The sequence below is a fragment of the Streptomyces sp. NPDC057900 genome (assembly GCF_042887885.1).
In the GTDB taxonomy this organism is placed as follows: Bacteria; Actinomycetota; Actinomycetes; order Streptomycetales; family Streptomycetaceae; genus Streptomyces.
Genome location: NZ_JBHVOI010000004.1, coordinates 452,120 through 509,173, shown reverse-complemented (window position 1 = coordinate 509,173; position 57,054 = coordinate 452,120). Strand labels below are relative to the sequence as shown.

The window sequence follows — 57,054 nt, the reverse complement described above, 5'->3', positions numbered from 1 at the left end:
ACGACGACGTCGAACCGGTCGTCGGGAAACGGCAGTTGCCGCATATCGGCGGCGGCCGTGCGGAGGCCGGGTCCGCGCCGCGACGCCTCACGGGCGGCACGGGCGGCGGCGCGGGGGCTGAGGTCGGTTCCGGTGACGTCGTGCCCGCGCAGCGCGAGGCCGAGGGCCTGGGTGCCGATGCCGCAGGAGCAGTCGAGCACCTCGGCCCGGTCCCGGCCGATCAACGCGTCCAGGGCAGCACCCTGGCGGCGGATGGCGGCGTCCCAGTCGGAGTAGATGAGGTGGTAGTCGTCGGCCAGCGCGTCGTAGAAGTCCGCTACCGATGACGCCTCCGCCGGTGCCGGTACTGACGCAGCCTGAGACATGGCGCGACACTACCGTACGCAACTCCCCACGAGAGGAAGGCCGTTGAGGCACCCTTCTTCGCTCGTAGCGGCCCGGACCGAGCGCCGGCTCACGCCATGCGCGACAGTGAGACGTAGGCCACATCCACGGCTGTCACATCGTGCCGGGCTGATCGGTCAGAGAGGTACAGGCACCAAAAAAAGAACCGCAAGGGAGTGCACCATGAACGCCCGTTTGAAGCTCCTCGAAAGCCCGGTCGCGGGCAAGGCCCTCAAGCACATCATCGCGGCGGGCAGCGCGCTCGCGGAGTCGACGCTGCCGCTCGCCACGCAGGAACTGGTCAAGCTCCGCGCCAGCCAGATCAACGGCTGCGCCGGCTGCGTCGACATGCACACCAAGGAGGCCGCGCACGCCGGGGAGACCGCGGTGCGCCTCAACCTGGTCGCGGCCTGGCGGGAGGCCACCGTCTTCACCGACGCCGAGCGCGCCGCCCTGGAGCTGGCCGAGCAGGGCACCCGGATCGCGGACGCGGCCGGTGGCGTCCCGGACGAGGTCTGGGCGAACGCCGCCAAGCACTACGACGACGACCAGCTCGCCGCCCTGGTCTGCGTCATCGCCGTGATCAACACCTTCAACCGGCTGAACGTGATCACCCAGCAGCCCGCCGGCGACTACCAGGTCGGCATGTACGGATAACGGGTGGCGCCCCTGACATCCGCAGTACGTCAGGGATGATCACCGGAGGACGACGAGGCGGGCTCGGGGGACGTCCCCGGCCCCGCCTCGTTCAGCGCCCGGATTCCGGCGCAGAGCAGCCGCACGCTGTGGACGAACTTCTCGTCCTGGTCCGCGCCGGCCGCCGCCGCCACGGTCAGCGGGAAGCGGCGGTGGAGTTCGGCGACGTCCTCGGGGCCGACCTCGATGGCGGGCGGCTCGCCCTGCTCCTGGAGGACGTACCCGGTGATGTGGCTGAGCACCGCGTCACCGGCGACGCCCAGCCGCTCGTCCCGGACACCGGCGTCCTTCAGCGTCCGCAGCAGCCGCTCCATCAGGGAGAGCGCTCCGGTGCTGAGCACCTTGGGGCTGTCCGCGAACATGACCGCGCCGCCGGGGTGCCTCAGCAGGCTCTGCCGCAGCGAGACGGCTTGGGCCTCGACACGCTCCGGCCAGCCGGCCCCTTCCGGCAGCGCGGCCAGGGCGGCGGTGCCCGCGTCGTACGCCTGCTGAGCCAGCCGGTCGGCCATCAGCTGGAGCAGGGCGCCCTTGTTGGGCACGTGGTAGTACATGCTGCCGGCGTGCACGTCGAGCCGCTTCGCCACCTGCCGCATGGACAGCCCGTGGTAGCCGGCTTCGGCGAACACCGCCATACCCGCGTCGATGATCCGGTCCGTACTCAGCTTCATGGAACCCACTGTAACCGACTTTTGAACAGCGTTTGAAAAACGTCGGAGACCCGTCTACTGTCATCACCGACGGGATTCAAACAGCGTTTGAAGGGGGGTGGTGGCGATGGGCGGACTGCTGTTCAACGTGACCACGGCGGCACTGATGATGTTGATGCTCAACGGCGGACTGACGCTGCTGGGCCAGGGCACCCTGCGGGGGCGCCGCATCCCGTGGGCGGCGGTCGGGCTCACCTCTGTCGCCGTCGCCGGGGTGGTCACCCAGCTCTGCTGGTCCGGCGCGATGGACGCGCTCGACAGCGACCCGGCCAGGTCCGGCTGGTGGCGGATCGTCACCTCGACGTTCATGCAGAACGGCGGCCTGCTCGGCGGGGCGTGGAACATCGCCACCCTCGCCGTCATCGCCGCCCTGGCCGACTGGTTCTGGGGCACACCCCTCACGCTGGGCCTGTTCCTCGCCGGCATCCTGCTGCCCGGATACGTCGACACCCTGTTCGGCGAGAGCGGCCACAGCACGGACCCCCGCAACTTCGCCGGAAGTTCCGGCGCCACGTACTTCCTCGCCGCGACCCTGTCCGCGGCGCTGCTCATCCGCGTCCTGCGCACCGGACGCGGCACCGAAGAACGCGACACCGGTCAGGAGCGCAGGAAGGAGGCCCTGCTGGCGGCCGGCGTACCGGTGCTCGGCCTGGCGGTCTGGTTCGCCCAGTCCAACGGCCACGGCCTGGTGTCCGTCTACGGCTTCGCCCTGGGCGCCGCGGTCTGCGCCCTCACCCGACGCACGTGGGACCGCCCGGCACCGGCCGCCCGCGCCGCGACGGTCGAGTAGCTCCCGCTACCCCGCCCCGTGCGGCGCACGGCGTACGGCGAGGACCGCCAGGTCGTCCTGCTGCACGCCCGCGGTGAAGTCCCGCACGTCGTCGACGAGCGAACCGATCAGCCGGCCGGCGGTGATGTCGACGTGGCCGCCGAGACGCTCCTCCAGCGGATAGAAGGCGCCGTCGCGCGAACGGGCCTCGGTCAGGCCGTCGGTGCACAGCAGCAGCGTGGCCCCGGCGGGGAAGGCGAACCACGCCACCGTGCGCGGTTCGTCGACCAGACCCGCCAGGCCCAGCGGTACGTGCTCGTCCCCCGCGCCGACGGCGGTGACGGCCCCCTCGTGCAGCAGGTAGGGCGGGATGTGGCCGCACCCGACGACCTGGGTGTCGGTGCCCTCGTCCACCCCCAGGACGAGCGCGGTGACGAACCGTTCGGGCTCGCCGCGCTGCCCGGCGTAGTCGTTGTGCCGGACGACCGCCGCCTCCAGCGCGTCGACCAGCGCGGTCGCCGTCGGCTCCCGGTGGGCGGCCTCCCGGAACGCCCCCACCACGTCGATGGCCATCCCGATGGCGGGCAGCCCCTTCCCCTGGACGTCACCGATCAGGACCCGGGTGCCCCAGGGCGTGGCCGCCACGTCGTAGATGTCGCCCCCGACGAGCTTGTCCTCCTGCAACGGCTCGTACACGCCGTCCACCAGCACGTCGTCGGTGAGCAGCGGCAACGGCCGCAGGATCTGCCGCTGCATCGCCGCGGCGGTCGAGCGCAGCCGTACCAGGGTGCCCTCACGCGTGACGCGCACCCGGGCGCCGAAGACGGCGAGCGTGCCGAAGCCGACGGCGAACAGCGTCAGGATCACCCGGTCGAGGATCCGTTCGCCGGGCTGGAAGACCACCGGCGCGACGACGACGAGGCTCACCCAGCCGGAGACCAGCGCCGTCTGACCCGGGCCGCACAGAGCGGAGGCGAAGGCCGGCAGGAACACCAGCAGCCCGAGGAGGAGCACGGCGGTCCCGGTCAGCAGACCGAGGACGACCACCACGGCCGTCGTCACCAGGGTCGCCAGGACGACATAGCGGGTGGCGGGCGTGCGGATGGCGGTGATGTCGTCGTGGTCCGCCGAACCCGGTGCGGAGGACATCGCGGCGCGCAACGGACGGAACATGCGGGCACCCTCCAGCGGCGATGTGTCGCGCACGCGCATCCCGCTCGTGGCAACGGACCGGAAGGCCATGATCATTCACTGCTGCCCCGGAGCCGCCGGGAGGCTGGCCGCCGTCCCGCCGAAGTAGGTCCGTACGAGTGGTGCCGATTCCTCGGACGGATTGTCGCCGGACGGCTCCCCAGGGATGAGATCGCGGTGGTGCCCGGAACCGGACTTGAACCGGTACGCCCCCGAGGGGCAGCGAGGTTTAAGCTCGCCGTGTCTGCATTCCACCATCCGGGCTTGGCGCGGCTCTGCGTTGGCACATGACCCTATCCGGGGGGCTCCCCCGATCACCCGAACAGTGGCTCGATGTTGTCTTATTTTATTGACCGCTTGAGGGTGCGTCAGCACACCCGAGAGGCATAGTCACACGCCTGGCCCGGTTGTGAGCGCGGCGACCGGCAATCCGAATTGACGTGAATTCGCCGCACCCACACAGCCGATTCGCCAGGGGCGCGCCACGGATCGCCAGGGGCGCGCCACCCCTGCCGGCCGGCGGGGTCGTCCGGGCAGCGCGGGACCGGGTGTCCGTCCGGGGGTTCCGGGTCCGCCGGGGCCGCGTCTGTGATCATGAACACGGTGCCGCACCCGGCCGGCGACGTCCCCGTCTCGGGGGCGGTGTCATACCGGAGGAGGACGCGGACGCCCTTCGGTGCGACTCAAGGCGGCCCCGGGAACGGGCACCGGGAGTGACGATCCGCGGCGATACGGCCGAGACGATGGAGCAGTGCCTCCGAGGAGGGCGCCGCGTCACGCGGCACCTGCCTCAAGGCCCCGGACCGAACCGTCAGCCGGGCCGGACCGTCCCCGGACCGGGCGTCCCCCGTCCCGTACGCACCCCACCCTGGAGCCTCCCGTGACCACCATGACCACCGCTCACCGCGCCACCGCGGTGGCTGCCCGCGCCACGGAACTGTCGAAGGTCTACGGAGAGGGCGAGACCAAGGTGACCGCCCTCGACCGGGTCACCGTGGACTTCCCGCAGGGCGAGTTCACCGCGATCATGGGCCCGTCGGGTTCCGGCAAGTCCACGCTGATGCACTGCGTGGCCGGGCTCGACAGCTTCAGCAGCGGATCGGTGCGGATCGGTGAGACGGAGCTGGGGTCCCTCAAGGACAAGCAGCTCACCCAGTTGCGGCGGGACAAGATCGGGTTCATCTTCCAGGCGTTCAACCTGCTGCCGACGCTGACGGCGCTGGAGAACATCACGCTGCCGATGGACATCGCCGGCCGCAAGCCCGACCAGGACTGGCTGTACAAGGTCATCGAGATGGTGGGGCTCTCGGACCGGCTGAAGCACCGGCCCACCGAGCTCTCCGGCGGCCAGCAGCAGCGCGTCGCGGTGGCCCGCGCCCTGGCCTCGCAGCCGGAGATCATCTTCGGTGACGAGCCGACCGGCAACCTGGACTCCCGGTCCGGCGCCGAGGTCCTCGGCTTCCTCCGCAACTCGGTGCGCGAGCTGGGCCAGACCGTGGTCATGGTGACCCACGACCCGGCGGCCGCCTCCTACGCGGACCGGGTCATCTTCCTCGCGGACGGGGCGATCGTCGACCAGATGATGAACCCGACCGCGGACGGGGTGCTGGACCGGATGAAGGCGTTCGACGCCAAGGGGCGCACCAGCTGAGCTGAGCCCCCGGGCCGCAGCCCCGGCCCCGACGCCGTACCGCCCCGCACCACCTCGCGCCGTGCGGCGTCCGAACCGTGCCCCTTTTCCGGAACCCCTCCCTCCAGGACACAGCCATGTTCCGTACCGCCCTGCGCAATGTGCTCTCGCACAAGGCCAGGCTGCTGATGACCGTTCTCGCCGTGATGCTCGGCGTGGCCTTCGTCTCCGGCACCCTGGTCTTCACCGACACCCTCGGAAACGCCTTCCGCAACCAGTCGGCCAAGAACTACGACGACGTCGCCGTCGCGGTCACCACCTACGCCGACCAGCGCGACACGGAGTCGCGCGGAGTCGACGCCGCCACCCTGAAGAAGATCCGCGCCCTGGACGGGGTGGAGAGCGCCACCGGCCGGGTCTCCGGGTTCGCCGGGGTCGCGGACCCGGACGGCAAGCTGATCGGCAACGGCTGGTCCAACACCGGCGCCAACTTCGCCCCCGGCAAGGGCGGCAAGGACACGCAGTACGCCTTCACCAACGGCACGGGGCCGACCTCGGACGGCCGGATCGCCCTGGACGAGGACACCGCGAAGAAGGGCGAGTACAAGGTCGGTGACACGGTCCGGGTCGCCACGAACGGGCCGGTGAAGGAGTACACCCTGTCCGGGGTCTTCACCACGGAGGACGGCGCGGTCAACGCCGGCGGCAGCCTGGTCCTCTTCGACACCGACGTCGCCCAGAAGCTGTTCCTGCGGCCCGGCGAGTTCAAGGACGTCTCCGTCACCGCCGCACCCGGCGCCTCCGACCAGCAGGTGCTGGCCGCGGTGAAGCCGCTGCTGCCCAAGGACGCGGAGGCCAAGACCGGCAAGGCGCGCGCCGACGAGCAGGCCAAGGACATCGAGTCCGGCCTGAGCAGCCTCAACAAGCTGCTGCTCGGCTTCGCGGGCATCGCCCTGTTCGTCGGTATCTTCCTGATCGCCAACACCTTCACCATGCTGGTCGCGCAGCGCACCAAGGAGCTGGCGCTGCTGCGCGCGGTCGGCGCCTCGCGCCGTCAGGTCAAGCGCTCGGTGCTGCTCGAAGCGGCCGTGGTCGGTCTGGTCGCGTCCGTCATCGGATTCGCGGTGGGCCTCGGCCTCGCCATCGGGCTGCGCTCCGCGATGAGCCTGATCGGCGGCAAGATCCCGGCCGGTCCGCTGGTGGTCGCACCGAGCACGGTCGTCGCCGCCCTCGGGGTCGGCGTCGTGATCACCGTGCTGGCCGCCTGGCTGCCAGCCCGCAGGGCCGCGAAGATCCCGCCGGTCGCGGCGATGAACAGCCAGTACGCGGTGGCCACCGTGAAGTCCCTGGTGGTGCGCAACTCGATCGGCGCGGTCATCACCCTGCTCGGCGCGGCGGCGGTCGTGGCCGGTGCGGCGCGGTCCGGGGACTCGGCCCAGGCCGCCATCGCGGCCGGTGCCTTCCTGGCGCTGATCGGCATCATCATCCTCATCCCGCTGCTGTCCCGGCCGGTGATCGCCCTGCTCCGCCCGCTGCTGCGGCGGCTGTTCGGGGTCTCCGGCAAGCTCGCCGCGCAGAACGCGGTGCGCAACCCCCGGCGCACCGGTGCCACCGCCTCCGCGCTGGCCATCGGGCTGACCCTCGTCACCGGTATCTCGGTCCTCGGCGTCACGCTCGGCCAGGCGGTCGACCGGATGACGACGGACAACGTCAGGGCCGACTACATGGTGTCGATGGCGAGCGGGGACTCGCTCGACGAGTCGGCGCTCACCGCCCTGGAGAAGGCCGACGGCGTCACCGCCGTCTCACCCCAGCAGGCCGTCTGGCTGACGGTGGGCAAGGCCAACCTGTCGGCGTCCGGCGTCACCCCCGGCGATGTGGAGAAGGTCTTCAGCGTCGACACCACCTCGGGCTCGCTGGACTCCCTGGGCAGCGGCTCGATCGCCGTCTCGGAGAAGACCGCGAAGTCGAACGGCTGGCGGACCGGGGACAGCGTCCCGGTGACGTACGAGGACGACAAGAAGGAGAACCTGAAGGTCGGGGCGCTCTACAAGGACAACGAGTTCCTGTCGCCGGTCCTGATCCCCCGCGAGAAGGTGGCCCCGCACGAGGGCCGGGCGGACATCCGCGAGATCTGGGTGAAGACGGACGGCGGCGCGAGCGCGGCCAACGAGAAGTCCGTGGTGGACGCGCTGGGTGACAACCCGGGCATGAGCGTCATGGACCGCCAGGACATCCGGGACATGTTCGGCGGCACCATCAACCTGATGATGAACATCATGTACGGGCTGCTGGCGATGGCCCTGATCATCGCGGTGCTCGGGGTCGTCAACACCCTGGCCATGTCCGTGTTCGAGCGGCAGCAGGAGATCGGCATGCTGCGGGCGATCGGCCTGGACCGGCGCAAGGTCAAGCGCATGATCCGGCTGGAGGCCGTGGTCATCTCGGTGTTCGGCGCGCTGGTCGGCATCGGGCTCGGGCTCTTCCTCGGCTGGGCGATCGGCAACGCCACCTCGTCCTCCATCCCGCAGTACGCCCTGGTCATTCCGTGGGGCCGGATCGGGCTCTTCCTGCTGCTGGCCGGACTGGTGGGGGTGCTGGCCGCGATGTGGCCGGCCCGCAACGCCGCGAAGCTCAACATGCTGACGGCCATCAAGACCGAGTAGCGCCGGACGGCCGACGAGAAGGGGCCGGTATCCGCCACGGCGGATACCGGCCACGCGTGTGTGCACGGCTCAACCGGTCGCGGACGCCTTCCAGTGGCGGGCGCGCAGCGGCATCCGGGCGGCTCCGCCCTCCGCCGGCCGCACGGCCAGGATCTGGTTGACGCCGATCTTGTTGTGCTCGAAGGAGAGCGCGGAGGCGGCCATGTACAGGCGCCAGACCCTGGCCCGGCCGGGCGAGGTCATCTTCACCGCGCGCGGCCACTCCTTCTCCAGGTTGGCGACCCAGCGGCGCAGGGTCAGCGCGTAGTGCTCGCGGAGCGATTCGACGTCGCGGGCCTCGAAACCGGCTTCCTCAAGGGTCGCGACGGTCCGGCCCAGCGGAGCCAGCTCACCGTCCGGGAAGACGTAGGCGTCGATGAACTCGTCCACGTGGTAGGCGGACTCGTCCTTCTCCGGGCGGCGGGCGATCTGGTGGTTGAGGAGGCGCCCGCCGGGCTTGAGGAGTGCGTAGACGTCGTCGGCGTACTCGCGGTAGCGGACCGAGCCGACGTGTTCCGCCATTCCGATGGAGGAGATGGCGTCGTACGGGCCGTCCCTGACGTCCCGGTAGTCCTGGACCCGGATCTCGATCCGGTCGGTCAGCCCTTCCTCCGCGATGCGCTTGCGGGCGAAGGCGGCCTGTTCGGTGGAGAGGGTCACGCCGGTGACCCGGGCGCCGTACTCGCGGGCCGCGTGGATCGCCATGGAGCCCCAGCCGCAGCCGACGTCCAGGAGGCGGTCCCCCTCCTTCAGCGCGAGCTTGCGGCAGACCAGGTCGAGCTTGTCGCGCTGGGCGTCCTCAAGGGTGCCGCCGTCCTCCCAGTAGGCGCAGGAGTAGACCATGGACGGGCCGAGGACCAGTTCGTAGAAGTCATTGCCCACGTCGTAGTGGTGGCTGATGGCCTCCTTGTCGCGGCGCTTGGTGTGCAGGGCGCCGGTGCGGCGGCGCACCTCCTCCGGGGGCGGCGGGGGCGGCGGCCACGGACCGGCGAGTCGCAGCAGCCCCTTGGCGGCCGCCCGGACCTTCGGGTCGCGGACCGGGTGGATGCTGTCCTTCGCCTCGATCCCGCGTTCCCAGATCAGCCCGGCCACCAGGTCCAGGGTCTCGTACAGATCGCCTTCGATATCGATCTCCCCGGCCACCCAGGCGCGGGCGAGGCCCAGTTCGCCCGGCTTCCACAGCAGCCGGCGCAGGGCGCGGCGGCTCCTGAAGACGAGGGCGGGGGCCTCGGGCGGTCCGGATTCGCTGCCGTCCCAGGCCCGGATCCGGACCGGTAGGGGTTCTCCCAGCAACTCCTGGGCGAGAGCGGTCAGCCGCAACGCGGCGTCTGCCATGGCGCACACCTCCGTGATGGTGTTTCCCGACGTGCCCAGACATGCCCACACATGTCTCGGACCACGCCCCGGCACCCGTTGGCGCCGCGGCGAGGTACACCCCCCACAACAGTTTCCGGCGGCCGGGCCATCCCGCTACCGCGCAATGGAACGGCAAAATACCTGTATGAACCACGCATCCGCCGGGCCACTGGCCCCGCTCCCCCTGTACCGTGCCCCGCCCCACCCCGCCCCGATACGCCGAAGGGGCCGCCCGCACCACGGATGGCGGACGGCCCCTTCGGGCGTCGTACAACGGTCCCGCTGCGCGCGGGCTAGGAGGCCTTGGCCTTCTCGGCCACCGGCTGGGCGGCGGCGGGGGCCGGAGCCGGCTTGGCGGCCTCGTAGAACTCCTCGCGCGGCGTCTCCATGGCGCCGAGCGAGACGACCTCGCGCTTGAGGAACATCGCGAGCGTCCAGTCGGCGAAGATCCGGATCTTGCGGTTCCAGGTCGGCATCGCCATGCCGTGGTAGCCACGGTGCATGTACCAGGCGAGGCGGCCCTTGAACTTGATCTTCATCTTGCCGACGACGATCATCGCGACGCCCTTGTGCAGGCCCAGACCGGCGACCGCGCCCTTGTTGGCGTGGCTGTAGTCGGCCTGCGGGAAGCCGCGCATCCCGGAGATGACGTTGTCACCGAGGACCTTGGCCTGACGCAGCGCGTGCTGGGCGTTCGGCGGGCACCAGGCGTTCGGGTTGCCGGCCTTGCGGCCGACCAGGTCCGGAACCTGGGCGTTGTCGCCCGCGGCCCAGATGTAGTCGGTGCCCTGCACCTGGAGCTTCTCCGAGGTGTCCACGTGACCGCGCGGACCGAGCGGCAGGCCGAAGCGGGCCAGCGCCGGGTTCGGCTTCACGCCGGCCGTCCACACGATGGTGTTGGAGTCGACCTCAAGGCCGTTCTTCAGCACCACGTGACCGTCGACGCAGGAGTCCATGGAGGTCGAGAGGAAGACCTCGACGCCTCGGGACTCCAGGTGCTCCCGGCCCCAGGTGCCCAGCTTCGGGCCGACCTCGGGGAGGATCTTGTCGGCGGCGTCGACGAGCACGAAGCGCATGTCCTCGCGCTTCACGTTCGTGTAGTACTTCGCCGCGTCGCGGGCCATGTCCTCGACCTCGCCGATGGTCTCCGCACCGGCGAACCCGCCGCCCACGAAGACGAAGGTGAGCGCCCTGCGGCGGACATCCTCATCGGTCGTCGAGTCAGCCTTGTCCAGCTGCTCCAGTACGTGGTTGCGCAGGCCGATGGCCTCCTCGATGCCCTTCATGCCGATGCCCTGTTCGGCCAGGCCGGGGATCGGGAAGGTGCGCGAGACGGCGCCCATCGCGATGACCAGGTAGTCGAAGGGCAGCTCGTAGGCCTCGCCGACGAGCGGCGCGACCGTGGCGACCTTGCGGTCCTGGTCAATGGTCGTGACGCGGCCGGTGAGAACCTCTGCCTTCGGCAGCACGCGTCGCAGCGGGACGACGACGTGCCGGGGCGAGATGCTGCCGGCAGCAGCTTCGGGGAGGAAGGGCTGGTAGGTCATGTACGACCGGGGGTCGACGACCGTGACGGTCGCCTCTCCGTAGCGCATCTTCTTGAGGATGCGCCGAGCTGCGTACAGGCCTACGTACCCACCGCCTACTACGAGGATCCTGGGACGCTCCGTGGTGCTCATGCCATCGAGTATCCACCCCTCCCCGGGGGTGAGCTCGTGAGCCCCTTCACAAGGTATGGGCAACCCTCTGCTACACTTCGCCGCCCACGTGACCCAGGTCATGGCCCCGGAAGGGAACCACGGCGCTGTGGCGAACGTTGTTCACCGCTTGTGAGCTGGCCCTTGAGCCGCCGGGCCGGGTGGACCACCCTCCCGGTTCACACTCCCGCAACACCCCCGGAACCGCCCCGTTCGCGCCGCGAGTGACCCCGCACACGCTCCCGGGGGCCCGTCCGGAGCAGAAGTCCGCCCCCAGGGACCCAATTCCTTGTGAAGAAGTTCACGAACTTCGTCGCGGCGCGTCCCCGAAGGGCTCCCCCGGGTGGCCCTGAGCGGCTCAAAGGTGCAGGCAGGAATGCGCATGAGCAGCGTTTCCGCACCCGTCGGCACCCGGCCCCCCGGGCCCCGCGCGCAGCCCTCAGGAGGGCGCTGAGCGGCGCCTCCCCACCCGGACCGCGTTACGCGATGGACCAGCCGATCCCGTCGAGGATGTCGTGCTCGCTGACGACCACCTCGTGGGCCCCGGCCCGCTCCATGACGGCCAGCAGGATCAGCGCCCCGGAGGCGATCACATCGACCCGTCCCGGATGCATCGCGCCGATCGCGGCACGCTCCGCGTGGGTCGAGGACAGCAGCCGCCCGGTGATCTCCCGGACCCGCTCCAGGGAGACCCGGGAGTGGTGGATCGCCGCGGAGTCGTACTCCTCCAGGCCCAGCGCGATCGCCGCCACGGTGGTGACCGTGCCGGCCAGCCCGACGAGCGTGCCCGCAGAGCCGAGCGGGACGGTCTCCTGCGCCAGGTCGAGGGCGGCGGCGACGTCCGCGCGGATCGCGTCGGCCGCCTCCCGCGTGGGCGGGTCGATGACCGCGCCGTCCCGGGAGAGATGGCGCTCGGTCATCCGGACGCAGCCGATGTCCACGGAGCGGGCGGCCCGCACCCGGTCGTCGCCGACGACGAACTCGGTGGAGCCGCCGCCGATGTCCACGACGAGATACGGCTTCGCGAGGTCGTCGCGCCCGGCGAGCTCCTTGGTGGCCCCGTCGAAGGAGAACTCCGCCTCCTGGTCACCGCTGATCACCTCGGGCTCGACGCCCAGGATGTCCAGCACCCCCCGGACGAAGTCGTCCCGGTTCTCCGCGTCCCGGGAGGCGGAGGTCGCGACGAAGCGGACCTTCTCCGCGCCGTGCTCCTTGATCACCGCCGCGTACCGCCGGCACGCGGCGAACGTCCGCTCCAGCGCCTCGGGAGCGAGCCGGCCGGTCCGGTCGACGCCCTGGCCGAGCCGGACGATCTCCATCCGCCGGTCGAGCTCGGTGAACTCCCCGGTGGCGGGGTCGGCATCCGCCACCAGCAGCCGGATCGAGTTGGTACCGCAGTCAATGGCGGCCACACGCGTCATGAGTACTCCCACATCAGGTCCACGGCCCCGGAACAAGCCGAATCAAGCCCCTCCGGCGATTGAGGAGCGGGGGTCCGGGGGCAGCGCCCCCGAGGGGAGAGCCTCAGCCCTCGTCCCCGTCAGGCGCACCGCACGGCGACACGCACGGGCCCTTGCGCCACCACTCCGGCAGCATCGCGATCGCCTCGTCCCCCAGCGGGTTCACGCCGGGCCCCGCGGCCAGCGAGTGCCCCACGAGCACGTGCAGGCACTTCACCCGGTCCGGCATGCCGCCCGCGCTCGGGAAGCCCTCCAGCACCTCGATCGCGTCGCGCCGCGCGATGTAGTCCTCGTGCGCGGCCCGGTACGCGGCCGCCAGCTCGGGGTCCGTACCGAGGCGCTCGGTCATCTCCCGCATGACCCCGTTCGCCTCCAGCGTGCCGATCGCGGACGCCGCACGCGGGCACGTCAGGTAGTACGTCGTCGGGAACGGCGTACCGTCCTCCAGCCGGGGCTGCGTCTCGACCACGTCCGGGTTGCCGCACGGACAGCGGTGCGCGATGGCGCGCAGCCCGCGCGGCGGGCGGCCCAGCTGCTGCTGGAACGCGGCGATGTCCGCGTCGGTGGGCGCGGTGGACTCGGTCTGGGGAGGGGGCGTTTCCATGCCTGCCTAGGTTCTGATCGGGCCGCCCGGACCGCGCTGCCGCGGCCGGACGGTGAAATGCGAAATGACGGGACCGCGGGTCAGCCCCGGTCGGCGCTGTCGACGCCGTCCCACAGGTTGGAGTGCCACGGCCGGCCGGACTCGTCCGGTACGCCGTTGCGCTCCTTGACCGCGTCGGGATCGACCACGGTGTAGCTGGTCTCTCCCGGAAGAAGGTAGTGCAGGTGCTCGCGGGCCAGCCGCTTGATGTACGCGTCGTCCTGGAGGCGCGCCTTCTCGTCGCGCAGCTCCTCGGTGCGTGCCTCGGCCTCCTGCGCGAGCCGCTCCTGGTCCGCGATCTCGTCGCGCTGCGACACGTACTGCCGCATCGGATACGCGAGGGCGACGACCAGGGAGCAGACGACCAGGGCCAGGAAGGCCGCCCGGCCGGTGAGGCGGGAGCGGCGGGCCTGGCGCTTGCTCTGGGACCGGTAGACGCGGGCTGCGGTCTGCTCACCGAGCAGCCTCAGCCGGGTCGCGGTGGAGAACCGGTCCCGGTCCTTCGCGGCCATGTCTCCGCCTCCCCATTACGCACGTCCGTCCCCGCACACGGTACGGGACCGAGTGCGGGGACGGACGGAGGCCGGGTCGCTGGACCCGGTCGGGCCTGTCAGCCCTTGAACCGCGGGAACGCCGAACGGCCCGCGTACACCGCGGCGTCGTCGAGGATCTCCTCGATGCGCAGCAGCTGGTTGTACTTGGCGACGCGGTCCGAGCGGGCCGGGGCGCCGGTCTTGATCTGGCCGCAGTTCACGGCGACCGCGAGGTCGGCGATGGTGACGTCCTCGGTCTCGCCGGAGCGGTGCGACATCATGCACTTGAAGCCGTTGCGCTGGGCCAGCTCGACGGCGTCCAGGGTCTCGGTCAGCGAACCGATCTGGTTGACCTTGACGAGCAGGGCGTTGGCGGAGCCCTCCTCGATGCCGCGGGCCAGGCGCTCCGGGTTGGTGACGAAGAGGTCGTCGCCGACGATCTGCACCTTGGCGCCGATCTTCTCGGTGATGACCTTCCAGCCGGCCCAGTCGTCCTCGTACAGCGGGTCCTCGATGGAGACCAGCGGGTACGCGTCGACGAGCTCCTCGTAGTACTCGGTCATCTCGGCGGCCGAGCGGGACTTGCCCTCGAACTCGTACGTGCCGTCCTTGTAGAACTCGGACGCGGCGACGTCGAGCGCGAGCGCGATGTCCTTGCCGGGGGCGTAGCCGGCTTCCTTGATGGCCTCGACGATGAGGTCGAGCGCGGCGCGGTTGGACTCCAGGTTCGGCGCGAAGCCGCCCTCGTCACCGAGACCGGTGGACAGGCCCTTGGTCTTCAGGACCTTCTTCAGCGTGTGGTAGACCTCGGCGCCCCAGCGCAGGGCCTCGGAGAAGGACTCCGCGCCGATCGGGGCGATCATGAACTCCTGGATGTCCACGTTGGAGTCGGCGTGCGACCCACCGTTGAGGATGTTCATCATCGGGACGGGCAGCAGGTGCGCGTTCGGGCCACCGAGGTAGCGGAACAGCGGCAGGTCCGAGGCCTCGGACGCGGCGTGGGCGACGGCGAGCGAGACGCCGAGGATGGCGTTGGCGCCGAGCGAGCCCTTGTTCTCCGTGGCGTCCAGGTCGAACATGGCCTGGTCGATCAGCCGCTGCTCGGTCGCGTCGTAGCCGACGAGCTCCGGGCCGATCTGCTCGATCACGGCGAGGACCGCCTTCTCGACGCCCTTCCCGTGGTAGCGGTTGGGGTCACCGTCGCGAAGCTCAATGGCCTCGAACGCACCGGTGGAGGCTCCGGACGGAACGGCAGCACGGCCCGTGCTGCCGTCGTCGAGGCCAACCTCGACCTCGACCGTGGGGTTGCCCCGGGAGTCGAGGATTTCCCGGGCTACGACGACGTCGATGGACGGCACGAGGCATCTCCTTCTGGGATATGACGCTGGTTGTGCAGGGTCACTTTGGCCTTGCGACAAGAGCCTAACCGGCCCGGCCGTCTCAGTCGGCCGCCCGCCCGTCCCCTGGGACGAAAAAGGACCCAAGAGCAGTCATAGCGGGATGAAAGGCCAGAAATTTACTGGCCAGTAACTACAACAGTTGAACAGTCGGCACGCACTCGCGCGAGCCACCGGGGCCGCCGGACCGGCGGCCGACGGGCCCCGGCCCGGCACGCGTGGGGGGAAGACGCGAACCGGGCCGGGGAGTTCGGCGAGGAGAGTGGGTGCCGGACTACTTCGTCAGGTGGAGCTGCTGACCCGGGAAGATCATGTCGGCGTCCTCGACGATGTCCTTGTTGAGCTTGAACAGCTGCTGCCAGCCGCCCTTGACCTTGTGGTCGGCCGCGATCTTGCTCAGCGAGTCGCCGGTGACGACCTTGTACTCGCCGTCACCCTTCTTGACCTTCTCGCCGGTCGGGGTGGTCACGGTCTTCTTCTGCCCGGCCTCGGGGGCGGTCGAGCGGTCCGAGCGGTTGGTGGCCGGGGCCTCGGTGCGCTCGGCCTTCTTCGGCTCGGCCTGCTGCGCCGGGGCGGACTCCTGCTTGGGGGCGGCCTCCGCCTTGGGGGCGCTGGAGCCGGTGTCGACGCCCGGGTCGACGCCGTCGTTGGTCAGGTTGCCGGCACCGGCGCAGGACCAGGCGCCCGGTCCCTGCATGTCGAGGAGCTTCTCGGCGACCGCGATCTGCTGGGCCTTGCTGGCCAGGTCGGCGCGGGCCGCGTACTGCGTACCGCCGGCGGCGGCCCAGCTGGACTGCGAGAACTGCAGACCGCCGTAGTAGCCGTTGCCGGTGTTGATGGACCAGTTGCCGCCGGACTCGCACTGGGCGACCGCGTCCCACGTGGAGACGGAGGCGGCGGAGGCGCCGGTGGCACCCATCAGGGGCACGGCGATGGCGGCACCGGTCACACCGGCGAGCGTGGCGATACGGACGGCCTTGGACGGGCGGCGGTGCTTGTTGCCCTTGCTGTTGAGCAGCATCGAGACTTCTCCTCACCGACGCCTGCGAGGTGAGCTGTCGGGTTCGGGCCAAGTGAGTTGCCCGGTCGCACGTCCTAGCGCACGACTTAACCCCAAGCCGGTCCTGATCCGTCTTGCGACGATCGGGCCCGGCACTTACCTGGGTCCCCCGCTCCTGCCTACGGCGCTTTACGCGTCTGTTCCCTTCGACCGACGGCAGGATTCGGCGTGACGATCGACGGGGCCCGCGGTGCGAGCGGTTCTGACCGTAAACACACCGAACCCCTACATTCAAAGAAGGACATACCGGATAAGCAGCCCTTATTTGCATCTGATTAACGTCTATTTCCGCAGGTCGGAACGGATGCGGGGGGACCTCCCGGACAAGACACGCGAGTTCACGCGAAGAGACCCATGTCTCACTTAGTCAAAAGTGGGACATAGGCCTCTTAAGTACCCCAGGATCGAGGCGTCTTCGGCTGTTGATCAGACCGTTTCCACGGCCGCTTCCACGGCTGCTTCCACGCTCGTCTCCGCGCCCGGTCTCAGCCGGTCTTCACACCGAGATCGAGGTGCTGACCGGGCAGGATGAGGTCGGGGTCGGAGCCGACGGCCGCCTTGTTGGCCTCGTACAGACCGGTCCAGCCGCCGGGCAGCTCCTGCGCTTCGGCGATGGCCCAGAGGTTGTCGCCGGGCCGGACGGTGTACGTGCCGTCGGCGGCCGGCGCGCCGGGGCCGCGTCCGTCCGCGTCCCCGCGCGAGGCGTGCCGCCCCGAGTCCCGGCCGTCACCGGTCCGCTCCGGGGCCGGCGCGCCGCGGTGCTTGCCGACCGCCCCGGCGGACGGGGAGGACCCGTCCCGGCCACCGGAGGTGTCACCCGCCCCGGCGGAGCCGGATGCCGGGGGCGTGGCGTCAGGGGAGGCAGAGGCGTCCGGCTCGCGGTCCTCGCGGTCCTTGCCGGCCGGCTTCGACGTGGTGTCGCCCGACGGGGCCTTCGTGGCGTCCTCGGACGCGTCGTCCGCCGGGTCCGCGCTCTCTGACGGATCGGCAGTCGCGGACGGGTCCGCGCTCCCGGCCGGGTCCGCGCTCTCCGCCGGGTCCGCGGACGGGGTGGCCGCCGGGTCGACGCCCGGGTCGACACCCGGCAGGGAGCCGTCCGGGGTGAGCCCGGAGATGACGGCGCAACTGGGCCACGCCTTCGGCCCCTGATCGTCCAGCACCTTCTCCGCCACGGCGATCTGCTGCGAGCGGCTGGCGAGGTCCGCGCGCGGGGCGTACGCCTCGCCGCCGTAGGACTTCCAGACCTCCTGCGAGAACTGCAGCCCGCCGTAAAAGCCGTTGCCGAGGTCGGCACTCCACATGCCGCCGCTCTCGCACTCCGCGACCCGGTCCCAGGTCGAGGCGTCGGCGGCGTGCGCACCGGCCGCGCCGAGCAGCGGGATGGCGATGGCCGAGCCGGTCACGCCTGCGGCGACGATGATGGCGGGTGCCTGACGAGGGCGACGGTGTCTGCCGTTCGCGGAGCCCATGGGAATGCCTTCCGTGTGACTGACAAGGTGACTGGTGAGTCGAACGGTGAACCTAGCGGGACTCGAACGTGTGTCACAAGTCGATGCAGCGGAGATCACGTCAAAGTCACAGAGTTGACAGAGTGTCACTTTCCTGGGCGGCGGCTCCCGGGGTGAACTCCACCGGAAGCGTCCGCAGTCCGCGCATGATGAGCCCGCCGCGCCAGCGCAAATCGGCAGCTTCCCCCGCAAGTCGCAGGTCCGGAAGGCGTTTCAGCAGCGTGGCGAGCGCGGCCTGTCCCTCCAGCCGGGCGAGCGGTGCTCCCAGGCAGTAATGGATGCCGTGTCCGTAGCCGAGGTGCTGATTGTCACGCCGCGAGAGGTCCAGGGTGTCGGGAGCGCCGAACCGTTCGGGGTCCCGGTCGGCGGCGGCGAGCACCACGAGTACCGGGTCCCCCTCCGCGATCCGCTGCCCGCCGATCGTCAGCGCCTCTGTGGCGAAACGCCAGGTCGCCAGCTCCACCGGGCCGTCGAAGCGCAGCAGTTCCTCGACGCCGGTGGCCAGCAGCTCCGTCTCGCCGGCCGCCAGGGAGCGCTGGAGCCGTTCGCGCTGCTCCGGATGGCCCAGCAGGGTGTGGACGCCGTTGCCGATGAGGTTGACCGTCGTCTCGAAGCCGGCGAACAGGAGGATGAAGGCCATCGCGGCGGCCTCGTTCTCGGTCAGGTGCTCGCCGTCGTCGCTCGCCCGGATCAGCCCCGAGATCAGGTCGTCCCCGGGGTTCTCGCGCTTGCGGTGGATGAGTTCGAGCAGATATCCGCGCATCTTCTTCACGGAACGGGCCACCCCGCCCCTGGGGCCGCCGCCGTGGCGGATCATCATGCCCGCCCAGTCCCGGAAGTCGTCCTGGTCCTCGCGCGGGACGCCCAGCAGGTCGCAGATCGCGTAGATGGGGAGGGGGAAGGCGAACTCGTGGATGAGGTCGGCCTCCCCCTTCTCGACGAAGGAGTCGATGAGGCGGTCCGTCAGCTCCTGCACGCGGGGCGCGAACTCCGCGATGCGCCGGGGCGTGAACGCCTTCGACACGAGACGCCGCAGCCGGGTGTGGTCGGGCGGGTCGATGTTCAGCAGATGCGTCATCAGCTCCGCCTTGCGCTCACCCGGGATGCCCGTGCGGCCCTTGGCGTGCGCCGGCCCGGCGTGGTGCGCGGGGTTCTTGGAGAGCCGCGTGTCGGCGAGGGCCTGCCTGGCGTCCGCGTACCGGGTGACGAGCCAGGCGTCGACCCCGCTGGGCAGCGTGGTGCGGTGCACGGGGCTGTGCTCGCGCAGCCAGGCGTACGCGGGGTACGGGTCGGTGGCGAACTCCCAGGTGAAGAGTTCGGGGGCGGGCGGCACGGCGTCGGCCGGATGGGCGGGGCAGGTGTCGGCGGGGCTGTCGTTCACCCCCCGACGTTATCCGCCGGCCGGGACCGCTGTGCCGGGGCGGCTGTCCGTCGCCCTCCGCCGCCGCCCTGTGAGCTACCCGTTGCCCTCCGCCGCCCTGATGGCGTCGCGGTAGGCGCGGCCCGCCGCGCGCAGGGCGGCCTCCGGGTCGGTGCCGTCCTCCTGGGCGCGGACGGCCAGGGCGAGGAGCCGGTAGCCGATGCCGTCGCCCTCGGGGAGCGGCACGTCGAGGCCGGCGGTGCGGGCGCGGCCGGCCAGTTTCGCGGCGAGCGCCAGGGCGGGCTGGCCGAGGGGTACCCCGTCGGTGACGGACTCGCGCTGCTTCTCGATCGCCTTCGTCCGCAGCCAGTGCGCGTGGACGTCCTCCGGGGTCTCGGCGGTCTCGTCGCCGAAGACGTGCGGGTGGCGGTGGATCAGCTTCTCGACGAGCGTGGCGGCGACGTCGTCCACGGAGAAGGGCTCCTGCTCGTCCTCTTCCGCGATGCGCGCGTGGAAGACGACCTGGAGCAGTACGTCACCGAGCTCCTCGCGCAGCTCCTCGCGGTTGCCGTCCTCGATCGCCTCGACGAGCTCGTACGCCTCCTCGATGGCGTACTTGGCGAGGCCCTTGTGGGTCTTCTGCGAGGTCCAGGGGCACTCGATCCTGATCCGGTCCATGACCTGGACGAGATCGAGGAGGCGGGCACCCGGCAGATCGTACGAACCGGGCAGCAGCTCCAGGTCCGGCATCTGGACCCGCCCCGAACCGGCCAGCCTCGCCAGCCCGTCGGTCAGCGGCTGGTTGCCCTCGCCCCCGGTGAGGACGACCACGGTCCGGCCCCCGGCGCAGGAGGCGACGAGCTCCTCCGCGTCCGGGACGGCCTGCTCGACGGTGATGCCCGCCTCGCGCAGATACGGCAGCTGCGGCTGGCCGGGCTCCCCGCAGAGCACCCGGTCCGCGGCGTGCAGCGTCTGCCAGGCGGGCCAGGACAGGAGTCCGGGGGCGACGCGGTGGCTGGCGGTGAGCAGGACGATGCGGCCGGGGTCTTCAGCGTTCACGCTGCGAATCTACCCGGCCGCCCGGCCGCTGTTACGCCCCGGCCTCCGCGGGGGCCCGGTCGGGCTTGGTCACCTGGTTGATCCAGGGGGCCTTGTAGTCCGCGAGCTGGATCTGCTTGTTGTCCCAGCTGCCGTAGCGCGGGTTGACGTCGACCTTGAGGGCCTTGGAGGCCTTCGTCAGCGCGTCGCCGAGGACCTTCGTACCGGCCGGGGTCGACGGGTCCGCGCCGAGTGCCTGGGAGAGCTTGGTCAGCTGGATCTGCTCGCGCAGGAAGGAGTCGATCTGGCCGGGTGAGATCCAGCGTTCCTGGAGCACCGCGGCCCGCAGCCCCTTCTCCCCCTTGTACTGGGCGACGGCCGACTGCCGCATCTGCTGGATCTCGGCGCGGCTGACGGTGACCCCGGCGTCCGCGGAGGCCCGGTCCAGGACCCGGTCCAGGATGATCCCGTGCAGTTTGGCGCGGACGAGCTGGCCGGACTGGTCGGTGGTCTGCGCCGCCTGCTTCGAGGTGTCCTGGGCGTCGCGCACGTCCGCCACCTGGGCCTGCACGGTGGACACCGCGATCCGGTCGCCGCCCACGACGGCTGCCGCGCCGGGGTGGGCCTGGCTGCCGCAGGCGGAGAGGAGCGGCGCTGCGACGAGGGTCACGGCGGAAACGGTGAGCGCGGTGCGACGGCGGTGCAAAGGAGCCTCCCGAGGAGATTGTGCGGCGGTGCACAAGGCCTTGCGTTGATCGATGTTAGGCAGTGGAACCGGTGTGGGCCACTGATTCGGCTGATTCGACCAACGATTCGGGAGGAGTTGGGGATGTGGGCTCCCCGAGGCCCGGTCGGCGCGCCGGTCAGCGGACCGGTACGGAGGGTTTCCGGGGTGCGTCCGGCCGCAGCATGATCGTGCGCGAGACCACGAAGGTGATCGGGATGGCAGCCGCCGCCGCGACCAGCGGGGCGTACCGGCTGCTGAATCCGGCCAGGTCGACGAGCAGGTAGACGCCGCCGGTGGTGATGACGAAGTTGGCGGCGTTGGTGAGCGGGAAGAGCAGGAACTTCCGCCAGGTGGGCCGGGTCCGGTAGGTGAAGCACGAGTTGAGGAAGAACGAGCCGGTCATGCTGAGCGCGAACGCCAGCACGTGCGCCGCTATGTACGGCAGCCAGTGCAGCAGGACCAGGTAGCAGCCGTAGTACGTGGCGGTGTTCACGGCGCCCACGAGGGCGAACCGGGCCAGTTGTGTCTTGACCGTCATCGGCGTACGGACTCCAGGGGTTCCGGTGCCGTTCTCGGGCCGCGGGTTCCGGTGTTGGTGGCCTGCACCAGGTAGTGCGGGCGGCGCTTCACCTCGTAGTAGATCCGGCCGACGTACTCCCCGACCACCCCGACCATCACCATCTGGACCCCGGCGAGGGCGGTGACGGCGACGAGGAGGGTGACGTATCCGGGGGTGTCGACGCCCCTCACCAGGGCGACGCCGACGATCCACCCGGAGTAGACGAGTGCGAGGGAGAGCAGCAGCAGTCCGAGGTAGAGCGCGGCGCGCAGCGGCTTGTTGTTGAACGAGAGCAGTCCGTCGAGCCCGTAGTTGAGCAGCTTCCCGAAGGTCCAGGCGGAGCGGCCCTCCTCGCGGACGGCGTTCTCGTAGCTGAACGTCTTGGTGGGGAAGCCGACCCAGGCGAAGAGGCCCTTGGAGAAGCGGTTGTACTCGGTGAGTTCGAGTACGGCGTCGGCGGCCCGCCGGGAGAGCAGCCGGAAGTCGCCCACTCCGTCGACGAGTTCGACGTCGACGAGGCGGTTGATGAGCCAGTAGTAGGCGCGTGCGCTGAGGGTCCGGGTGACGCGGTCGCCCTTGCGGGTGCGCCGGGCGATGACCTGGTCGTAGCCGTGCGCGTGTTCCTCCAGCATGCGGCCGACGAGTTCCGGCGGGTGCTGGAGGTCGGCGTCCATGATGACGACGGCGTCGCCCTCGGCGTGCCGGAGGCCGGCCAGCATGGCGGCCTCCTTGCCGAAGTTGCGGCTGAAGGAGACGTAGCGGGCCCGTGGGTCGACGGCGGCCAGCTGCCGCAGGATCGGCAGGGTCCGGTCCGCGCTCCCGTCGTCCACGTACACGAGCTGGAACTCATGACCCAGCCGGGTCATCTCGTCCGTCACGCGTTCATGGAAGCGTTCGAGTATGTCTTGCTCGTTGAAGCAGGGCACCACCAGCGAGATCAGCACCCATGCAGATCAGCCGGTCAATGTGTCGCGAACGGATGCCGGGCGTGGCCCGGGGGCGACCATTGGGTGAACTGGCCCGTGGCGCCCGGGATTCAGCCGCCCCTGACCTTGCGGCGGCGGTCCAGCTGGCGGCGCAGTTCGGCGGGCAGCGGGTGGTTCGGGCCGTATCTGCGCTCGGTGTCGTAGAGCAGCGACTGGAGTCCGGCGGTGGCCGCCGTGTGGTCGCCGAGCGCGAGCAGGAGGTGGCCGATGCGGTGGCGGATCTCGTAGGAGCGGGCCGGGTCGTCGCCCGTCGCGTAGCGGTTCTCGTAGTACGGGAGGACGGCGCGGTACTCCGCGAGCGCGGCGGCGGGCTCGCCCAGTTGCTCCAGGCACTGCGCGGTGTCCTGGCGGAACTGGAGGGTCTGCGGGTCGGCGGGTCCGGCCTCGGCGGCGCGGTCGTCGGCGAGGCGGCGCAGTTCGGGCAGGGCGCGGCGGTACTGGCCGTCGTCCATCAGGGTCGCCGCGTACTGCTTGCGCAGGATGCGGACGACCGGGGAGCTCTCGCCGTGCTGTTCCGCGGCGGCCGGGAGGATGCCGCCGAGCAGGTCGACGGCGTGGGTGATCCGGCCCTCGCCGAGCAGTCTCTTGACCTCGTCGACGGCGGCGGCGACATCGGGCCGTGCGGGCGCAACCGGTGCGGGGCCGGCGGCGGGCGGGGTGGTGGCGCGGTCGGGCCACGGGGCGTGCGGGCGCAGGAAGGGGCGGGTCGGGTCGAGCGGTCCGCCGGCCGGTCCGCCGCCCCGGACGGGGAGCAGCGGGGCGAGGCTCTCGTAGACCTCCTGGACGCCGGACGGGCGGTGCTGCGGGTCCTTGGCGAGCAGCCGGAGCACGAGCGCTTCGAGCGCCTCCGGGATGTCGGGCCGCAGCTTCCGGACGGGGACGGGCGCTTCGTAGAGGTGGCGGTGGAGCACGCCCAGCGCGGTGGATCCGGCGAACGGCACGTCGCCGCTGAGGAGTTCGTGGAGCAGGACGCCGAGCGCGTACAGGTCGGTATAGGGGCCGACGGCGCCGCCCATCGCCTGCTCGGGGGCCATGTAGGCCGGGGAGCCGATGGGTGAGCCGGTGTGGGTGAGGCGGGTGGTGTCGGTGTCCAGGACGGAGGCGACCCCGAGGTCCAGGACGAGGACGGTGCCTTCGGGGCGCACCATCACGTTGCGGGGCTTCAGGTCGCGGTGGACGATCGGCACCGCGTGTACGGCGCTCAGGACGGCGCAGAGCTGGGCGGCGACGGCGACGGCCCACTGCCAGGGGTACGGGGTGTGCTCGGCGAGATGGTCGGCGAGGTCGGCGCCCTCGACGTGACTCATGACGAGGAAGAGCTCGTCGCCGTCGCTGCCCGCGTCGTGGACGGTGACCAGGCCGGGGTGGTCGACCTGGGCGGTGACCCGGCACTCGCGGACGAAGCGGCTGCGCAGTTCGGCGGCCGCGTCGCTGCCCATGGGGCCGGTGACGCGGTCGGGGCGCAGCAGTTTGACGGCGACCCGGCGGTCCAGCCGCTGGTCGTAGGCCGTCCAGACCTGGCCCATGCCGCCCTGGCCGAGGACGGCCGCCAGCTCGTACCTCCCGCCGATGACGCGACCGCTCACCGGCCCTCCTCCTTGCGGAGGTAGTCGCTCAGCTCGTCGAGTTCGGCGCGGACCTGCTCGATGCGCTGGGGCTGCGGGTGGGGCTGGTGCGGGTACGGGGGCTGTTGCGGGTGTGCGGGCTGTTGCGGTTGCGCGGGCTGCGGGAAGGTCTGCTGCTGGTGCGGGGGCCGCGGGGTGGGGCCCGGGTTGCCGGTCACCGGGGTGGTGGTCGCGTACGCGTACCCGGGCGCCGGCGGCACGTATCCGCCCATCGGGTGCTGCTTCGGCACGTGCGGCCCCTGCGGCCCGTAGTGGCGGATCTCCGCGACGAGGTAGTACACGGGAGCGGCCAGCATCGCCACGAGCAGCAGGGGGATGAGGACGAAGTCGATGCCGTGGGCTTCGTGCTGGTCCCGGCCGATGCCCAGCACGATCCCGACGACGAACGCGAACCCGCCGCCGGCCAGCCACCAGTCGGAGGCCCTGCGGCGGACGAACGCCAGCCGGAGCAGCGGGGCCCAGAGCAGTATCCCGATGGAGAACACCGAGAGCGCGCAGAACAGCACCCGCATCGACACGATCCAGGCCCGCCCCGGAACTCTGGGCGGAACGCTCTGCGGATAACCCGGCGCGTACATGGCTGCTCCTGGACACCTGATCGTGGAAGGTCCGCGCACACGGGCGTACGCGCAGCTCCGAGGGTAGAGGGCGGCACCGGCCGGCGGACCGGGGTTGTACCGAACCGTTGTGGTTCCGTACAACCCCGGTCCGTCTCCCGGCACTCCCCGGGGCGTGTCCTAGAGGCGCTTCGCGCTGCGCAGGGTCGCCGCGTAGTAGCCGTTGCCGTCGAGGCGTGAGGTGCCGCCCTTGTCGCCGATGGTCGGGCCGTTCACTTCCTCCCGGCTGGAGACGAAGATCAGGTGGCCGTCCGAGTCGTGGCCCATGTACATGCCGATGTGGTCCAGCCGCTGACCGGTGCGCTGGTCGAGCTTGAAGAAGACCAGGTCGCCCGGTTGCAGCACGTCGATCGAGGTGGGCCGGTCCGCGGGCGAGATGCCCTTGAGCGGGATGACGTCGGCGCCGAGCTTGGAACGGGCGATGCCGTTGGCGGTGCGGGGCAGTCCGTCGCCCTGGCCGTCGAGGGGGGCGAGCGGGTAGCGGGCGCGGTAGCCGAAGATCGTCCGCATGAAGCCCGAGCAGTCGATGGCCCGGTAGCGGGCCTTGTCGGGCTGGCGGGTGACGCCGTTGCGGAAGGTGTACGGGATGCCCAGGTAGTCGAAGAAGTCCGACTGCTCCAGGCGCAGGTCGTTGCCCTCGCTGCCGACCGGGTTGATCGGTCCGAACTGGGCGTCACCGGCGTAGGGGACGCCCTCGTCGTCCTTCTTGAGGGGCGCGCCCTCGACGTACTGGAAGGCGAAGGCGAACAGGTCGTCCTCCTCGCTGCCGTAGTAGGTCTTGAACCAGTCCTTGAACCACTGCTGCTTCTCGGAGCCCTTCTTCCACTTCTCCGGCATCAGCCGCACCCAGTTCTCCGTGACCACCCGGGACTTGGTGTTGGTGGGCTCGGCGAAGGTGCGGGAGGGGCCGGTGAGTGTGGCGGTGCGGGCCTGGTCGGTGAAGGTGGCGAGGACCTTGCCGCCGGCGTCGCGCAGGACGGAGCGGGCGGGTGCGTTCAGCCGTTCCCAGGTCTCCTTCCCGGACTTCAGCGTGGCGCCCGCCGGCTTGTCCGTGATGGCCTGGACGGCGGGCGCCTTGGCCTGTTCGTCCTTGCGGAGCTCGACGGTGAAGTACGCGCTGGCGGCGAGCAGCGCGACCACCGTGACGCCGTGCAGGATCTGGCGGGGGCGCTTGGACTGCTTGGTACGGGGAGCGGTCATGAGATCACCTCAGGCAGACGGGAGGGCGCCGAGCAGGATGCCGGCGGTCAGGACGACGTAGGCGAGCAGCGAGACCGAGCCGGTGGCCAGCAGCGTCGCGCCCTTCGGCTGGCGGACCAGCTGGTAGGCGATGAGACCCGGGACGATGAAGCCGAGGGTCTGGTTGGCGTACATCAGGGGGAATTCCACCTGGAGCACGATCATCACGGTCGCCTGGAGGATGACCCCGGTCAGCACCACCGCGGAGAACAGCCGCTTCCCGTAGAGGATGACGACCTTCTGGAGCAGCAGCACGGATACGTAGGTGAGGACGGTGACGCCGACCACCATGGCCGCGCGCTGGAGGTCCTCGACGAGGGTCAGCGCCAGCCAGCCGGGGGTGATCATGCCGCCGGGTGAGAGGTTGGTCGTCAGGTAGCAGACCAGGGAGAACATCAGGCCGAGCGCGATGCCGATGGCGGCGATCTCGGGCGTCAGGACGGTGGGGATCAACGGGGGTCTCCTGCGCTGTGCTGCCGGCTCTGCTGGTCTGGGTCCTGCGACGGGTACGGGGCCGGGGGCTGCTGCCCGTCCGGATGCTGCTCCCCGTGCCGGTAGGTCTGCTGGTGCTGCTGGTGCTGGGGGTCCGGGTGCACGGCGGGCTCGAACATGCCGCGCGGCCGGGACCGGGCCGGTACGGGGGCGGACACGGCGGCGATTGCCTGTGTCTGCTCCGCCTCCGGCTCCGGCGCCTGCGTCTGTGTCTGGTGCGGTGCCGGTTGCGGGGCCTGGACCGTGGGGTGCGGCTGGTAGCGGGTCTCGTACGCCTCCGGGTAGGGCGCGTACGGGTCCAGGTGCGGCCGGTACTGCTGGAGCGGCAGCGTCTCGTCGTGGCGGACGTGCTGCGGGGCGGGCTCGTCCGGCCGCTCGTCCGGGGCCTGCCGCGCCCACTCCTGCGGGGCCTCGCCGGGGGTCTCGTCGGGCGTCTCGTCCGGGGTCTCGTCGGGCGGCAGTTCGCTGAGGTGCTCCAGCAGCAGTTCGCCCTGGCCGTGGATGTTGCCGATGGCGATCAGCGAGGAGTCGGGCCCGAGGCCGCCGAGCAGCTCGCGCATGAACTCCTCCGGGTCGCGCCGGTCGCCGCCCAGGTCCACCGCGCGGCCGCGCCACTCGGCGGGGATCGCGTCGATGGCGCTCTTGGCCGGGTGGCCGATGACGAAGACCTTGTCGGGCTGGAGATCGGGGATGATCTCGCCCATCTGGCCGTTGCGCTCGACCCGGTCGGGGCGGCAGTTGATGACGACGTTCAGCGGGCGGTGCACGGCGCCCAGGTCCAGGAGCTGGTTGACGTTCATCAGCGTGGACTCGGGGTCGTTGGCCGCGAAGACGTTGGCGAACCGCAGCTTCTTGCCGTCCGGCGTCACGTACCGCTCGACGGAGAGGACGCCCGGGTCCGGCGGGGCGTCGTACATGCCCTGGAGCGCGGTCTCGCGCTCCACGCCGAGGAGTTCCGCGACCTTCAGCGCGATGGCCACGTTCTCCTTGAACGTGAACCAGCTGAAGCCGCGCAGCTCCGCGTCGCTCACGGTCTCGGGGTCGGCGTAGATCAGCTCGCAGTCGCGGGCGTCGGCCTCCTCCTGGAGGATCGCGAACCGGTCGACCTCCGCGGTGACGCAGATGCCGCCCTCCGGCATCGACCGGCAGAGGGAGCGCGCCACGTCGTCCAGGGTCGGGCCCATCTCGGCCAGATGGTCCTCGCGGACGTTGCAGAGCACACCGATCGTGGACCGGATCAGCTTGGACTGGTTGATCTCCTGGAGCGCCGGCATCACCGCCATGCACTCGATGACCAGCGCCTGCGGGTCGTACGAGGCGGCGCGGCGCACGATGCCGATCTGCTCGACGACGTTGGCCAGCCCGAACTTGCGGTAGACGGGCTCCTCGGTGGCGTCCGGGTGGATGAACCGGGCCGCCGTACCGGTGGTCTTGGCGACGGTCACCAGATCGCCGCCGCGCAGCGCTCCGGCGCAGAGCCGGGTGATCGAGGACTTACCGCGGATGCCGTTCACCAGGACCCGGGCGGGTATTCGCTCCAGGTTGATGAAGTGGCGTCGCTGCTCGACGATGCCCGCTATGAGCAGGATCGCGCAGCACACCACCAGCACGGTGTAAAGGAACAGCACGGCCGGTCAGGTCCTTTCGGCGTAGGTCGTGGGCGCCGTCGGCGCGGGCTCGCGCTTCTGCTGCGCCGGGAGCTGCTGGCGTACCAGCTCCAGGGAGCGGGTGACGGCGCCGACCTCGTCGTGGTGGCGCGGATAGAGGACGGTGCGCCGGTCGCCGCCGGCGAGCGCCTCCGCCTGGTCGGCGAGGGCGCGCAGCGGGCGTACGACGACGATGTGCAGCCAGCCCAGGCAGGCGATGGCCGCGGCCATCCCCAGCAGCCCGGCGAGGACCGTGAGGTTCTGCCTGCGGTATTCGGGGATGGCGAGGGAGCTCGCGGGCTGCCGGCTGACCACGGTCCAGCCGAGGCTCTTGGCCGCCCCGCCGCCGACGAAGGGCGCGGCCGCGGCGATCTGCACCTTGCCGCCGTCGCGGTACAGGATGCCGCTGGGGTGCATGCTCATGCCGGTCTTCTGGTTGGTGCCGGCGACGAGCGTGCGCAGCCGTTCGCCGGGCAGCTTCTGGAAGGCGCGGTAGCCGGTGTTGCCGCCGATGATCCGCTGCTTGTCGTCGACGATGCTGACCTGGCCGAGGCCGGGCCGCTTGAGCAGGCCGTTGATGAACTCGATCCGGAACTCGCCGACGACGGTGGCGCCGTCGCGGCCGGGTATCCCGGCGTCACCGACGATGACCGGCTTCTTGCCGGAGTCGTTGAGCACGTGGATCGGTCCGCCGTCCGCGGCCTTGCCGACCGGCTCGTGCGGGGTGTCCCCGGCGTGCGCGACGACCTTCCCGGTCGCGTCGACGACGTACAGCGACTGGTAGCGGTCGTGCTCCAGGCGGGTGCGTTCCAGGACGGTGCGCATGTCGGCGGGCGAGGTGTCGGCGCCGATCAGGGTGGCCACGGAGAGCAGGTCGGCCTGGCCCTCGTTGAGGGCGCGGCGCACCCGGTCGGTGAGGGTGTCGGTGCGCTCGCGCTGGTCGTTGACCAGCTGCTGGGGTACGACGGCGGTGGCGTCGGCCCGGTTGAGGAGCAGCAGCATCGGGGCGCACCAGGCGAGTACCAGCACGCCGCAGACGACGAGCAGTCCTCGGGTGCCGACCCGGCCGCGCCGGGGCGGCTCCGTGGAGCGGGGCTCACCCAGCAGCTGGCGGCGCAGCCGTTCCAGGGAGCGCCCGATCCGGGCGGCCTCGCCGTACGAGGGGGCGCTGACGGGCCGGGTGAGGTCGCCCCGGGTCAGCCGGCGGCTCTCCAGGAAGAGCCGGATCAGCGGCCGCTGGACGGTGCCCAGGAGCAGCGCGACGGCGAGTGCGCCGACGAGGACCAGGGCGCCCGCGGCGACCAGGCCGAAGAGGGGGCCGGCGACCGCGGTGGGGTTCTCGGCCACCGGGACCATGGAGACGACGCTGAGGCCGAGGCCGGTCGCGATGGTGGGCTCACCGGGCTGGGGACCGGCGAGCGAGGCGTAGCCGGCGACGTTGCGGTCACCCGTGTGCACGCTGCCGAGCAGGCTGCCGCTGACGCCGGGGAAGCCGCCGGAGCCGGGTTCCTTGGCGGAGAGGGGGTGCTGGCGGACCTTGACGGAGGCGGTCTCCGCGAAGCTCTTCAGCTGCTTGTTCGCCCGTTTGGCGTCGGCGCGCTGGGTGTCGGTGAGCAGCTGCTCGGGCTGCGGGATGCCGTCGCTGGAGAGGATCGCCGCGTCCGCGTCGATGACGGCGATGGAGCGGAACTGGCCGAGGCTGATGCCGGGGAACCGGAGGTTGCTGGAGGCGACCAGGAGCTGCTGCGGGGTGCCGGGCCAGGAGAGCAGGGCGAAGGAGAGCAGCCGGGTCTCGCCGTTGGCCAGCCGCACCATGCGGGGGCCGAGCGCGTCCTTGCCGCTGAGCTCGGAGGTGTCGATCGCGGTGAGGGGGACGTTCTCGCCGCGGGCGGCGAGCAGCTTGCCGGAGGAGATCTCGACGACCGCGGTGCCGGTCCACTTCTGGTAGACGCTGCTGATCTTGTCGAGCACGGCGTCGGGCGAGACCGGGTCCGCGGCGTTGAACAGTCCGGCGGTCCGCCCCAGGTCCGTGAAGCTCTCGTCGATGGAGGCGCGCAGCGCGATGGCGCCGTCCTCCGCGAACTGCTGCTGGGAGGTGAGCACCGCTTCGGGGACCCGGTCCTGCACCGTGCGGCCGAGGCCGAGCGCGGTGATCCCGGCCAGCGCGAGCAACAGGGCCGAGAGGACCGCGATGGGCGGCCTTATACCACCCAGCAACGACATATCGGCCCGGCGGCGGACCTTGTGTCGCCGCTTCACAGGCGAGGCGGCCATGGTGGATCCCTTCTGGAACTTCTTGCGGTTCTGGTGCTGGTGCTTCGGCGCCGCGGGGGCTGTCGACACCGCAGGGCGAAGCGGGACTTCCGTGTGATGTCAGGAGGCTCAGGGCTTCGGCGCAGGCGGACACACCCGAAGAATCGAACGTCCACGCGGAAGATCATGACTCGTTCGTATACCGAACGGTTGTAGCGAAAGGGATGGTTGTGATGCAGGCCACTCGAATCAGGCCATGGGGGCGTTCAGGTGAACCAAGCGGACATCCAGAGTTCATCGGATCGCCATCACTGACGGCCGGTCAGCCGTGCGACAGGCCGGTCAGCCCTCCGACGGGCCGGCCGGTCCGTGAGCTCGTCAGCCGGGCAGGCTCTCCAGGGGTTCCAGCCCGTCCTGCGCGGCGCCCCGGTTGAGCATCGTGCCCTGCGTGCGCTCGAACGCCAGCCGGTAGCGGGCCCGTTCCTCCGCCGTGAGGTTCTTGTCGTCGCGCAGCGCCTCGGCCACATCGATGAGCCGGTGGTCCTTCACCGCGTCCTCCGGTGCCGGGTTCACCGGGTCCGCCTCGGGCGGAATGGAGACGAGCGTCGGCACGTACCGGGCCCGCACGTCCCACGACTTGCCGCTCTTGTGGAACTCGAACCAGCCGATGATGCCTTCCTCCGTCAGCCCGGACGGCACCTCGTGCCGGGCGACCTGATTGCCGAGTCCGTACGCGATCCAGGTCCCGTTGATCTTCTCCATCGGCTGCACGACATGGGCGTGGTGGCCGATGACCAGGTTGATGCCGGTCTCCCGGGCGATCCTGCGCGCCAGCTTGATCTGCCCCGAGCTCGGCTCCGGGTGGTGCTCGCGGCCCCAGTGGATGCTCAGGATGACCACCTCGGCGCCGGCCGCGCGGGCCCGCTTCTCGGCGTCCTTGATCCGGGCGAAGTCGTTCTGGTTGACGATCCAGGGCGTGGCCTTGGGGACCTCGCGCCCGTTGAAGCCGAAGGCGTAGGAGAGTTGGGCGACCTTGACGCCCTTCACGTCCATGATCAGCGGCTTGTCGGCCTCGGCCCGGTTGCGTGCGGAGCCGGTGTGCTTCAGCCCGGCCTTGTCGAGGGCGTCGAGGGTGCGCTTCACACCCGCCTTGCCGTGGTCGAGGGTGTGGTTCGACGCGGTCGAGCAGGTGTCGTACCCGATCTGCTTCGCCGCGGTGGTGATCTGCGGCGGCACCAGGAAGTCCGGGAAGCTGCGGAACGGCCCGTTCGGCTTGCCCACGACCGGCTCGAAGTGGCAGATCGCCAGGTCGGCGCGGGAGATGACGGGCTTCACCCCGGCCATCAGCCGGTAGAAGTCGAGCCCCTGCTTCCCCTCGGCCTTCGCGTCCTTGCGGGCCTGCTCGATCAGCGGCGGGTGGATCAGGATGTCGCCGGCCGCGGCGACCGTGAACGTCTTCCCACCGCCCTTGTCCTGACCTCCTCCGTCGGACCCGGCGTCACCGCCCATGAGGGAGCAGCCCGTGGCGGCCAGCGCGAGAAGCACGGCCACGGCGGCGCGAGAGGTGAAGGGAAGATAAGGACGTCGGGTCACCCATGTATTTTTACTTGAATATGACGAGCAAATGGGCCAAAAGTTCGACCGTCTCTGCAACATTGCTGGTCACAGCTGTTGTAGCCGCTGTTGTGGTGCTCGTCACTTCCTCCGGAGGAGGGGGTTCGGACGGGGACCGGCCGCAGCGTGCCCGGCCGCGGGACGGTGTCGACCTGGCGGCCAGGATCGACACGTTCACCCGGGACACGATCCGGCGCAGCGCGTTCCACCCGCCGACGGCCCTGGACCGCCGGACCATCGCGGACGGTGTCGGGCTCTACCTCGACGGCCGTCACAAGGACGCCGCAGAGCGCCTCTCCGAGGTCGATTTCGGGGTGGCCACGTTTACGGACACCGCCACCGGCCGGCCCTTCGCGGAGATAGCCGACCGGGCCCGGGAATCCACTCGCGGCTGGGGACGCGTGTACATCGACCTGTCCCGCCCGGCCGCGACCTGGTCCGTCCAGGTCCCGCACCCGGTCGCGGACGCCGACAGCGAGAAGCTGGGCATCGGCGCCTGGCGGGCCACACCGGGCGGGGTCATGGTCCTGGCGGGCGCCAACCGCAGGGCGGGCGAGGGTGACGCGGCGGACGTGGCCCACCGCAGGGACACCGTCTTCCACGCGGTCTGCGCCGAACTGGTCGCCCACCGGCTGCCCGGCATCCAGCTCCACGGCTACGCCGACTCCACCGAACCGGACTACGACGTGATCGTCTCCACCGGAAAGGGCGACCACGGCCGCTCCTGGGGCGAGAGCCTGTTCTCCGCGCTGCGGCGGGAGGACTTCGAGGTCTGCCGGGTCTGGGTACGCCGCTGCTCCCTCGAAGGCCGCACCAACATGCAGGGCCGGACCGCCGCCGAGGCCGAACTTCCGTTCCTGCACGTAGAGTTCAGCCGTTCCATCCGGGAGTCGCCGAAGCGGACCGCGCGTGCGGTGACGGCGATCGGCGAGGCGGCGGAGCAGCTGGCGCGCAGCGCCCGGCCCGCCCGTTCACAACCGGCCGCCCGCTGACGGGCACGGGCCTCCCGCCCGGCCGCCGGCCGGAACCGTCAGCCGCCGCACAGCTCCAGCATGACCTTCTTGTCGGCCGTGGTGACCGGCAGCCGGTACTTCAGCGAGACCTGGGCGAACCGCAGCGCGTACGAGCACCGGACCGGCTTGTACGGCGGCAGCCAGGACGCCGGGCCCGAGTCGCGCTTGGCGTTGTTGGCCGGCCCGTCCACCGGGATGAGGTTGAGCGGGTCGTTGGCGATCTGCTGCCGCTTGGCCTCGCTCCAGTGGGCGGCGCCCATCTGCCAGTCGTACGACAGCGGCATGACGTGGTCGATCTGGACCTTGGTGGCCTGCTGCTTGCGCCACTCGATGGTCTTGCCGGTGTACGGGTCCTTGAGGGTCATCGAGACGACCACGCACTTCGAACCGGACCTGAGCGCGACCTTCTTGCCGTCCCGCGCGAGCAGATCGTTGCGGGTGTCGCAGCCGTTGTGGGAGAGCGGTACGCCGTCGACGGAGTCCTTCCAGGCGTACCCGAACTTGTCCCGCTCGTACCCGGTCTTGGGGCCGCGCCCCTTGGTGGCGACCTTCTCGATGACCTTGCGGGCCGCCGCCCGGTCCTGGTCAGAGGTGAGGGGCGCCAGGCCGGGCTTCGTACCGTCGGCGTTGTCGAGCGGCCTGGCGCCGAAGCCGGTGACCGGCCCGCCGCCGCCGTTCGAGCCGGTGCCCGGCGACTCGGCACCGGAGGTGATCTTCTCGGGGTCGCAGCCCGTCAGGGCCAGCACGGCGGCCACTCCGAGGGCGGGAACCATCACTCGGTATGCGCGGGGAGATATCACTCGAAGCCGTCCTGACGGGGAGAAAGCCGAACCAACTCGGGAATTCTACGGACGTATTCCCCGCCACGACGTGTTCATGACCGCCTCGCACCCCGGATGCGGTCCGAATCACACCTTTCCGATGCCCAGCGTCGTCTCCGACGGCAGCATCCCGGACCCGATCGCCGCCACCCACAACGGCCCGAGCAGCTCCACGAGCCGCTCCCGCTCCTCGCCCGCGAGCTCCCGCCACGGAGCGGCGGCCGCCTCGTCGGTGCGCCGCTCGACCTCGGCGCGCAGCGCCCGACCCGCCTCCGTCGCCGTACCGTCGTCCGTCAACAGCCCCCGCCTGAACAGCCGCTGACGGGCCGCCCGCCACTCCTCCCCGCTCCACCCCCGGCTCGCGAACACCTCGGGCGGCGCCGCGCCGACGGCCGCGAAGGAGACCAGCGACTCGACCGGGTCGAGCTCCGCGTGGGCCAGCGCCGCGAGGTGCCCGTCGCCGCGGTGCTCGCGCAGGACGGTCGCCGCCCGCCAGAGCGCGAGGTGGGGTTCGTCCGGCCAGGGCAGCGCGGCGTTGGCCGCGGCGAGCGGGCGGTCCGCGGTGTCGGCCGCCTCCGTGACGCGGCGCAGGAGCGCGGCGGCCTCCACCGTGTCCGGGGCGGCGCACGCCTCCCCCAGCAGCGTCCGGTACGTACGGTCGACGGCCCTGGTGCGGGCCGCGAGCACGTCGGCGGACGACGCGACGGACCAGGCGGCGGGCACGTACTCGTCCACCATCGCCGGGCTGAAGCTGTGGAAGGTCCCGGTGACCCGGGCGGCGCTCGCGTCCCCGAGCGGGGCCGCCCGCCAGGCGAAGTAGCTCGGCCAGCGCTCGTCGGTCCGGTAGCCGAGTGCGGCGGCCTCCTCGAAGGCCTCCGGCGCGTAGTAGAGAACCGCGTGCAGGGGCTCCAGGAGGTGCCACATCTGCCGCGCGCGCCCCAACTCCTCGTTCATGTCTCCGCCTTCCCCGTACCCACGAATCTTGCCAGTGACTAGATCCCACAGACTGCCCCTCCCCCTCCAACTTGTCAATGCCTAGATTCCGCGTAATCTGCTGCCATGACGAGCACCCGCACCTACCACCACGGCGATCTGCGGCGGGCCGTCCTCACCGCCGCGCTCGACGTCATCCGCACCGAGGGCCCCGGCGCGCTGAGCCTGCGCGACCTGGCCCGAAGGGCGGGCGTCTCCCACGCCGCTCCCGCCCACCACTTCAAGGACCGCACCGGACTGCTCACCGCCATCGCCACCGAGGGCTACGAGCTCTTCGCCGACGCCCTGGCCGACGCCCCCGACCTGCGGGAGCGCGGCGTGCGGTACGTACGGTTCGCCACCGGGCACCCGGCGCACTTCCAGGTGATGTTCCGCCCGGAGCTCTTCCGTGCGGACGACCCGGAACTGCTGGCGGCGAAGGACCGGGCCTCGGCCGAACTGCGGACCGGCGTCAGCACACTCCCCGCCGCCCGCCGCGGCGAGGACCCCCGGCTCGCGGGCACGGCCGCCTGGTCGCTGGCCCACGGCTTCGCCACGCTGCTGCTGAGCGGCAACCTGGGCGGCGCGGTGGGCGACCGCGACCCGGAGGAGGTGTTCCGGTCGCTGACCGCTCTGATGTTCGAGGCGGACGGGGCCAACTGAGCCTCACCCCACGGGAATAGCCCGAGGTCTTTCGACGCTTGACCGTGTCGTGCGCACGTGATCGACGACATGGACTTCGGAAGACGACAGGGTGGGGAACCATGAGAACCACGCACGCAACACGGCGCACGGCTGCCACGATGCTGACCGCGGCCGCACTGACGCTCCTGCCGGTCGCCGGCGGGCAGGCCCTCACCGGACCGGCTCATGCCGCGACGGCGTCACAGCGGGACCACGACGACCACTGGCAGGGCGGCTGGGCGACCTCGCCGCAGGCACCGGCCGCGCCCTTCGCGCCGAACTGGTCGCAGCAGGGCTTCGCCGACCAGACGGTGCGCCAGGTGGTACGGGTCAGCACCGGCGGGACCCGGGCCCGCGTAGAACTGTCCAACCGCTACGGCGGCACCCCGCTGCGGATCACCGGCGCGACCGTGGGCCGTACGGACAACGGGGCCTCGGTCAGGGCGGGTTCGCTCCGGCAGCTGTCCTTCGGGGGGCACCGCTCGGCGACCGTCCCGGCGGGCGCGGAACTGACCAGTGACGCCCTGCCGTTCAGGACCGAGGCCCTGGAGTCACTGACCGTCACGCTGTACCTGGCCGACCCGACCGGCCCGGCCACCTTCCACCTGATCTCCTCGTCCACGAGCTACCGGGCGCAGGGCGACCACCGCTCCGACCGCGCGGGCACGGCGTTCACGGAGACCAGCGACTCCTCGTACTACCTGACCGGCGTCGAGGTCAGCGGCGGCCGGACGGCGCGCGGCAACGGGGTGGTGGCCTTCGGTGACTCCATCACCGACGGCGTCGGGTCCACCCCGGACGCGGACAACCGCTACCCCGACGAGCTGGCCGAGCGCTTCGCGGCCACCGGCAGGCCCCGCAGCGTCGTCAACCAGGGGATCGCCGGCAACCAGGTCACCCAGGACACGGACTGGGCCGGGGAGAAGGCGGTGGCCCGCTTCCGCAAGGACGTGCTCGGTGAACCCGGCGTGGGCACGGTCATCGTGCTGGAGGGCATCAACGACATCGGCGCCGGCGGCACGGGCGCGGTGGGCACCCCCACCCCCGAGGTCTCCGTCGCCCAGCTCATCGCCGGACACCGCTCACTCATCCGCCAGGCCCACGCCAAGGGCATCAGGGCGATCGGCGCGACCCTCACCCCCATCGGCGGCTCGGCCTACGACAGCCCCGCCAACGAGGCCAAGCGCGTGGCCGTCAACCACTGGATCCGCACCTCCGGCGAGTACGACGCGGTGGCCGACCTGGACCACGCCACGGCCGACCCCGCCGACCCGACCAGGATCGCCCCCGCCTACGACTCGGGCGACCACCTCCACCCGAACGACGCGGGCTACCACGCGATGGCCAAGTCCCTCGACCTGAACAGCCTCTGACGGTCCGTTCGGCTGACTCCCGGCCCCGCTGCCACCCGGCGGCGGGGCCGGTACGCGTCGTGTGACAACGGGGCGGTGGCGCAGCCCCCCATTACCTTTTTGGTGGCCCCGCAACGGGGCTACCTGCCTCCGGGCCCGGCATGACTTCCCCCCCTTGTTAACCATGATCCCGGGGGGGTGTCACCGAGCCCAGAGGCACTGACTGACCGCTGATTAGGGGGCATGGCCACCGACTCTTCGCAGGTCGGGAGGCTCTTCGTAATGTGGATGTGGCGATCGGTGCCGTGGACGAGGCCAGGCAGAAGCACGACCGGAGGATGCACGTCATCGAGACCGGCGACATCGACGTCTATCTCGGCCTGGACGTCGGCAAGGGCGAACACCACGCCACCGCCGTCACCCCGGCCGGGAAGAAGGCGTTCGACAAACGCCTGCCCAACACCGAGCCCAAGCTCCGCGAGCTGTTCGCGAAACTCCAGGCCAAGCACGGAACGGTGCTGGTCGTGGTCGACCAGCCGGCCTCGATCGGAGCCCTGCCGCTTGCGGTTGCGAGGGACATGGGATGCCCCGTCGCCTACTTGCCCAGCCTGACGATGCGGCGGATCGCCGACCTCTATCCCGGCGAGGCCAAGACAGACGCGAGGGACGCGTTCATCATCGCCGACGCCGCCCGCGCGATGCCACACACCTTGCGCTCGGTCGACCTCGAAGACGAGACGATCGCCGAGCTGGAGATGATCGTCGGCTTCGACGACGACCTGACCGGTGAGGCCACCCGGGTCGCGAACCGGCTCCACGGCCTGCTGACCCAGATCCATCCGTCCCTGGAGCGGGTCCTGGGCCCGCAGTTGCAACACCCGGCTGTCCTGGCCCGATGCTCCGCGACGGCACCTTCTACGAACCCCAACCCGCCCGAACAGCCTGACCGAACACCATGCTGCGAGAGCTCACGAGACGGGCTGATCTGCGACGTCTCGGTACTCGTCCACGAGCCGAAAGAAGGCGTCAAGCGAAGGTTCACCAGGAAGGTTCTCCACAATCGCAGCATCCCATCCAGTCGCCATCGACCATCCGCGGGTCCTGCTGAGCCAAGCGGCAAATCCGCCACTTCCACGATGAAACGCGAACTCCTCATCGGCATCGTGGACCTGAAGAGCGAGGTGGTAGCCGAACATCATCACCGCCAGCTCCTGCAACGAGCCGTTACGCACCCATGCGCTCGGCCGCTCCCGAACGGCATCCAGCAGGTCATAGACGTCCCGCCACTCATCAACAGCGCGCACCTTCGCCCCGCCGCCTGGCACCCCCACCACATCACCCTCTCCAGCCGACACGACCAGCAAGGTAACCCGCCGCCTTGACGAACTGCATAGGGGCCCCCGCTCACTCCGCTGTGAACTCGTACTGCAGCTTGTACAGATGGCCGGCCTTCACCATGACGGTCGCTTCGATAGGCCGTTCCGCCTCGCTGTAGACGACACGCAGGGTCCGCAGAACGGGCAGATCTCCGGGCAGCCGCAGCGCCTGGTACTGATCCTGGGTCGGCACCCGCGCCGAGACGCGGTCCACGCTGAGCCGCGGCGGGTAGCCCAGTTCCGCGAGCAGGGTGGGCGTCCCGCCGGGGATCTTCCGGCGCCGCGTCATCGCCGTACCGGCGACGATCTCCAGCGGGTAGTACGACGCCACGAGTTCGACCGGTTCGTCATCGATCACGAGAAGCTGGCGCCGTAGGAGCGCGGTGCCGCGGCTCGGCAGGCGCAGGGCCTCGGCGATGTCCGCCGGGGGTTCGCACTCGGCCACCTCAAGCAGCGTGCTGTGCGCGCGGGCACCCGTTCCGGTGGCCTCTGCCAGCCAGCGGTACGACTCCCCCGCACCCGCCGGGGCCATGTAAGAGGCTGGGCGGACGGTCCGCTGTCGATGCTCGCGGACCGTCACCGCGGCACCGGCCCTGCCGATCACCAGCTGTTCCTCCTTGAGCAGTTGCAGAGCCTTCTGCACAGTCGCGTTCGAGGCTCCAAACCGTTCCTTGAGGTGCACCGTGGACGGCAGACTGGCACCGGGGGCGAGATCCCCGTCCATGATCTCGTTCCTGAGGTCGGCCGCGATCCGTTCGTGCAGCGAACGGCGGTCGGCGGCATCCGCTTCGGGTCTGGGCACAGTCATCCGATCCTGATCTCGTACCGCAGCTTCTGGCGTCGCGGCGGCATCGCCATGATGTCGACCTGGATGCGCCGGTCCGCGTCGTCCAGCGTGAGCCGGGTCAGTTGCAGCACGGGGTCCCCTGCCGCCAGCTGCAATTGCTCCCGCTCATGCGCGGTCGCCGGCCGCGCGGTCACGTCCTCGCGCACCCGGACGCCCACATGCCCCAGATCAGCGAGCAGCCTGACCGCCCCGCCCGGAATCCTGGCGGTACCGGCGAGACCGGTACCGCCCGCGATGTCCACGGGATAGTACGTATCCGTCAACTCACATGGCTCACCGTCGAGATACATGATCCTGCGTCGAGCGACAACGCACTGCCCGGCGGACAGCCCCAGCAGCTCCGCAACCGCTTCCGGCGCCTCCACCTCGCCCGCCTGAACGATGCGCTGGCTCCCTCGACGCCCCTCGGCGGCGGCCTCCGCAGCCCACGCGTCAACTGGAGCTCCGGAAGTCGCGGCGAGATAAGGCACCGAAGTGCTGGTCCATTCACTGCCGCCCATGTCGTTCTCCTCCGAAGCCAACATCAAGACCCGCACCAGCCTGCCGCATCACACGGTAGGCGACCCAGGTGCCGCCCCCAGCGATGCACCTTGCCGCTTTTCGCGAATAGCAATGCAGTCACCAGCACCCTCCTCAAGTGGGAGCTCCGCCCCTTGGCCGAGGACATAGAGCTGTGCGTGTCGGAGCTCGCCACCAATGCGTTGCTGCACGGGGTACCGCCCGGCCGCGAATTCAGTGTCGGAATCCATCGGGGCGAGGAACTGGTACGCCTGGAGGTCCGCGACAGCGGGCCCGGCCTGCCGGTGGTCCAGCAGGCCGGTGACGACGCGTGCTCAGGACGCGGGTTACACCTCGTACGCGAAATCGCCGATGGCTTCGGGGTCGACGATCACGTTGTCGGCAAGACCGTATGGCTGATCTTCAAAACCTCGACCGCGCCCGAGCCCGCACCCTCGTGACCGTCGCGTCAGCCCGCCACCGGCCGGCTCTCGCCCTCCGCCTCACCGACCGCCCCCGGAGCGGGGTCCTCCGGGCCCAGCGAGCGGATGCCCGGTATCGGTGAAGGCAGTAGCCAGAGCACCGAGAGGGCTCCCCCGACGGCGGCGACGAGGAGGGTCGGACGGAGGCCGGCGAGGGTGGCGAGCAGGCCGCCCGCTACGGCGCCCACGGGGCGGATGCCGTAGTTGATCGTGCTGTACGCCCCCGCGACGCGGCTGCGCATGCGGTCGGGGATCACCGAGGCCTGGAGGGAGTTGAGGTTGATGTCGAACAGCATGACGCCGAATCCGGAGAGGAACTCCGCCCCGGCCAGCGCGCCCGCGCGGAGCCAGACGGGGCCGTCCGCCGCCGCCGCGATGGCGATCGGCGCCGGGAAGAGGACGGCGCCCGCGACGATGCTGCGCCCCACGCCCAGTCGCCGTGAGATCGCGGGGGCGCACACCGCGCCGAGCAGGGCGCCGGTCGCCCCCACTCCCAGCGCGAGGCCGATCGTTCCCGCCGAGAGACCCAGGCTCCGGCTGGCGAACAGCACGAGGAGCCCGCTGCCCGCCACGAACGTGAAGAAGTTGACGGTGGCCGCGCAGCCGAGCGAGGCCCGCAGCACCGGGTGACGCACGACGAACGCCAGGCCTTCCCCGGCGCGCCGCGCCAGGGAGGGCGCGTCCTTGTCCTTGGTGGCCGGCGGCGGTTCGTCGTCCGGGATCCTGCCGATCAGCACCGCGGAGGCCAGGAAGGTCAGCGCGTCCACCACGATGGCCACGGGTGCGGTGAGCGCCTGCACCAGAGCGCCGCCGATCGCCGGGCCGACGACGTAGGACGCCGAACGGCTCGTGCTGAGCTTGCTGTTCGCGTCCACGTAGGAGGAGCGCGGGACCAGACGCACGAAGAACGGCGGGTAGGAGGTGTTGAACAGCACCCCCGCCGCGCCCGCCAGCACCGCCACGGCGTACAGGTGCGCGAGCGTCACCGCGCCGAACGCGTAGGCGGCCGGCAGGCTCAGCAGGACCGCCGCGCGCAGCAGGTCCGCGAGGATCATCAGGCGGCGCTTGCGGGGCTGTTGGTCGACCCAGGCGCCCAGGAGGATCGCCAGCAGGTTGGGGGTCCAGATGAGCGCGGTCAGCCAGGCCACCTGGTTGGCCGAGGCGTTCAGCGCGCTGACGGCGATCAGGGGCAGGGCCAGTTCGGTGATCCGGTCACCGAACTGCGAGACGGAGTTGCCCGCCCAGAACCGGGTGAACCGGCGGTCCCGCCACAGCGACACCGGCCGCGATATGGCGGGGGTGCTGTCCGCGCCGGTCACGGCTTCCGCTCCGTCGGGGTCTCCGCCTGTTCCCCGTCGCCCTCCGGCAGGGCGTAGCGCATCAGCACGACGTCGCGGCTGTCGGCGGGGCGGTCGGCCGGGTCGCGGGTGACGTACGGGGCGAGGACGCGCTCGATCCCGTCCTGGATGGCGGCGAGTTCCTCCGCGGAGATCCTGATCCGGGTGTTGGCCAGCCCGGCGGCCCTGCGCCAGGCGGGATCGAGTCCGGGCTCGACCTCGGCCGACCAGCGGGCCGGGGCGTCCGCGTAGCGCAGGAACATCTGCCGTGAGAGCTCCCGGGCTGCCGACCGGCCCTCTTCGTCCGCCTCGTCCCGCGACTCCTCGAACCGGAATCCGCGCGCCACCGCCTCCCAGCGCCGGCTGCGGCGGTCCGGTCCGGGGGCGCTGTCCCGGACCAGCCCGAAGGCCGCCAGATGGCGCAGGTGCCAGCTGGTCACCGAGGGCGTGGCGCCCACGTCCGGTGCCAGCTCGGTCGCGGTCGCCGGTCCGTTCCGGTGCAGGTGGTCGAGGATCGCCAGCCGCACCGGGTGCGCCAGCGCCCGCATCGCCTGCGGATCGGTGATCTCGACATCGCCCAGGGGGTTACTGAAGTCCATGACGTGAGAGCATCCTCTCACAAATTGTGAGAGTCAACTCTCACGTTCATGGCCGCTGCCGGGCGCCCCCGCCCCTTACCCCCTCAGGACCCCAGGATCGTCGTCAGGAACTCGCCCGTCCACGCCAGGAGTTCGCGTCCCACCACCGGCTTGCCGCCGATCCGGCCCGCCGTCGGGCGCGGGACCAGGATCTGGTGGAGGGCCGGCTTGATGATCGTCTTGGGGTGGAGGCGCTTCAGGCGGAGCTCCTGCGACTCGCGCAGCTCCACCGGGGCGAAGCGGATGTTCTGCCCCTGGAGCACGATGTCGTTGACGCCGCAGGCGCGGGCCAGCATGCGCAGGCCGGCCACCAGGAGGAGGTTCTCCACCGGTTCGGGGAGCTTGCCGTAGCGGTCGGTCAGCTCCTCGCGGACCGCCCGGATGTCGTCCTCCGAGGTGGCCGAGGCGATCGAGCGGTAGGCCTGGAGGCGGAGCCGCTCGCCGGGGGCGTAGTCGTGCGGGATGTGCGCGTCGACCGGCAGCTCGATCTTGACCTCCGGCGGCGCTTCCTCCTCCTCCGCGCCGCCCTCCAGCGCGGACCGGTAACCGGCGACCGCCTCACCGACCATGCGGATGTACAGGTCGAAGCCGACGCCCGCGATATGGCCGGACTGCTCGCCGCCCAGCAGGTTGCCGGCGCCGCGGATCTCCAGGTCCTTCATGGCCACGTACATGCCCGCGCCCATCTCGGTGTGCTGGGCGATCGTGGCCAGGCGCTCGTGGGCCGTCTCGGTGAGCGGCTTCTCCGGCGGGTAGAGGAAGTAGGCGTAGCCCCGGTCGCGGCCACGGCCGACGCGGCCGCGCAGCTGGTGGAGCTGGGAGAGCCCGAAGTTGTCGCCGCGTTCCACGATCAGGGTGTTGGCGTTGGAGATGTCGATGCCGGACTCGACGATCGTGGTGGAGACCAGGACATCGAACTTCTTCTCCCAGAAGTCCACCACCACCTGCTCCAGGGCCTGTTCCGACATCTGCCCGTGGGCCGTCGCGATGCGGGCCTCCGGGACGATCTCGCGCAGCCGCGCGGCGGCCCGGTCGATCGACTCGACCCGGTTGTGGATGTAGAACGCCTGGCCCTCGCGGAGCAGCTCGCGGCGGATGGCCGCGCCGATCTGCTTCTCCTCGTAGGGGCCGACGAAGGTGAGGACGGGGTGGCGCTCCTCGGGCGGGGTGGTGATCGTCGACATCTCGCGGATGCCGGTGACCGCCATTTCGAGCGTACGGGGGATGGGCGTCGCGGACATGGTGAGGACGTCCACGTTGGCGCGGAGCTTCTTCAGCTGCTCCTTGTGCTCGACGCCGAAGCGCTGTTCCTCGTCGACGATGACCAGGCCGAGGTCCTTGAACTTCGTCTCGGAGGAGAACAGCCGGTGGGTGCCGATGACCAGGTCGACGGAGCCCTCGCGCAGCCCTTCGAGCGTCGCCTTGGACTCGGTCTCCGACTGGAAGCGGCTCAGCGCCCGTACGTTGACGGGGAACTGGGAGTACCGCTCGGTGAACGTGCCGAAGTGCTGCTGGACCAGGAGGGTCGTGGGGACGAGGACGGCGACCTGCTTGCCGTCCTGGACCGCCTTGAAGGCCGCGCGCACCGCGATCTCCGTCTTGCCGTAGCCGACGTCACCGCAGATCAGCCGGTCCATGGGCACGGACTTCTCCATGTCCTCCTTGACCTCGGCGATGGTGGAGAGCTGGTCGGGCGTCTCCGCGTGCGGGAAGGCGTCCTCCAGTTCGCGCTGCCAGGGGGTGTCCGGGCCGAAGACGTGGCCGGGGGCCGCCATCCGGGCCGCGTAGAGCTTGATCAGGTCGCCGGCGATCTCCTTGACGGCCTTCTTGGCGCGGGCCTTCGTCTTGGTCCAGTCGGCGCCGCCGAGCCGGTGCAGGGTGGGCGCCTCGCCGCCGACGTACTTGGTGACCTGCTCCAGCTGGTCGGTCGGGATGTAGAGCCGGTCGCCGGGCTGGCCGCGCTTGGCGGGGGCGTACTCGACGAGCAGGTACTCGCGGGTGGCGCCCTGCACCGTGCGCTGCACCATCTCGATGTAGCGGCCCACGCCGTGCTGCTCGTGGACGATGTAGTCGCCCGTCTCCAGCGTCAGCGGGTCGATGCTCTTGCGGCGGCGGGCCGGCATCCGGCCCAGGTCCTTGATGGCGGTGCGCTGGCCGGTCAGGTCGGTCTCGGTCAGGACGGCGAGCTTCAGCTCCGGGTCGACGAAGCCGTAGTCGATGGCACCGCAGGAGACGTGCACCAGGGACGGCGAGATCTCGCCCAGGTCCGGGTCGAGACGGGCCGGGATGCCCTCGCCGCCCAGCACCTCGACGGTACGGGAGGCGAGGCCCTGGCCCTCGGTGACGTACACCGTGCGCCAGCCGTCGGACAGCCAGCCCTTGGTGTCCGCGAGCGCGCGGGCGGTGTCGCCCCGGTACGCCTCGGGGGCGTGCATCCGGAGCTTGAGGGTGTCGTCCTCAAGCTCGTCGTCGGCGGCGAACGGGGAGATCGACCACCACATCATCTCCAGCTCGCGGGACCGGTCGCGGACGTCCGCGATGCCGCGCAGCGAGGCCGCGCCGACGTCGATCGGGGCCTCGCCGCCGCCCGCCGTGGCCGCCCACGACGCCTGGAGGAACTCCTGGCTGGTGGCGACCAGGTCCGCCGCCCTGGTGCGGACCCGCTCGGGGTCGCAGACCACGGCCATCGAGCCCTCGGGCAACACGTCGATCAGCAGTTCCATGTCGTCGACGAGGACCGGGGCGAGCGACTCCATGCCCTCCACCGCGATGCCCTCGGCGATCTTGTCGAGGAGTTCGCCCAGCTCGGGGTGGGCCTCGGCGAGCGCGGCGGCCCGCTCGCGGACCTGGTCCGTCAGCAGCAGCTCGCGGCAGGGCGGCGCCCACAGTCCGTGCTCGGCGATCTCCAGGGACCGCTGGTCGGCGATCTTGAAGTACCGGATCTCCTCGACGTCGTCACCCCAGAACTCCACCCGAAGGGGGTGTTCCTCGGTCGGCGGGAAGACGTCCAGGATGCCGCCGCGCACCGCGAACTCGCCGCGCTTCTCGACCAGCTCCACCCGCGAGTACGCGGCGGCCGCGAGCGCCTCGACCGTCTCCCCCAGGTCGGCGCTCTGGCCGATCCGCAGCGCCACGGGCTCCAGGTCCCCGAGCCCCTTGACCTGCGGCTGGAGCACGGAGCGCACCGGTGCGACGACGACGGAGACCGGCCCGGTCTCCGGGTCGTCCTGCCGGGGGTGCGCCAGGCGCCGCAGCACGGCGAGGCGGCGGCCCACGGTGTCGGAGCGGGGCGAGAGCCGCTCGTGCGGCAGCGTCTCCCAGGACGGGAACTCCGCGACCGTGTCCGGCGGCAGCAGCGTGCGCAGCGCCGCCGCGAGGTCCTCGGCCTCGCGTCCGGTCGCGGTGACGGCGAGCACGGTCCGCCCGGCGTCCCTGGCCAGCGCCGCCACCGCGAAGGGCCTGGCGGCAGGCGGTCCCACCAGGTCGATGTGCATCCGGTGGCCGTCCCCGGCGGCCTTCACCGCTTCGGACAGCGCCGGGTCACGTACGACGACATCCAGCAGACCGTGCAGGCTCATGAAGGGCTTCCGTCCGGGGTAACGAGGGTGAGGGTCCGGCAGCCGGCTGCTGCCAGGGGCAACGCGAAGGGCCCGACACGTGTGAGGGGCGGTCTCCGGACTGATCCGGAAAGCACCCCCCGGGCGGGCCGGGGTGCTGTCCAGCCTACGACTCCGGCCGGACAGCCGCTTCCACGACCGGGGACGGGCGGGGCCGTACGGCGGGATTACGCCACTCGTGGACGGGCATGGACACTGCCGCGGCGCGTGTGGCAGCGGGTACGCTACCGACCCCGTGAGCCGTTGCCCGAGCAGGGCGGACGGCCCTCGTGGACACGCTCTCGATCAACGGCAATACCCGAAATGTCGGCTGCACATGGACCAGGGACCAGGCAGTGGGGGTATACGTGGGCAAGAACGAGATGTATGTACTCGGGGTTTCCGAGGCCGAGGAAGATGTCTACCGGCACTTCCTGCGCAACCCCGGCGCCGGCACCGACGGCCTGCACCTGCTGCTGCACCTCGACGCGCAGACCTTACACGCCTGCGTCGCCCGGTTACGGGAGCTCGGACTGCTCCACCCCGAGAGCCACGACGAGAGCCGCGACGGCAGTCACGACCCGGGGATCTTTCCGACGAATCCGGATATCGCGCTGACCCGGCTGGTCGATCTGCGGCTGAACATCCTCCACCAGGAGCTGCAGCAGGTCACCCGATCACGCCACCTCATTGACGGTCTACGCGCGGAGCAGAGCGGCCGAAGACCGGCCCCGGCGGGGATCGAACAGCTGGAGGGGGTCGACCGGATACGTGACCGGATCGACGACCTCGCCTTCTTCGCCCGGGACGAGATCCTCTCCGTGGAACCGCACACCAGGCTCTCCCCCGAGAGCATCGCCCGCTCCCGCCCCATGGACCTGCGATGTCTGCGCCGCGGCGTACGCATCCGCTCCGTCGTCGCGCGGGCCGCGCTGGAGGATCCGCCGACCGCCGCCCATCTGCGGGAGCTGGCCGCGCACGGCGCCGCGATCCGGGTCACGTCCGACACCGCGGAACGGCTGCTCGTGTACGACCGCCGGACCGCCCTCGTCCCGCTGGACCCGCGCGACCCCCTGCGCGGCGTACTGCTCGCCCAGCGCACCGGCCTGGTCTCCAACATCGTCGCCCTCTTCGAGAAGATCTGGGACCAGTGCGTGGACCTCGCACACGCCGATGACGAGGGCGGCGACCCGGCGGACACGGCGCTGTCCGGGGCCGAGCGGCGGGTGCTCGTATCGATGTGCACCGTGGGAAAGGACGAGGCGGGCGCCCGTGAGCTGGGCGTCTCGGTACGGACGTACCGGCGTCATGTCGCCGAGCTGATACAGATGCTCGGCGCGTCGAGCCGGGCCCAGGCGGCGCTGCTGGCGCGGGAGCGCGGGTGGGTATGACACTCCCCCGGACCGTTCCCCCGGCCCTCCGCCGCCCAGCCCCCCTTCCCCCTGCTCCCCCACCGTCCAGCCCGCCAGTGCCCGGTCGGCCAGGGCTGCGCGTACCGCGCGGCGGACCTCGCCCCGGTCCGCCGACGACCCCGGCGCGATCCGCAGCACGATCCGGTCCGACGTGACGGACCGCGGCGCGCAGTCCCAGTGCGGCGGCAGCAGGCTCAGCAGGCGCAGGACGGTGGTGCCGCCGGCCGGTGCGGCGCCGTCGACGCGCACGGCCACCAGGTCGGCATGGGCGGGCGCGTCTTGCGGGACGTGGCCGCGGGCCGGGTCCGTACGGTCCGTGCCGTGACCGTGCTCCCGCCCGGCCCCGCCCATCACCGGGCGCCCCCCTCGCCGTCCAGGATCCGCCGGGCGGCCGACGCCATCGCCGCGATCCCGGCCGGCAGCGCGGTACGGAGGTCGGGGGCGAACTCCGGTGCGTGGTTGGCCGGTACGGGCGGTCCGCCGGCTCTGGCGGCGCGCCACGGCCCGGCCCCGGTGACCCCGAGCATCCAGTACACCGTCGCCACCCCCTGCTCCCCGAACCACGCGAAGTCCTCCGTGGCCGTGAGGGGCCCGCAGTCCAGGACCCGGTCCGGCCCGAACAGGTCCTCGTGCGCCCCGCGTACGGCGGCCGTGGCGGCGGCGTCCGGCGACAGCGCGGGTGACCGCGAGGTGACCGCCAGATCGGGTTCCCGCACACAGCCGGACGCGGCGCACTCCGCCCGCACGATCCGCTCCGCGGCCGCCGCCATCCGGTCCACCACCTGACCCGACAACGCCCTTATACAGAGGGCGAGTTCGGCGGTGTCCGGGATCACGTTGCCGCGTTCACCGGCATGGACGGAGCCGACCGTCAGCACCGCGTGCTCGGCCGGGGACGTCTCCCGGGACACCACGGACTGGAGCCGCATGACGGTGGCGGCCGCCAGCAGCACCGGATCGACGGCGAGGTGCGGGGTGCCCGCGTGACCGCCCCTGCCGTACAGCGTGACGTCCAGCGCCGTACTGGCCGCCAGCAGCGGGGTGCGGAAGTCCGCCGCGTGCGCCAGGGTGCCGGCCGGGGCGGGCGAGGTGTGCTGGGCGAGGACGGCGTCCGGGGTGCCGAACCGTTCGTACAGCCCGTCCGCCAGCATCGCCCGCGCACCGAGGAGGGTCTCCTCCGCGGGCTGGCCCACCACCAGTACGGTGCCGCGCCACTCGGAGCGCGTACGGGCCAGCTCGGCCACCGCACCGTCGGCCGCCGCGAGATGGAGGTCGTGGCCGCAGGCGTGCATCACACCGGGCACGGTGCTCGCGTAGGCCAGGCCGGTCCGCTCGGCCACCGGGAGGGCGTCGAGCTCGGCCCGGATCATCACCGTGGGCCCCTCTCCGTTGCGCAGCACGCCGACGAGACCGTGGCCGCCGCCGACCCCCCGGGTGACCGCGCAGCCGCTCGCCGCCAGCCGGGCCGCGAACCGGTCCGCGGTGTGCCGCTCGGCCCCGGAGAGCTCGGGGTGGGCGTGTACGTCGAGACAGAACTCCAGCGCGGGGCGCAGCACCTCACGGGACACGGCCGGGGGCCGGGGCGGGGCGGGGGTCTCCTTCACACGGGCTGGCACAGGGGCTCGCCTCTTCCGCTCAGTAGGTCTCGGTACCGAGCCTGCGCCGCGCGCGCGGCACGAGTCCGGCGTTCCGCTGTCACCGGGTGCCAGCGGGGTGACAGCGAAACCGCGGCCGATCCGACAGCGGCCGGGGCTGGAATGCCAGCAGCGCACGGGAACGGTGCCGGAGAAGCCGGTCCACCCCCATGAACCCGAGGAGAACACCATGGCCCCCAAGACCGAGCTCGCCACCCTCGCCAGCGAGATCCTGGAGCTGGAGTCGGAGACCTTCGAGATCTCGGACTACTCGGACGACGCGGAGGTCGTGCTCGCGGGCTCCACGTCCTGCTCCTCGACGTCGACCTGTTCCAGCACCACCAGCACCACCTCCTGCTGCGCCTGATCCACGCCCGGCCGGCACACACGGCAGCCCCCTCGCGAACCTTGTGCGAGGGGGCTGCCGATGTCATGGGAGAGGTCACGGGAACGGGTGCGGCACGCGCTTGACCGCGGCATCCGGAAGTTCGTCCGTGCGCCGGCCGGACGCCCGCAGCGCGGTCCGCAGCCGGGGCATCAGCAGCGCCCGCTGCCGCGTCCAGCCGAAGTCGAGCGGCAGCAGGCCCGGCACGATCGTGGCGACGGTGTGCAGCCCCATCCGGCGCTGCTCCGGGGTGGTCTGGTCGACGGCGATGACATCGTGCCCGGCGGCGACGAGCCCGTCCCGCAGCAGGTGCAGATCGTCCAGCAGGTCCCCGGTGCGCGGCCGCCGCACCTGCCAGTCGGCGAAGGTCTCGTCCAGGGTCCGTACGCCCGCGGGCTCCAGGTACTCACGGGCATGGGCGGACATGGCGGGCAGCCCGTACAGCTGGGCGTGGTCCTTCAGCTGCCGCACCAGAGTGAAGTCGCCTGCCATGGCGGTGAGTTCGTCCAGCCGCTCGGTCACCTGGTAGGGCAGGTGCGGGATGTACGTGAGCACTTCGGACAGGGCCGACTCGACGGCTCCCTCCGGGTCGAATCCGGCCGCGGCGGCGAACGAGAGCGTTCCCGGGCCGCCGTCCCGGCGCACGGCCAGCGCCGTGACGACGGGGATGTCCAGGTCCATCCGGGTGTCGAAGGCGTGGACGTCGTACCCCTGGAGCCCGGCCCGGTCGATCATGCTGCGGACGGCGGCGGAGCGGCAGCTGTCGAGGTCGATCGCGGTCAGCGGAGTGCGGCCGTACCAGGCGAGGAGGAAGGCGTCCCGCTCGACGAGTTCGAGCAGCCCGAACAGGATCGCCTCGTGCAGACTGCCGCCGGTGGCGCACCCGTTGGAGCATTCGAAGACGAAGTTGTCGGCCTCGACCCCGGCGCTGTAGTGGGCCAGTCTCGCGGGTACGAGCACGGGGCGGTCGCCGCGCAGGGAGTGCGCCCAGACCCACGGGATGGGCCGGTCCGGGTCGAACGGGGAGACCATCGGGTCGTCCGCGTAGGTCTTCGGGGCGTAGAAGCCGCAGTCGGCGGGGTTCAGGGCCCGGTCCGCGAGGTTGTTCCAGCTGTCGACCACCGGTGAGGTGCCGCGTCGGCGGGTGGTGCCCGCGTACCGTTCCAGGCCTTCCAGGTGGGCGAGGACCCGGCTGGTGGCATAGCTGTTGGCCTGGCCGCTCCACGTCACGTCGTTGAGACCGGCGTAGCCGCGTACGAAGTGCGTACCGGCGACCGGGGCGGTGGTGGTGGACGTCGGGTTGATCCAGGTGTCGGCTCCGAGGGCGCCGCACACCGGGTTGGCGAGCGCGGCCGTCGGCAGCGCGTAGGAGCCGAGGGAGCGCAGCCGGTAGCCGTCCGGGTCCGGTTTGGGCGCCGGGCCCAGCGTCATCCGGGCCGCGTCCGCCGTGTCCGGGACCTCGTGGACGCAGTGGGGGCACAGGGGTTCGGGCAGCAGCGGGAAGGTGGCGGTGGCCAGGGTCACCAGATCGACCCGGGTGACCCTGGGCAGCGTCCGGTCGGCGGGGGCCGCCTCCGGGGTGTCGTGGCCGCCGCCCAGGACCGCGCGGTAGACGGCCCAGGCCGCGTCCACGGCGTACTCCGTGAGTACCGGCCAGTGCGCGGCGCCCTGCGGTGCGCGGCCGAGCTCCAGCGCCTCGCGCTCCGAGCGGCTGCGCAGCCGCTGCCAGCGCATGGCGAGGCACTGCCCGCAGGCGGTCGCGGTGGCGTCGCCGCCCCAGGGGCCGATGAGGACGGCCCGTGAGGTGAGCTGGACGTTGGCGGCCGGGCGGCTGTCCGCGTACGGGTCGGGGAGCCCGTGCCCGAGGGTGTCGGCAGCCCCCAGCGGGACGACGAGTGGGGCGGGGAGCGTTCCGGGCCCGGCGTGCCGGGCGTGCCGGGCGGACAGTCCGTGCTGGAGTGCGGCGCGGGCCGACTCCAGCGGGCTCTGTCCGGGCAGCGGGCGCGCGGTGGCCGGTGCGGTGGTCGCGGCAGTGGTCGCGGTGGCTGTGTTCATGACTTGTTGCTCCAGCGGAAGGTCCGCGCCGCGACCACACACAGGACGACGGCGAATCCGGCCAGCACCCCGCAGGAGAGCGCGATGTGGCCGGTGGTGCCGTCGCCGGTGAGTGCTCCGGAGATCCCGTCGTTGAGGTAGCGCAGCGGCAGGACGTACGACAGGTTCTGCATCCAGGTCGGCATGGAGTCGAGCGGGAAGAACGAGCCGGACAGGAACGCCATCGGAACCATCAGGCAGTTGGCCACGGCGGCGACCGCCTCCGGGGTGCTCGCGCTGCTGCCGACGATGACCCCGATCGCGAGGAAGGCCGTGATGCCGATGACCAGCACCGGCAGGACGAGCGGCCAGCGGGCGGCCGGCTGGAGGCCGAACACGGGCAGCAGGGAGACCGAGACGAAGAGCACGGCCTGCACGGCACCGATGCCGGTCGCCAGGACGTAGCGGGAGGCGAGGACGGCGGAGAGCGGGGTCGGGGTCATCCGGATGAGCCGCAGGACGTCGTCGCGCCGCCACTGCATGAGCGTGAAGCCGACGCTGAAGACGGCTGCGTTCCCGATGCCCCAGGACAGCACCCCGGGGGCGATGTAGTTGATGTACGGCCTGCCGCTCTCCTCGACCGTCTGGCCGTGGAAGATCAGGCCGAAGACCACCAGGAAGACGAGCGGGAAGGCGAACGTGAAGAAGAGGGTGGTCTTGTCGCGTGTGCAGGCCCGGTATCCGGCCGTGGTCAGCGCGGCGTATGCGCTCATCGGGGTCTCCGTATCGCTGGGAACGGGGTGGCGGGGGGGCTGGGCGTCAGGTCAGGGCCGGTTCTCGCCCGTGAGCTTCAGGTAGACGTCCTCAAGGCTCGCCGTGCGGGTCTGGACGCCCTGGAGGCCGATGAGCCGGTCGATCGCGGACAGCACCCGGCCCGATTCGAGGGTCTCCAGGACGAGTGCGTCGGGTTCCTCCGTGACCCGGTCGACGCCGTCGATCCCGCGCGCCCGCTCCGCGTCGAGGCGGCCCGGCGGGATCAGCAGCCGGGTGGTGGGGCTGGAGCCGGCGATGAGCCGGGCCGGGCTGTCCAGCGCGGCGACGGAACCGTCCACGATGATGGCGACGCGGTCGCAGAGCGCCTCGGCCTCGTCCAGGTGGTGGGTGGTGTAGATGATGGTGCGGCCCGCCCCCTTGAGCTCGCGCAGCACCTGCCACAGATCCCTCCGGGCCTGCGGGTCGAGGGCGGCGGTCGGCTCGTCGAGGAAGATCAGTTCCGGTTCGTGGACCAGCGCGGAGGCGATGGCGAGCCGCTGGCGCCGGCCGCCGGAGAGGTCGCCGACCCGGGTGTCGCCGTGTTCGGTGAGGCCCACGGAGGCCAGGGCGCGTTCGGCCGCCGCGTCGTCCGTCCGGTACAGCGCCGCCACCGTGCGCAGGTGCTCGCGGGCGGTGAGCCTGACGAAGAACGCCGAGCTCTGGGTCTGTACGCCGAGCCGGGGCAGCAGCGCGGCGTTGCGCGGCCAGGGGCTGCTGCCGAAGACGGTCACGGTCCCGGAGTCGGCCTTGCGCTGGCCCTCCATGATCTCCACGAGCGTGGTCTTGCCCGCCCCGTTGGGGCCGAGCAGTCCGAAGAACTCGCCGCACGGCACGGTGAGCGAGACCCCGTCGACGGCACGGGTCTCGCCGTACCGCTTGTGCACGCCCTCCAGGACGACGGCGGCCGGGTGGTCGCGGTCCGGGCCGGCCTGGGCTCCGGAGGCGGTGGACGGGGCGGTGGGGGTCATGGGCTTCTCCTTGTCCGCCACTGGTCGGCGGGTCGGGCGGCGGTCAGGCGGGGAGCAGGTGGACGACGGCCGCGACGACGGCGGCGGCGACCAGGACGAGCGCGAGCACCGCGCACGTCGCGTAGCCGAGGTACGCGGTCCGGGCGCGCCGCGGATAGCCGGCGGCGGCCGGGTCGCGGCGTGCGGCCAGGCGCAGGTACGTGGCGGTCGAGGCGGCCAGCTCGGTGGCCCCGAAGAGCTGCCCGGCGATCCGGTAGCCGTCGAGCGGCGGCAGGGGCACCAGCATGGCGAGGGCCTGGACGCTGCCGAGGAGCAGCAGCGCGCCGAACGCGTCGTGGGTGGCGTCGTCGAGCGGGGCGGACAGCCACAGGACGGCGAACGGCAGCAGGAACAGCAGGTTCATCACCGCCCCGGCGAGCGCGGTGCTGACGCGCTGGCGACGGGAGCCCAGGTAGAGGTAGTTGTCCACCGTGCAGTACATGATGACCACGGGGAACCGCCAGCGCAGGCCGATCTCCGCGACCTTGCCGCCGTGGTGCCGGGCGACGACGGCGTGGGCCAGTTCGTGCAGGGCGGTGCTGAACCAGAGCAGGGTGGCCAGTCCGGTCAGCAGTACGGGATTGCCGAACACCTCACGGGTGGCCCGGAGGAGTTCGCCGGCCCGCAGGGCGATCACCGCCTCCATCGCCACCAGGGCGGTGAGCAGCGGCACCGTCCATGCCCGGGCGAGGAGGAAGCCCATGGCCCGGTGCAGCCGGGTCGCGGTGGCGTCCGCGTCGGCGACCAGCCGGATGCTGCCGCGCAGGACGCCGCGCGGGGGCGGCGCGGAGGCGGCTTCGGCGGTCGTCCGGGCGGGGGTGCCGGTCAGCAGGCCGCGGGCGCCGAGCATCCGGAGGATCTGCTGCCAGCGGGCGTCGTCGAGCCGGCGGCCGAAGGCATGGGCGTAGGCCTCACCGATCTCCCCGAGGGTGTGCTCGCCGTCCATCCGGGCGATGAGGAAGTGCTCCTTGGGGCCGACCTTGAACGAGCTGTCGCTGCCGGTGTCCTTGATCAGGTGCACCGTGGCGGGTCCGTGCAGCAACGCTTCGCTGAGCAGCACCCCCGGCCGCAGTTCCGGCCGGTACGCGGCGAGGGCCCCGGCGCCGGGGGCCGGGGCGCTCATCCGGACTCCCGCAGGGCGCGGCCGAGCACGTGCGAGAGGTAGGCCTCGTCCCTGATCGTCACGTGCAGCCGGTTGTTGGTCATATGCATGTACGGGGAGAGGAGCATCGGCAGCGCGGCGGACGGGGCGGCGGCCTGCTCCTCGCCGCCCCCGGTCCCGTCCCCGTCCTCGTCGCGGGACGGGAAGACCAGATCGCCGTCGCGGGCCAGCGTGACCACCCGGTCCCGGAGTTCGGCGCAGTGCTCCGCCCAGCCCGCGAGGAAGCCGGGCAGCCGGGCGGCGCCCGGCTCACCGGAGGTGGCGGCGCGGACACGGTCGAAGCGGTCGGTGAGCCCGGCGGCCATCGAGGCGTAGTTGCTGTCGTACTCCTCGCTGCCGATGAAGCCGGTGCCGGGGAACGCCCGGTGCCAGAACTCGTAGTAGCCGTCGAGGTAGTCGGTCAGCTTCCCCCGGTCGGGCAGGAAGGTCGCCGACATCACCATCATCAGCTGGGCGGAGGTGCCCAGCAGTACGGTCCGCAGGTGCAGGTTCTTCGTGCGGAAGGCGTCGATGACCAGGTCGCTGGAGTGCCGGAAGTGCCATTCGGCCAGCTCGATCCCGGCCGGGCCGCCGTACTTGGCGTACTCGGGTTCGTAACGCTCCTGGCTGCGCGAGTTGTTGGGGCGCAGGTTCATCCGGCCCCGTTCGTCCATGTACGGGCCGCGCTCCGCGCCGGGGAACTCGATGTCGAACAGGGCGTTGTAGAACTCGTTGAGGAACCCCGAGTCCACCTCGTACAGGGCGGGGCGTTCGGTCAGGAACGCGTCGAGGGCCTCCTCCGTGCGGCGCCGGACCTCCGCCTCGGCGTCCGGGGTCGAGGGCCTGATCCGCAGCCTCACATGCGGGCCCTCCAGCCAGTAGTTGATGAAGAAGTACCCCGCGAGCAGCCCGTCCGCTTCCAGTCCGGCGATCAGGGGGCGGACGCAGTGCGTGAGCATGGGGCGGGGGTTGGCGGCGTAGAAGATGTGGGTGGCCTGCCAGGCTCCCGCCCGGCGGGTGTCCGCGGGGGCGGGGCCGGTGAGGGCTGAGCTCATGGGTGGTTCCTCTCTCGGGCGGGGGCGAGGGTCTCCAGCGCGAGCTCGGCGACGTGGTGGCCGTGGGCGGAGACGGTGTGCAGGGAGTCCTCGTCGGGCAGCATTTCCCGGAACACGACCCGCGCCGCCGGGTTCCTGACCAGCGCCTCGAACGCCGCCAGCGAGAGCGGGCTGTCGAAGTCCAGGTAGCTCGGCTTGGCCCCGGTCGCCCCGCGCGCCCCGCTGTCCGAGACGGTGACGAACACCCGGTCCGGCAGGCCGTGGGCGCGGCGGAACGCGTGCCAGTCCAGGAACCACGTGTCGTCCGCCGTGCCGGGCCCGCGCAGCGGCAGGGCCGGGGCGTGCGCGGTCCAGCTGCGCCGGCTGAGCACCACGCTGCCGTGCCGGACCCTCGGTCTGCTGGTCACCCCTTCGACGGGGGCGCTCTCGGGGACGCCGCCCCAGACGTGGAGCGGGGACATCGAGGTCGGGGAGAGCAGCAGCAGGGTGCGGGGCAGTTCGGGCAGGGCGAGCGGGACCAGGTAGCCGAGGTAGACCGGGATGACCTCCTTGTCCAGGCGGGTCGAGCGCAGCGTGAGCCGGTCGGTGTCCGGGTCGTGGACGAGGTACAGGTCGTCCAGGTGGATGCGGCGGTCCGGGGGCAGGGTGCCGCGCTCGCCGGGGCAGACGATCTCGTACCCGGTGAGCCGGTCGTGCAGGTTGAGGTTGCTGGTGACGGGTCCCCCGGTGACCTCGGCGAGGACGGCGCCCTCGGGCACCAGGGGGGTCACGGCGTCGAGGAGTTGTTCGCCCAGGCCGTCGAAGAGATGGGTGAACCGGCTGAACGGGAAGGACAGCCCGCCGTAGGACCGGTTCAGGACGACCAGCGGGTCGACGGGCCGGTCCACGATCTGCACATGGTGGGTGAGCGGGGTGAAGTCGGCTGCCAGCGGTTCGAGTTCGGCGGCGACCTCGGCGAGGAAGCCGTCGTCGATCCGGATCTCGTCCGGGACCGGTCCGGGGGCGGCGGTGGTGTCCGCCCACAGGGCGCGCATCCGCTCGACGAAGGCCAGCCGGGCGGTGTCGAGGGCCTTGAGCTGCGGCAGGGAGAGCCAGTTCTCCTCTGGTACGTAGTTCCCGTCCGCGTCGAACGTGGTGTGCTTCGAGGTGAACGAGATGTACTGGTCGAAGAAGTCCTCGTGGAAGTCGTGGACCAGTTTCAGCAGGTCCTCGCAGCGTCCGCCGCGCCCGTACCGGGCGAGGAAGAACCCCTTGAACGTGACGCGCTGCGGCAGCGTGAGGTCGAAGGCGGGCAGGACGCGCTCCACCGCGCCGAGCGGACCGGCTGCCAGCCGCTCCCAGTCCGGGGCGGAGAGCCGGGCCGTGTGCCCGGCCGCCACGTCCTCGTAGAGCAGGGTCTGCGGGATCTTCGCGGCGGCGACGCCGAGCTCCTCCTCCTGGAGGGTGCGCAGCGAGCCGCGCACCTCTTCGAGCAGGGCCCGCCGCCCGGCCGGGTCCGCGTCCGCGAACCGGTCGACGCAGGACACCGGGGTGTCCAGGCGTGCGGCCAGCCGGTCCGCCCAGGGACGGCCGACGTCGCGCAGGGAGGACCGGAAGGCGCCCAGCGGGTCGGTGTCGTGGACCTCGGTGCGCAGGCACGGGACCTGCACCATGCCGAGGTCCAGGAGCGCCTTGAGGTACTGGGCGCACTCCTCCTCCCCGGCGCCCCGGTCCGCCGCCAGCCGGCTCACCAGTTCGCCGTAGCGCAGGGTGCCGTGCTCCTCGAACATGGCGAGGATCCGTTCCAGGGTGCCGCTGCGGTGCAGGAAGAACAGCCGGTCCTTCACCGCGTCGAAGGTGACGGCGTTGTCCTCGTCGCCCTGGGTGACCCAGCGGCGCACGTAGCGGACCCGGTCGTCGTCGCGGCCCCAGCCGGAGGCCGGGGCGACCGGCAGGTCCGCGCGGCGCACCGGATCGGCGATCACCGCTTCGGCGAGCCGGCCGACGGCCACCACGTTGAGCCGGACGCGCCCGCTCCAGACGTCGTCGACGCGGACGCCGAGCCCGCCGCCGTCCGCGTCCGGTT

Annotated in this window: 47 protein-coding genes, 1 tRNA gene, 1 pseudogene and 1 riboswitch (2 of these 50 only partly in view); of the genes and pseudogenes, 11 read left to right on the top strand and 38 right to left on the bottom strand. The window is 71.4% G+C overall.

The window, feature by feature from the left end:
* Window positions 1–365: the 5' portion of a class I SAM-dependent methyltransferase gene (locus ACFVQ0_RS19760; RefSeq protein ID WP_390089654.1), read on the bottom strand. The gene continues 436 nt to the left of window position 1, outside the view; the window shows 365 of its 801 coding nt (coding positions 1–365); it begins with the start codon at window positions 363–365; its stop codon lies beyond the left edge, outside the window.
* Window positions 366–567: 202 nt separating this feature from the next.
* Between ACFVQ0_RS19760 and ACFVQ0_RS19755 the strand changes: the two genes are divergently transcribed.
* Window positions 568–1,041, top strand: coding sequence for a carboxymuconolactone decarboxylase family protein (locus ACFVQ0_RS19755; RefSeq protein WP_390089652.1), 474 nt, complete (start codon window positions 568–570; stop codon window positions 1,039–1,041).
* Window positions 1,042–1,070: 29 nt separating this feature from the next.
* Here the strand turns inward: ACFVQ0_RS19755 and ACFVQ0_RS19750 are convergent, their stop codons facing one another.
* Window positions 1,071–1,748, bottom strand: coding sequence for a TetR/AcrR family transcriptional regulator (locus ACFVQ0_RS19750; protein WP_390089650.1), 678 nt, complete (start codon window positions 1,746–1,748; stop codon window positions 1,071–1,073).
* 106 nt (window positions 1,749–1,854) lie between these two features.
* On the opposite strand from ACFVQ0_RS19750, the gene ACFVQ0_RS19745 reads away from it, so the two are divergent.
* Window positions 1,855–2,577 (top strand): hypothetical protein, encoded by a 723-nt coding sequence (locus tag ACFVQ0_RS19745; RefSeq protein WP_390089648.1) that lies wholly within the window; start codon window positions 1,855–1,857, stop codon window positions 2,575–2,577.
* A gap of 6 nt (window positions 2,578–2,583) precedes the next feature.
* Here the strand turns inward: ACFVQ0_RS19745 and ACFVQ0_RS19740 are convergent, their stop codons facing one another.
* Both ACFVQ0_RS19740 and ACFVQ0_RS19735 read right to left on the bottom strand, forming a co-directional pair.
* The gene (locus tag ACFVQ0_RS19740) at window positions 2,584–3,729 is read right to left on the bottom strand and encodes a PP2C family protein-serine/threonine phosphatase (protein ID WP_390089646.1); all 1,146 of its coding nucleotides are present in this window, start codon (window positions 3,727–3,729) and stop codon (window positions 2,584–2,586) included.
* Window positions 3,730–3,925: 196 nt separating this feature from the next.
* A tRNA-Leu gene (locus ACFVQ0_RS19735) sits at window positions 3,926–4,011 on the bottom strand.
* Between the two features lie 616 nt (window positions 4,012–4,627).
* On the opposite strand from ACFVQ0_RS19735, the gene ACFVQ0_RS19730 reads away from it, so the two are divergent.
* Together ACFVQ0_RS19730 and ACFVQ0_RS19725 are read left to right on the top strand one after the other, a co-directional pair.
* Window positions 4,628–5,398, top strand: coding sequence for an ABC transporter ATP-binding protein (locus ACFVQ0_RS19730; RefSeq protein WP_390089644.1), 771 nt, complete (start codon window positions 4,628–4,630; stop codon window positions 5,396–5,398).
* 116 nt (window positions 5,399–5,514) lie between these two features.
* Window positions 5,515–8,043, top strand: a complete 2,529-nt coding sequence (locus ACFVQ0_RS19725) for an ABC transporter permease (RefSeq protein ID WP_390089642.1) — start codon at window positions 5,515–5,517, stop codon at window positions 8,041–8,043.
* A gap of 69 nt (window positions 8,044–8,112) precedes the next feature.
* Here ACFVQ0_RS19725 and ACFVQ0_RS19720 read toward each other — a convergent pair whose 3' ends face one another.
* The 20 genes from ACFVQ0_RS19720 to ACFVQ0_RS19625 form a co-directional block, all read right to left on the bottom strand.
* Complete coding sequence (locus ACFVQ0_RS19720; RefSeq protein WP_390089640.1) at window positions 8,113–9,417, bottom strand: class I SAM-dependent methyltransferase; 1,305 nt, start codon at window positions 9,415–9,417, stop codon at window positions 8,113–8,115.
* Window positions 9,418–9,731: 314 nt separating this feature from the next.
* Window positions 9,732–11,117 (bottom strand): NAD(P)/FAD-dependent oxidoreductase, encoded by a 1,386-nt coding sequence (locus tag ACFVQ0_RS19715; protein ID WP_073738486.1) that lies wholly within the window; start codon window positions 11,115–11,117, stop codon window positions 9,732–9,734.
* Window positions 11,118–11,614: 497 nt separating this feature from the next.
* Complete coding sequence (locus ACFVQ0_RS19710; RefSeq protein WP_390089638.1) at window positions 11,615–12,556, bottom strand: exopolyphosphatase; 942 nt, start codon at window positions 12,554–12,556, stop codon at window positions 11,615–11,617.
* Window positions 12,557–12,659: 103 nt separating this feature from the next.
* Complete coding sequence (locus tag ACFVQ0_RS19705; protein ID WP_390089636.1) at window positions 12,660–13,199, bottom strand: DUF501 domain-containing protein; 540 nt, start codon at window positions 13,197–13,199, stop codon at window positions 12,660–12,662.
* 80 nt (window positions 13,200–13,279) lie between these two features.
* Window positions 13,280–13,750, bottom strand: a complete 471-nt coding sequence (locus ACFVQ0_RS19700; protein WP_073738483.1) for a septum formation initiator family protein — start codon at window positions 13,748–13,750, stop codon at window positions 13,280–13,282.
* Window positions 13,751–13,848: 98 nt separating this feature from the next.
* Window positions 13,849–15,129 (bottom strand): phosphopyruvate hydratase, encoded by a 1,281-nt coding sequence (gene eno, locus ACFVQ0_RS19695; protein WP_311305240.1) that lies wholly within the window; start codon window positions 15,127–15,129, stop codon window positions 13,849–13,851.
* A 313-nt stretch (window positions 15,130–15,442) separates the two neighbouring features.
* Window positions 15,443–16,189: a transglycosylase family protein gene (locus ACFVQ0_RS19690; RefSeq protein WP_390089634.1), complete on the bottom strand. Its 747-nt coding sequence runs from the start codon at window positions 16,187–16,189 to the stop codon at window positions 15,443–15,445.
* Between the two features lie 4 nt (window positions 16,190–16,193).
* A riboswitch (cyclic di-AMP (ydaO/yuaA leader) is annotated at window positions 16,194–16,365 on the bottom strand.
* Between the two features lie 348 nt (window positions 16,366–16,713).
* A complete protein-coding gene (locus tag ACFVQ0_RS19685; protein ID WP_390089632.1) occupies window positions 16,714–17,697 on the bottom strand; it encodes a transglycosylase family protein in 984 nt (327 codons plus the stop codon).
* Window positions 17,698–17,803: 106 nt separating this feature from the next.
* Complete coding sequence (locus tag ACFVQ0_RS19680; protein WP_390089631.1) at window positions 17,804–19,117, bottom strand: cytochrome P450; 1,314 nt, start codon at window positions 19,115–19,117, stop codon at window positions 17,804–17,806.
* Between the two features lie 75 nt (window positions 19,118–19,192).
* Entirely contained in the window at window positions 19,193–20,155 is a 963-nt protein-coding gene (locus tag ACFVQ0_RS19675) for a nucleoside triphosphate pyrophosphohydrolase (RefSeq protein WP_390089629.1), read from the bottom strand.
* A gap of 31 nt (window positions 20,156–20,186) precedes the next feature.
* The gene (locus ACFVQ0_RS19670) at window positions 20,187–20,840 is read right to left on the bottom strand and encodes a SurA N-terminal domain-containing protein (RefSeq protein WP_390089627.1); all 654 of its coding nucleotides are present in this window, start codon (window positions 20,838–20,840) and stop codon (window positions 20,187–20,189) included.
* A 157-nt stretch (window positions 20,841–20,997) separates the two neighbouring features.
* Window positions 20,998–21,399, bottom strand: coding sequence for a GtrA family protein (locus tag ACFVQ0_RS19665; protein ID WP_390089626.1), 402 nt, complete (start codon window positions 21,397–21,399; stop codon window positions 20,998–21,000).
* A complete protein-coding gene (locus tag ACFVQ0_RS19660) occupies window positions 21,396–22,364 on the bottom strand; it encodes a glycosyltransferase family 2 protein (protein WP_390089624.1) in 969 nt (322 codons plus the stop codon). The genes ACFVQ0_RS19665 and ACFVQ0_RS19660 overlap by 4 nt, the downstream gene beginning before the upstream one ends.
* 92 nt (window positions 22,365–22,456) lie before the next feature.
* Window positions 22,457–23,992 (bottom strand): protein kinase, encoded by a 1,536-nt coding sequence (locus ACFVQ0_RS19655; RefSeq protein ID WP_390089622.1) that lies wholly within the window; start codon window positions 23,990–23,992, stop codon window positions 22,457–22,459.
* Window positions 23,989–24,609 carry a hypothetical protein gene (locus ACFVQ0_RS19650; protein WP_390089620.1) on the bottom strand — a complete coding sequence of 207 codons (621 nt, stop codon included), beginning with the start codon at window positions 24,607–24,609 and terminating at the stop codon, window positions 23,989–23,991. The genes ACFVQ0_RS19655 and ACFVQ0_RS19650 overlap by 4 nt, the downstream gene beginning before the upstream one ends.
* A 159-nt stretch (window positions 24,610–24,768) precedes the next feature.
* The gene (locus ACFVQ0_RS19645) at window positions 24,769–25,848 is read right to left on the bottom strand and encodes an NlpC/P60 family protein (protein WP_390089618.1); all 1,080 of its coding nucleotides are present in this window, start codon (window positions 25,846–25,848) and stop codon (window positions 24,769–24,771) included.
* A gap of 9 nt (window positions 25,849–25,857) precedes the next feature.
* Window positions 25,858–26,340, bottom strand: coding sequence for a poly-gamma-glutamate biosynthesis protein PgsC/CapC (locus ACFVQ0_RS19640; protein ID WP_073738471.1), 483 nt, complete (start codon window positions 26,338–26,340; stop codon window positions 25,858–25,860).
* A complete protein-coding gene (gene pgsB, locus ACFVQ0_RS19635) occupies window positions 26,337–28,007 on the bottom strand; it encodes a poly-gamma-glutamate synthase PgsB (RefSeq protein WP_390089616.1) in 1,671 nt (556 codons plus the stop codon). The genes ACFVQ0_RS19640 and pgsB overlap by 4 nt, the downstream gene beginning before the upstream one ends.
* A 6-nt stretch (window positions 28,008–28,013) precedes the next feature.
* Complete coding sequence (locus tag ACFVQ0_RS19630) at window positions 28,014–30,299, bottom strand: HAMP domain-containing protein (protein ID WP_390089614.1); 2,286 nt, start codon at window positions 30,297–30,299, stop codon at window positions 28,014–28,016.
* A gap of 357 nt (window positions 30,300–30,656) precedes the next feature.
* Window positions 30,657–31,787, bottom strand: a complete 1,131-nt coding sequence (locus ACFVQ0_RS19625; protein ID WP_390089816.1) for a CapA family protein — start codon at window positions 31,785–31,787, stop codon at window positions 30,657–30,659.
* Between the two features lie 179 nt (window positions 31,788–31,966).
* On the opposite strand from ACFVQ0_RS19625, the gene ACFVQ0_RS19620 reads away from it, so the two are divergent.
* Window positions 31,967–32,884, top strand: a complete 918-nt coding sequence (locus ACFVQ0_RS19620; RefSeq protein WP_390089612.1) for a hypothetical protein — start codon at window positions 31,967–31,969, stop codon at window positions 32,882–32,884.
* Window positions 32,885–32,922: 38 nt separating this feature from the next.
* Here the strand turns inward: ACFVQ0_RS19620 and ACFVQ0_RS19615 are convergent, their stop codons facing one another.
* Both ACFVQ0_RS19615 and ACFVQ0_RS19610 read right to left on the bottom strand, forming a co-directional pair.
* Window positions 32,923–33,678, bottom strand: coding sequence for an HNH endonuclease family protein (locus ACFVQ0_RS19615; RefSeq protein WP_390089611.1), 756 nt, complete (start codon window positions 33,676–33,678; stop codon window positions 32,923–32,925).
* A 135-nt stretch (window positions 33,679–33,813) separates the two neighbouring features.
* Entirely contained in the window at window positions 33,814–34,680 is an 867-nt protein-coding gene (locus tag ACFVQ0_RS19610) for a hypothetical protein (protein ID WP_390089609.1), read from the bottom strand.
* A gap of 105 nt (window positions 34,681–34,785) precedes the next feature.
* Between ACFVQ0_RS19610 and ACFVQ0_RS19605 the strand changes: the two genes are divergently transcribed.
* From ACFVQ0_RS19605 to ACFVQ0_RS19595, 3 genes and pseudogenes are all read left to right on the top strand, one after another.
* Window positions 34,786–35,361, top strand: a complete 576-nt coding sequence (locus ACFVQ0_RS19605) for a TetR/AcrR family transcriptional regulator (RefSeq protein WP_390089607.1) — start codon at window positions 34,786–34,788, stop codon at window positions 35,359–35,361.
* A gap of 101 nt (window positions 35,362–35,462) precedes the next feature.
* The gene (locus tag ACFVQ0_RS19600; protein WP_390089605.1) at window positions 35,463–36,755 is read left to right on the top strand and encodes an SGNH/GDSL hydrolase family protein; all 1,293 of its coding nucleotides are present in this window, start codon (window positions 35,463–35,465) and stop codon (window positions 36,753–36,755) included.
* Window positions 36,756–37,072: 317 nt separating this feature from the next.
* A pseudogene (locus ACFVQ0_RS19595) lies at window positions 37,073–37,624 on the top strand (IS110 family transposase); the annotation flags it as partial.
* Between the two features lie 514 nt (window positions 37,625–38,138).
* On the opposite strand, the gene ACFVQ0_RS19590 reads toward ACFVQ0_RS19595, so the two are convergent.
* Window positions 38,139–38,918, bottom strand: a complete 780-nt coding sequence (locus ACFVQ0_RS19590; protein WP_390089603.1) for a GntR family transcriptional regulator — start codon at window positions 38,916–38,918, stop codon at window positions 38,139–38,141.
* A complete protein-coding gene (locus ACFVQ0_RS19585; RefSeq protein ID WP_390089601.1) occupies window positions 38,915–39,457 on the bottom strand; it encodes a GntR family transcriptional regulator in 543 nt (180 codons plus the stop codon). The genes ACFVQ0_RS19590 and ACFVQ0_RS19585 overlap by 4 nt, the downstream gene beginning before the upstream one ends.
* Before the next feature lie 153 nt (window positions 39,458–39,610).
* Here ACFVQ0_RS19585 and ACFVQ0_RS19580 point away from each other — a divergent pair, with 153 nt between their 5' ends.
* A complete protein-coding gene (locus ACFVQ0_RS19580; protein WP_390089599.1) occupies window positions 39,611–39,916 on the top strand; it encodes an ATP-binding protein in 306 nt (101 codons plus the stop codon).
* A gap of 8 nt (window positions 39,917–39,924) precedes the next feature.
* Here the strand turns inward: ACFVQ0_RS19580 and ACFVQ0_RS19575 are convergent, their stop codons facing one another.
* The 3 genes from ACFVQ0_RS19575 to mfd all read right to left on the bottom strand — a co-directional run bounded on the left by ACFVQ0_RS19575 (window position 39,925) and on the right by mfd (window position 45,490).
* Window positions 39,925–41,256, bottom strand: a complete 1,332-nt coding sequence (locus tag ACFVQ0_RS19575) for an MFS transporter (RefSeq protein WP_390089597.1) — start codon at window positions 41,254–41,256, stop codon at window positions 39,925–39,927.
* Window positions 41,253–41,873, bottom strand: a complete 621-nt coding sequence (locus tag ACFVQ0_RS19570; protein ID WP_390089595.1) for an ArsR/SmtB family transcription factor — start codon at window positions 41,871–41,873, stop codon at window positions 41,253–41,255. Before ACFVQ0_RS19570 ends, ACFVQ0_RS19575 begins: the two co-directional genes overlap by 4 nt.
* An 83-nt stretch (window positions 41,874–41,956) precedes the next feature.
* On the bottom strand, window positions 41,957–45,490 hold the full coding sequence (gene mfd / locus ACFVQ0_RS19565) for a transcription-repair coupling factor (protein ID WP_390089593.1): 3,534 nt from the start codon (window positions 45,488–45,490) through the stop codon (window positions 41,957–41,959).
* A 386-nt stretch (window positions 45,491–45,876) separates the two neighbouring features.
* Here mfd and ACFVQ0_RS19560 point away from each other — a divergent pair, with 386 nt between their 5' ends.
* Entirely contained in the window at window positions 45,877–46,899 is a 1,023-nt protein-coding gene (locus tag ACFVQ0_RS19560) for a helix-turn-helix transcriptional regulator (protein WP_390089814.1), read from the top strand.
* A gap of 371 nt (window positions 46,900–47,270) precedes the next feature.
* Here the strand turns inward: ACFVQ0_RS19560 and ACFVQ0_RS19555 are convergent, their stop codons facing one another.
* Window positions 47,271–48,536 carry an amidohydrolase gene (locus ACFVQ0_RS19555; protein ID WP_390089591.1) on the bottom strand — a complete coding sequence of 422 codons (1,266 nt, stop codon included), beginning with the start codon at window positions 48,534–48,536 and terminating at the stop codon, window positions 47,271–47,273.
* A gap of 208 nt (window positions 48,537–48,744) precedes the next feature.
* Here ACFVQ0_RS19555 and ACFVQ0_RS19550 point away from each other — a divergent pair, with 208 nt between their 5' ends.
* Window positions 48,745–48,921 (top strand): thiazolylpeptide-type bacteriocin, encoded by a 177-nt coding sequence (locus ACFVQ0_RS19550; RefSeq protein WP_390089589.1) that lies wholly within the window; start codon window positions 48,745–48,747, stop codon window positions 48,919–48,921.
* A 75-nt stretch (window positions 48,922–48,996) separates the two neighbouring features.
* Here the strand turns inward: ACFVQ0_RS19550 and ACFVQ0_RS19545 are convergent, their stop codons facing one another.
* The 6 genes in view from ACFVQ0_RS19545 to ACFVQ0_RS19520 are tightly spaced (at most 51 nt apart) and all read right to left on the bottom strand, a layout consistent with a single transcriptional unit that may run on beyond the window.
* A complete protein-coding gene (locus ACFVQ0_RS19545) occupies window positions 48,997–50,994 on the bottom strand; it encodes a TOMM precursor leader peptide-binding protein (protein WP_390089586.1) in 1,998 nt (665 codons plus the stop codon).
* On the bottom strand, window positions 50,991–51,746 hold the full coding sequence (locus ACFVQ0_RS19540) for an ABC transporter permease (protein WP_390089584.1): 756 nt from the start codon (window positions 51,744–51,746) through the stop codon (window positions 50,991–50,993). Before ACFVQ0_RS19540 ends, ACFVQ0_RS19545 begins: the two co-directional genes overlap by 4 nt.
* A gap of 51 nt (window positions 51,747–51,797) precedes the next feature.
* Window positions 51,798–52,754, bottom strand: coding sequence for an ABC transporter ATP-binding protein (locus ACFVQ0_RS19535; RefSeq protein WP_390089582.1), 957 nt, complete (start codon window positions 52,752–52,754; stop codon window positions 51,798–51,800).
* Between the two features lie 43 nt (window positions 52,755–52,797).
* Complete coding sequence (locus ACFVQ0_RS19530) at window positions 52,798–53,916, bottom strand: site-2 protease family protein (protein ID WP_390089580.1); 1,119 nt, start codon at window positions 53,914–53,916, stop codon at window positions 52,798–52,800.
* On the bottom strand, window positions 53,913–54,989 hold the full coding sequence (locus ACFVQ0_RS19525; protein ID WP_390089578.1) for a lantibiotic dehydratase C-terminal domain-containing protein: 1,077 nt from the start codon (window positions 54,987–54,989) through the stop codon (window positions 53,913–53,915). The genes ACFVQ0_RS19530 and ACFVQ0_RS19525 overlap by 4 nt, the downstream gene beginning before the upstream one ends.
* Window positions 54,986–57,054: the 3' portion of a lantibiotic dehydratase gene (locus ACFVQ0_RS19520; RefSeq protein ID WP_390089576.1), read on the bottom strand. It continues 655 nt past the right edge of the window; only the last 2,069 of its 2,724 coding nucleotides appear in the window; its start codon lies off the right edge, out of view — the gene reads right to left on this strand; the stop codon is at window positions 54,986–54,988. The genes ACFVQ0_RS19525 and ACFVQ0_RS19520 overlap by 4 nt, the downstream gene beginning before the upstream one ends.

Excerpts from the sequence above, each read along its gene's own strand:
- ACFVQ0_RS19755 (WP_390089652.1), top strand. The coding sequence starts at position 568 with ATGAACGCCCGTTTGAAGCTCCTCGAAAGCCCGGTCGCGGGCAAGGCC.
- ACFVQ0_RS19750 (WP_390089650.1), bottom strand. The coding sequence starts at position 1,748 with ATGAAGCTGAGTACGGACCGGATCATCGACGCGGGTATGGCGGTGTTC.
- ACFVQ0_RS19745 (WP_390089648.1), top strand. The coding sequence starts at position 1,855 with ATGGGCGGACTGCTGTTCAACGTGACCACGGCGGCACTGATGATGTTG.
- ACFVQ0_RS19740 (WP_390089646.1), bottom strand. The coding sequence starts at position 3,729 with ATGTTCCGTCCGTTGCGCGCCGCGATGTCCTCCGCACCGGGTTCGGCG.
- ACFVQ0_RS19725 (WP_390089642.1), top strand. The coding sequence starts at position 5,515 with ATGTTCCGTACCGCCCTGCGCAATGTGCTCTCGCACAAGGCCAGGCTG.
- ACFVQ0_RS19720 (WP_390089640.1), bottom strand. The coding sequence starts at position 9,417 with ATGGCAGACGCCGCGTTGCGGCTGACCGCTCTCGCCCAGGAGTTGCTG.
- ACFVQ0_RS19715 (WP_073738486.1), bottom strand. The coding sequence starts at position 11,117 with ATGAGCACCACGGAGCGTCCCAGGATCCTCGTAGTAGGCGGTGGGTAC.
- ACFVQ0_RS19710 (WP_390089638.1), bottom strand. The coding sequence starts at position 12,556 with ATGACGCGTGTGGCCGCCATTGACTGCGGTACCAACTCGATCCGGCTG.
- ACFVQ0_RS19705 (WP_390089636.1), bottom strand. The coding sequence starts at position 13,199 with ATGGAAACGCCCCCTCCCCAGACCGAGTCCACCGCGCCCACCGACGCG.
- ACFVQ0_RS19700 (WP_073738483.1), bottom strand. The coding sequence starts at position 13,750 with ATGGCCGCGAAGGACCGGGACCGGTTCTCCACCGCGACCCGGCTGAGG.
- ACFVQ0_RS19690 (WP_390089634.1), bottom strand. The coding sequence starts at position 16,189 with ATGCTGCTCAACAGCAAGGGCAACAAGCACCGCCGCCCGTCCAAGGCC.
- ACFVQ0_RS19685 (WP_390089632.1), bottom strand. The coding sequence starts at position 17,697 with ATGGGCTCCGCGAACGGCAGACACCGTCGCCCTCGTCAGGCACCCGCC.
- ACFVQ0_RS19665 (WP_390089626.1), bottom strand. The coding sequence starts at position 21,399 with ATGACGGTCAAGACACAACTGGCCCGGTTCGCCCTCGTGGGCGCCGTG.
- ACFVQ0_RS19650 (WP_390089620.1), bottom strand. The coding sequence starts at position 24,609 with ATGTACGCGCCGGGTTATCCGCAGAGCGTTCCGCCCAGAGTTCCGGGG.
- ACFVQ0_RS19645 (WP_390089618.1), bottom strand. The coding sequence starts at position 25,848 with ATGACCGCTCCCCGTACCAAGCAGTCCAAGCGCCCCCGCCAGATCCTG.
- ACFVQ0_RS19630 (WP_390089614.1), bottom strand. The coding sequence starts at position 30,299 with ATGGCCGCCTCGCCTGTGAAGCGGCGACACAAGGTCCGCCGCCGGGCC.
- ACFVQ0_RS19625 (WP_390089816.1), bottom strand. The coding sequence starts at position 31,787 with ATGGGCGGTGACGCCGGGTCCGACGGAGGAGGTCAGGACAAGGGCGGT.
- ACFVQ0_RS19615 (WP_390089611.1), bottom strand. The coding sequence starts at position 33,678 with ATGGTTCCCGCCCTCGGAGTGGCCGCCGTGCTGGCCCTGACGGGCTGC.
- ACFVQ0_RS19610 (WP_390089609.1), bottom strand. The coding sequence starts at position 34,680 with ATGAACGAGGAGTTGGGGCGCGCGCGGCAGATGTGGCACCTCCTGGAG.
- ACFVQ0_RS19605 (WP_390089607.1), top strand. The coding sequence starts at position 34,786 with ATGACGAGCACCCGCACCTACCACCACGGCGATCTGCGGCGGGCCGTC.
- ACFVQ0_RS19600 (WP_390089605.1), top strand. The coding sequence starts at position 35,463 with ATGAGAACCACGCACGCAACACGGCGCACGGCTGCCACGATGCTGACC.
- ACFVQ0_RS19590 (WP_390089603.1), bottom strand. The coding sequence starts at position 38,918 with ATGACTGTGCCCAGACCCGAAGCGGATGCCGCCGACCGCCGTTCGCTG.
- ACFVQ0_RS19585 (WP_390089601.1), bottom strand. The coding sequence starts at position 39,457 with ATGGGCGGCAGTGAATGGACCAGCACTTCGGTGCCTTATCTCGCCGCG.
- ACFVQ0_RS19570 (WP_390089595.1), bottom strand. The coding sequence starts at position 41,873 with ATGGACTTCAGTAACCCCCTGGGCGATGTCGAGATCACCGATCCGCAG.
- mfd (WP_390089593.1), bottom strand. The coding sequence starts at position 45,490 with ATGAGCCTGCACGGTCTGCTGGATGTCGTCGTACGTGACCCGGCGCTG.
- ACFVQ0_RS19550 (WP_390089589.1), top strand. The coding sequence starts at position 48,745 with ATGGCCCCCAAGACCGAGCTCGCCACCCTCGCCAGCGAGATCCTGGAG.
- ACFVQ0_RS19545 (WP_390089586.1), bottom strand. The coding sequence starts at position 50,994 with ATGAACACAGCCACCGCGACCACTGCCGCGACCACCGCACCGGCCACC.
- ACFVQ0_RS19540 (WP_390089584.1), bottom strand. The coding sequence starts at position 51,746 with ATGAGCGCATACGCCGCGCTGACCACGGCCGGATACCGGGCCTGCACA.
- ACFVQ0_RS19535 (WP_390089582.1), bottom strand. The coding sequence starts at position 52,754 with ATGACCCCCACCGCCCCGTCCACCGCCTCCGGAGCCCAGGCCGGCCCG.
- ACFVQ0_RS19530 (WP_390089580.1), bottom strand. The coding sequence starts at position 53,916 with ATGAGCGCCCCGGCCCCCGGCGCCGGGGCCCTCGCCGCGTACCGGCCG.
- ACFVQ0_RS19525 (WP_390089578.1), bottom strand. The coding sequence starts at position 54,989 with ATGAGCTCAGCCCTCACCGGCCCCGCCCCCGCGGACACCCGCCGGGCG.